This is a genomic window from Olsenella sp. KH3B4 (assembly GCA_900111695.1).
Classification (GTDB): domain Bacteria; phylum Actinomycetota; class Coriobacteriia; order Coriobacteriales; family Atopobiaceae; genus Tractidigestivibacter.
Genome location: FOHD01000004.1, coordinates 173015 through 230685, shown reverse-complemented (window position 1 = coordinate 230685; position 57671 = coordinate 173015). Strand labels below are relative to the sequence as shown.

Sequence of the window (57671 nt, the reverse complement as noted above, 5' to 3'; positions counted from 1 at the left end):
GTGCAGCACCACGCCCTCCTCGGCAGCCTCCTCGCGCTCCTCGGGGGTGGAGGTCATGACGGCCTCGGCCTCGAGGCAGGCAACGTCGACGCTCGTGGCACCAAGGCGCACGGCGGTGCGGGCGCAGTCGCAGGCAACGTTTCCGCCGCCGAGAACCACCACACGCCCCTTGACCTCGATGGGATTGCCCTTGCGGGCGGCCTTGAGGAAGTCGGTGTTGCGGATGACGCCGGAGAGATCGTGCCCCTTCATGGGGAGCACGGTCCCGTCGAAGGTGCCAACCGTCACAAGCACCGCGTCATAGCTGCCGAGAAGCGACTTCACGTCGTGCAGGCGCTCGCCGCAGCGGAGCTCGATGCGGGGCTTCTCGTCTGTGCCCTGCGTCACCTCGAGGATGGTCGAGACCTCGTGGTCAAGAACCTCGTCAGGCAGGCGGTAGGCGGGAATGCCGTAGCGCAGCTGGCCGCCGGGGCGCTCCTCGGCCTCGAAGACGGTGACCGCGTGGCCCTTCTCGGCCAGGTAGTACGCCGCGGTGAGGCCGGCGGGGCCGGCGCCCACGATGGCCACGTGCTTGCCCGAAAGTGGCTCGTGGCGCACGCGGGACTTCCACTCGCCCGTGTCGCGCACGGCGGCGGCGCGCTTGAGCCTGCAGATGGAAAGCGGCCCCTCCAGGTGGTTGCGCTTGCACTCGCCCTGGCAGTTGTGCGTGCAGATGGAGCCCAGGGTCTCGGGGAACGGGACCTTCTCGCGCACGACGGCTGTGGCCTTCTCCCACTCCCCCGCCTTCACGTGGCGCAGGTAGCGCGGGATGTCGATGCGCGCGGGGCAGCCGGAGCGGCAGGGCACCACGTTGTCCTCGCGGCTGCGCTCGGGCTTGTTAAGGCCGAGAACGTCCACGATCGAACCAGTGGGGCACACCTCGACGCAGGCGCCACAGAAGCGGCAGCCCGCCTCCTCGAGCGAGACGCCCCCGTCGATGCCAATGCGCACGCCGTCCTCGGTGCGCTGGTAGTCGAGAACCCCAACGCCACGCAGCTCGCGGCAGGCACGCACGCAGCGGCCGCAGCGCACGCAGCGCGTGAACATGTGGGTGATGAGCGGGTTGGAATCGTCCGTGGGGACGGTGCGGGCGCGGCAGCGCCAGCGCGACGGCGAGACCCCCAGATACTGGTACATGGACTGCAGCTCGCAGACGCCGTACTTGGGGCAGCCCGTGCAGTCCGAGGGGTGGGTGGCGAGAATGAGCTCCATCGCCATCCTGCGCACGTGGTCGGCACAGGCGGCGTGGGAGTCGACGACCATCCCTTCCTCAACTGTGGTCTTGCATGCGGGAACGGCATGCCCCGACCCGTTCACCTCGACCGCGCACAGCCTGCAGCCGCCAACGGCCTCGAGGTCCGGGTGCTTGCAGAGGTGCGGGATAAAGATTCCCGCATCGAGCGCGGCGTCGAGCACGGAGGTGCCCTCGGCGGCCTCGACCTCACTCCCGTCTATGGTCAGCTTCATCATGTCCCTCTCCAATGACAATGATGGTTTCGCAAGATGGCGCGCCCCGCCGCATGCGCAGCGGGGCGCGACCCATCACGCGCTCTTAGGTACTAGTCCCACTCGTCGTCCGACGCGGACTCCATCGAGAGGGCAGCCGCGTTCTCGCCGGCGATGCGGCCGGAGTTGAGGCAGAAGCCCATGGTGTTGCCCGGGATGGAGTAGTTGTAGGAGTCGCCGTAGATGGTGCACGCGTCCGTGCCCACGCAGTAGAGGCCAGGGATGGTCTTGTACTCGTCGGTCATGACCTCCATGCGCTGGTTGATGAGAACGCCGCCAAGCGTGCCGTAGGCGCCAACGTACTGGCGGCAGGCGTAGAAGGGGCCGTTCTCGAGCGGCATCATGAACTCGCGCTCCTTCTCGAAGAGCGAATCCCAGCCCTCGGCGCACATGGCGTTGTACTCCTCGACGTTCTTGACGAGGCCCTCGGGGTCGATGCCGATCTTCTCGGCAAGCTCCTCGAGCGTATCGGCCTTGGCGATCACGTGGTTGCCGTTACCGTCGAGGTAGGTGTCCTCATCGCGGGCAAACTGCTCGTCGAAGCCCTGGTAGAGGTCCTTGGGGTGGACGTGGCTCACGATGTCCGGGCCATCCTTCTTCCAGTGCTTGAGCATCTTGGAGTCGAAGATCGAGAAGGCGACCTTGCCGGGCAGGTGGTTGATCGCGTTGCCCACGAAGGTGGTGTTGAAGATGTCGTCCTCGGGCATGAAGCGCTCGCCGTTGCGGTCGCACCAGTAGCAGGGCTGGCGGAAGCCGCCCTCGACGTAGAAGTGGTTCATGTTGTCGGGGAGCTGGTACATCATCTCCATGGTCACGGGCGTGTGACCGGCGCCGACCTTGTGGCACATGTTGAAGCCGTCGCCATCCATGCCGGGCACGGCAAAGGAGTAGAGGTTCTTGCCCCAGTCAAAGCCGATGAGGTCCTTGATCATCTTGGAGTTGGCACCAAAGCCGCCGGTGGCGACGATGACCGCCTTGGAGGTGACGTCAACCTCCTCGCCGTTCTTGTCGACGGCCTTCACGCCCACGACGGCACCCTCGTCGTTGGTGATGAGCTCCTTGCCGGGGGTCTCGAACATGAACTCGACGCCCAGTGCCTGGGCACGCTCGGTCATGCGCTTGGTCATCGTGGTCGCGGCGCGCGGGCCGGGCTCGGAGCCGTCCTCGGGCTGGACGACGTGCCAGGTGTACTCGCCGTCGGCGTAGGCGCGGGTGCGCTCGCGGGCGCGGAACGCGGGGCGCACGGAGTTGAACTTGACGCCCATGTCCATGAGCCACTGGATGGTGTCGCCGCTCTTGAAGTAGTACGCGCGCACAAGGCGGGGGTCAACCTGGTAGTGGGTATAGAACATGTGGCGACGGAACAGCTCGCCAGGGGTGACCTCGATCATCGAGGCCTTCTGCACCGGAGAGCCGGCCGCGCAGGGGCCCATGCCCATGTTGGCGGCGCCGCCGGTGTTGGACGCCTTTTCCAGAGCGATGACGCTTGCGCCGTTCTCCGCGGCAGAGATCGCCGCAGCGAGTCCGGAGAGACCCGCCGCAACGACGACAACGTCGGTTTCCAGCTGCTTGGCCATGTCATACCTCCATGTTTGGGACAACAAGACGCTTTGTGTAACGTAGACACTTAGTAATGTCGCAGCACCGGGCCGTACGGGCTATGTGCGGCCGTACAAAAGAACGGCATCGCGCCCGGCACAAAACTGTGCGCGGCGCGCGATGCCGTGGGAGAGTCGCCGTGTGCGGGCCCGCTAGTCCCTCGGGGGCATCGTTGGCTGGATGAAGGCCTTGTACTTAGCGACGCGCTGCTTGTACTCGTCACCTTTCTGAAGCTGCGCGAGCTCGCCCTCCATGCGGCCAATGTCCTCGCCGTGAATCTGCTTGCCCTCGGCGGTGTCGTGCGCACGGAAGAGGCCGCGCTCGTCGTAGCACTCGTCGTGGCGGTACTCCACCTGGATCTTGCCATCAACAACGCTCACGTGGCCCTCAAGGCCGCAGACGGAGCAGATAGCCTTATCGGTGCCGGGGACCAGGTAGAAGTCGTTGGCGTGGCAATGCGGGCAGACGCCTTCGGCGCCCTGGTAGGAGGCGTGCTCGGGATCCTTGGCGGCGCGGGCGAGGTTCACGCCGATCTGGTGCGCGCGGGCAACGACCTTGTCGTCGAGAAGGGCGCGCTTGGACCAGGGCACCCACTCGTTGTCAATGACCTTCCAGGTGGGGGTCATCGACTGGATCGCGTGGTCGGACTGGACGTGCGTGCCCCAGTCGGAGCCGCCGATGCCAATGTAGGAGACGGGCTTGCCCGGGCAGATGATGCGCGGGTCCGGCGCCTTGGACTTGCCGCCCTCGGCGGCGATCTTCTCGGCAATGTGGGTGGCAATCACGTTGTTGCCGGTATCCATGCGAGGCCCAAAGCGGTCCATGATGGTGTGGAAGAGGCCCGACGCGCCCGTCTCGAAGATGGGGTCGCACATGATGATGCCGTCTGCCTCGGCCATCTTGAAGAACAGCCAGTCGAAGTCGTCCTTGTGGATGCACATGTTGCCCTGGCCGCTCATGAGCATCTTCACGCAGGTGATGCAGCCGGTGCAGTGCTTGATGTTGAGGTCCATCGCACGGATGAACTCGACCTCGCAGCCCTCCTCGACGGCCCCCATCAGCGCTTCCTTGCAGATGCTGTCGTTGTTGCCGTTCTTGGTTCCAAACGAGACGCCCAAAACCTTTGCCATGGGACACCAACCTTCCCTCTCGCAGCGTTTCCGCCACGCCCCCGCGCGGCGGCCTTTCCTGATGGCAGAAGCCTATCGCCGGGAATGCTGTGCAATTGCATAGAAGATTGGCCGAGAAAGTCCCCTCAGACCGTCTCGAGGAGGTCTCCGCTGGCCGCCGCATCGTCTCCCAGCGCCTCGAGAACCCGCGCCGTGAAGGATACCGCCAGGCGGTCGTCACCGTCCTTGAGGTCGAGCTTGAAAAGCTCGCTGATCTTGTTCACGCGGTAGAAGTAGGTGTTCCTGTGCACGTTGAGAGCCTCTGCTGCCTCGGCGGGGCTTCCCGGGAAGCGCACCGACATCACCGCCGTCTCGAGGTAGGCGCTCCCGTGCGCTCGGTCGTAGCGCGCCATCGCCACCACGCGCTTGTCGAGGAGCATGTCGGAGTAGCCAAGGCCCTTGAAGACGGATGCCACCATCTGGAAGCGCCTCTCCCAGAAGAAGACCACGCGCTGGCGCTCCCCCCTCTCGAGGGCGTCCGCCTCGTCGAGAAGGATGCACTGCTTGAGGCGGGGACGTACCAGCATGACGTCGGAGAAGGGCTCGCTCACAAAGGCGCGCATGTCGTTGTGTTCGAGCGCGGCCATGAAGCTCCTGTCCCTCAAGATCCTGCGCTCGCACGTCTCGTAGTCCCCAAAGCCCTGGCCGGCGGCCTCCCCAAGCGAGACGAGCACGACAACCGCAGAACCAAAGATGGTCCAGACGCTGCCGGAGAGCGCGTCTCCCACAAGCTGGCCAACACGCGCGTAGTAGTCGTGGCCGGCACCGGGCTGCCCCACCACGCGCAGCAGCACGTAGTTGCAGTCGAGCGGGACATCGGCGATTCGCAGGTGCTCTCGAACGGCGCCCCTGTCCTCAAACTTGCCAGAGAGAACGTCCGCAAGAACGGACGAACCCATGTCCACGCGCTTTCCGGCGACGCCAAGCCTATCGATCATGAGGCCGGCGAGCGAGGTGGCGAAATCGATGAGCTCCAGGTCGACGCCCGTGACCTCGTGGGTCACCTCAAACGCGTCGAAGCGTCCCATCTCGAGGCGGTGGTGGTAGATGATCGAGGTCACGCACCGCAGGTTGTCGGCCACGTTGGTGGTGATGATCGAGTGGCGCGAGCTCCTCACGGAGCTGAGAATCCCCGACTCGGCGAGATGGTCCTCCACCGACTGCGAGACGTAGCCGTTCTCGACCGTAGCGGCGATATCGGGGCGATCGCTGGGGATTTCGCCGGCCGTTGCCAGCACCTTGTGGTCGGTGTTGCTTATCACCACCGGGTTGCCAATCACCTCGGAGGCGCGACGGGCGAACTGCCTGAGGTCGTAGGAGTCCAGATAGCAGCGGAAAAGCGCCTCCCTCCTCACGGCAAGCTCGCCGCTCTTGAGCACCAGACGCATGAAGGCCTCCTGGAAATCGCTCGGAGAGGCCTCGCCAGTGACAAACACCACGTTGCGCGGGGGCTTGTGGTACTGCTCGTCCAGCTCACCCTGAACGTAGACGAGCATGATCCCGTCGCCCGTCTGGGGGACGTCATTGCTCTGGAAGTCTGCCATGGAGCCCAGGCACACGACACCCTTTGACCCCACGTTCCACTCGGGAGAGACGATGAGGTCCCACTCGAGCAGCTCGTCATCGTGGATGTAGGAGCTCGTAATGGGCAGCTCGTTCAGGATGGTCCGAAGCCTCATCTCTCCTCCTCAGCCGTGCTGTGCTCGTGCACAAACATAGTAACTTCTCCGCGCAAGTAATTTGGTGTGCGTTCCATGGGAGCCAGTTTTGGTGCGCCGTACTCTAGCTTGTGGACTATCGCGGAGAGACACGAGGGGCATGCCATGTGCGAATGGAACATCAGAACGCTCGTCAACGACATCGTCCTTGCGCTCGTCATCAACACGAGCGCAACGCTGCTTGCAGGCGCGCCGCTGGCGTGGGCGACCTGGTATCCCTACACCTGCGTGGCGTTCACGACCAACGTCGTGGCACAGCTTCTCGTCCCCACGGTGAGCATCTCGCAGTCGCTCACAAGGGGTCTTGACGGGAAGGGCGCGCGACCGTACGTCGCGATCTTCGTTGAGAACCTGATCTTCGTCACGATCATCTCCCTCACCGAGGCGGTGACGCAGGTGGGCCCGGCCCAGATGCTTGCCACGTGGAGCCAGACGTACCTGCAGCTCGTTCTTATCGGCTATGTGACGTCGGTCATCCTCTTCAAGATTCCCTCCAGGCGATAGTGGCCAGCAGCATACAAGGCCAAGGAAAGGTAGAAGGAACATGGCACTTATTGACGAGCTCATTGAGAAGGCACGTAAGACGCCCAAGGTTGTGGCGCTTCCCGAGTGCGAGAACGAGGACACCCTGCTTGCGGCAAGGCGCGTCGCGGACGATGGCATTGGGACCCCGGTCCTCGTGAGCCCTGCTGACGTCATCGCGCAGACGGCAGAGCGCGCGGGTGTCTCGACTGAGGGTATGCGCATCGTGGACACCGCAGACGCGGAGGCGGCAGACGCCCTCGCCGAGCGCTACATGAGCGCCGGCCGCGAGAGGCTCTTCTCGGCAAAGGCCGCCCGTCGCAAGCTCAAGAACCCGCTCAACTACGCAATGATGCTCGAGGACCTTGGCGACGTGGACTGCACGTTCTGCGGCCACACCAACACGACTGGCGACGTCCTCATGGCAGCTCAGATGATCATTGGCCTGGCCGATGGCATGGACGTGCCCTCCATCCTGGCGCTCGTGCAGACTCCGGGCTTCTCCGGACCCGAGGGCGACGTCATCGCGCTCGCCGACTGCGGCCTCAACCCCGAGCCCACAGCAGAGGAGCTTGCCTCCATCGCGATTGCCGCCTGCGACAACGTAGCCTCCCTCATGGACTGGGAGCCCCGCTGCGCCTTTATCAGCTACTCCACGGACGGCTCCGGCGAGAGCCCCAGCGTCGAGCGCATCCGCGAGGCCCTCTCGATTGCCCGCGACCGCAGGCCCGACCTTGCCCTCGATGGCGAGTTCCAGCTCGATGCGGCCATCGTTCCGGCGGTTGCCGCAAAGAAGGTTAAGCGCGAGAGCGCCGTGGCCGGCCGCGCGAACGTGCTCGTGTTCCCCGACCTCAACTGCGCGAACACCGCCGTCAAGCTCGTTCAGCTCTTCGCGCACGGCAAGGGCTACGGCCACAACCTCTCGGGCTTCAAGCGCCCGGTGGCGGACAGCTCGCGCGGCTCCTCCGTCGAGGAGATGGTGGGCGACATCGCCATGCTCGTCCTCTCCGCCCGCTAACAGCGCGGACGCCGCCAGAAGCCAGAAGCAACCTAAGGAGCACCACATGACCTATCGCATACTCACGCTCTCCCCCGGCTCGACCTCCACCAAGGTCGCCGTCTTCGAGGGCGAGAAGGCCCTCATGAGGGAAAACGTCCGCCACGACCCTGCTGTGCTGGCTGGATTCGACAAGGCGGCGGACCAGCTGGGATTCCGCACAAAGACCGTGCTCGACGCGCTTGAGGCAGCGGGGATCGCGCTCGAGAGCATCGACGCATTCTCGGGCTACTGCGGCGGCATGGGCCCCACGGTCGGTGGCATCTTCCGTATCGACAAGACCGTCTGCGACCACGTGCTCAACTGCGGGATGAACCACCCCGCTATCCTGGGCGCGCCCATCCTCTTCGACCTTGCCGGCCGCTGCGGCAAGCCCGCCTTTGCCGTGAACCAGCCCGACACCGACGAGCTCGAGGACGTTGCCCGCATCACCGGCTACCCCGGCATCTACCGCAAGAGCCACGTGCACTGCCTCAACCAGAAGGAGTGCGCCATCCGCTGCGCGGCGTCTCTCGGCAAGGCCTATGACGAGGTCAACGTTATCGTGGCGCACGTCGGCGGCGGCCTTTCGGTTGCAGCGCACAGGCGCGGGCGCATGGTCGACACGAATGACGTGCTGGAGGGCTCGGGCCCCTTTGCCCCCAACCGCTCCGGCGACGTGCCGGTAAAGCCCGTCGCCGCTCTCGCCTTCTCCGGCAAGCACGACAAGAAGGAGGTCATGGGGGTCATTGGCAAGACCGGCGGCCTCAAGGGCCTGCTCGGCACCGACGACGCGATGGAGATTGACGCGCGAATCGACGCGGGCGACGAGTGGGCAAAGCTCGTCTTCGAGGCCATGGCATACCAGACCGCAAAGCAGATCGGCGCCTTCGCGGCCGTGCTCGAGGGCAAGGTCGACGGCATTGTTCTCACGGGCGGCGTCTCGCATGACCAGCGCTTTGTTGACTACGTCACAGAGCGCGTGAGCTGGATCGCCCCGGTGAGCGTCTTTGCGGGCGACTTCGAGATGGAGGGCGCGGCAGCCGGTGCGGTGCGCGCGCTCGACGGCACGGAGGACGTCATGACCTACACGGGCGAGCCCTCCTGGGACGGCTTCGAGCTGGACGGCGCTCCCGCCGACGTGGAGGCCTAGGGCATGGCGAGAAACAACGCGACCACGCGCAGCGGCTTTCACTACGCCTACCTCATCGTCCTCTCGTGCATCGTGATGACATGCCTTCCCTGCGCGCTGGTTCTCTCGTGCGCGGGCATCTTCTTCACGCCGGTCTCCGAGTTCTTCGGCGTGCCCAAGGCCTCCTTCACGCTGTACTTCTCAGTGCTCAACCTCGCCATGATGGCCACGCTTCCCGTTGCCGGCAAGCTCCTGGCCGTGCGAGACTCGCGCGCAGTGCTCTCCGCTGCCACCGCGCTCTGCGGCCTGAGCATGTTTGGCATGGCGTCCTGCCAGCAGATCTGGCAGTTCTACCTCGTGGGCGCTGTGCTGGGTATAGGCGTGGCACCTCTCATCTACCTGGCCGTTCCCACGCTCATCAACGCCTGGTGCGTCAAGCGTGTGGGGTTCTTTGTTGGCCTGTGCATGGCCTTCACGGGCATTGGCGGCGTCATCTTCAACCCGCTGGGAACGTCGATCATCCAGTCGTCGCCAGAGGGTTGGCGCCAGGCGTATCTCGTCTTTGGCATCATCATCCTTGTGGGGACGCTGCCGTTCACGCTCTTCGTGGTGCGGGGCAAGCCGGCCGACAAGGGCCTTCTCCCCTATGGCGCAGACGAGGTTGAGACTGCCGACGGTACAGGTACCAGCGCTGGTGCTGACGCAACCGCGCCTGCGAAGGGCGTCTCGGCCGCCGATGCCATGCACACGCCCGCGTTCTGGGCAATCGTGGCCTTCTGCGGGCTGATAACGCTCAACCAGACCGTCTACCAGTTCCTCTCGAGCTACGCGCTGTCGTTTTCCGATTCGCTGCCGCAGATTGCTGCCGCGTCAGGTATCGTCGCGTCTGCCGCGATGGCCGGCCAGGCGATTGGCAAGGTGTTTCTCGGCTCCGTGAGCGACCGTTCCGTGCGCCTTGGTGCCGTATGCGGCATCGCCGTTGGCGCCGTGGGCGTCCTTCTCATGTGGGGCATGCCATCGGTGCTCGCGCTGCTGCTGGTGGGAGCCTTCTGCTTTGGCGTTGTCTACGCCATGACCACGGTCGAGACGCCGCTTCTGGTGCGGAGCGTCTTTGGCTCTGCGGACTACGCCAACATCTACTCGCGCGTCTCAATGGTTGGATCGCTGATGAGCGCCGTTGCAGCGGTGTTCTGGAGCCTGGTGATTGATTCGGCCGGCGGGTACGGCCTGATGTTTGCCCTGTCGCTGGTGTGCATGGCTGCGTGCCTGGCACTGGCAATCTATGCGCTTGCGCACGCGCCCAAGGAATCCGCGGGTTCCGAGCGGTAGACGGCGCACGCACGACGGTTTTGCACAAGAAGAGCCTCCGGCGCCCAGGTGGCGCCGGAGGCTCTTCTTGTGCGTGATAGCCGCGAGAATGCGCCCTGTGGCGCGCTACCGCTCCTCGCCGGATGCCTCGCCGGGCGTCCCCTCGGCCGCCGCGCCCTGCGTCCCGCGTCGTCTGCGGCGCTTGTGCTCCCTGGGCACGTAGGGCCCAATCACCGCGCGAAAGTCCGGCGAGTCCGCATCGTCCGTCGGCGTTTCCGGCGAGATGTAGAGCGACCCTTTGAGCCCCTCGATGTAGGTGTACATCCACGAGAGACCGCGCGCGCCACTCAGCGCATAGTCGGCTGCGACGATGAATCCCCGCAGGTCATCCTTGGTGAACTCGTGGGAGTAGTGGCCGATCCGGAACGTGTCGAAGGGCATCTCGCCCATCTTGTCAAGCGTTTGGCGCCAATCGGCAATGGGCAGGCTCTCGGGGAAGAAGAGGCACATGCAGGGCGTGACCGCATCGCCAGCCAGCAGGAGTCTCCGTTCGCGCAGCAGATAGCCCATGGAGTGGTCGGTGTGTCCGGGCAGGAAGTACCCCTCGATGGTGACTCCGCCCAGGTCGAGAACGTCTCCCTCCTCAAAGTGCGAGAAGTTCGGCCTCCGGCCCTCGCTCATGGCCCAGAACGCCCCCTCGGGAGCACGCCCCTGCTCCACGTAGAAGCTCCGGGCATGCAGGTTCTGCTCCTCCTCAACGCCGAGGTCGACCTCCTCCTGGGGAATGCGCACGTCGTCGAAGAGGTAGGATCCCGCAATGTGGTCGTGGTGACGGTGCGTGAGAAGCACGGTCACGGGAAGGCCGCCCGCAAGCCCCTCCACCACGGGACGCAGGTCGCCCACGCCCACACAGGAGTCCACGAGCGCCACGCGATCGCGCCCCCTCACGAGGTAGCAGCGGCAGCCAACGCTGTCCGCAATCTCCCACAGGCCGTCGCCGAGGTCCGTAACCGTAAAGATCTTGTCCATGCGAGAAGTGCCTCCCTTAAGTCCAAAGTGGCGCCCGAGCCACATGGCCCGGGCGCCGGAACGCCATTTGCTATGCATACCCTCCGCGCGACTGTACTAGTGCATCTGCGGCGCAGGGTCGTTGCAGACCTTGCGTGCGAAGTTCTCGATGGGACCCTGCAGGAAGAACGTAACGATGTAGCAGGCAATCCACACCGGAATGATGTTCTGCAGGAAGCCGAAGACCGACGCGATGATTGGCGCACCGCCCAGGATGCAGGCGTCGAGCGTCCCCACCAAGTAGCAGAGGATAAGTGCGTAGACCGTGTTGATGGGCACGTTCACAAGCGCCCCAAACTTGGCACCCTCGGAGGGGTTGGAGCGCTTCATTGCCCAGCGGACGCTCGCCTCGGGAAGCGAGGGAACCATGCCGATGATGGTTGCCACGCACCAGGCAAACACGTAGTTGATCCAGAACATGGGCCAGATCCACCCCTCGCCCGGAGTCGGCGTCGCGGTGTGGAAGACGTAGATTGCAAGCCACTCGCAGAGCACGCACAGCACCAAGGCTGTGCAGAGGTTCAGAATTGCTGCCTTCACGAACCGCGTTGAAGTCTTCATCGGCATGAGTGATTCCTTCCCTAGACGCTGGGCATATGCCCAAAGGTACAAAATGCGGCGCACGAGGCATTCCCGCGCGCCGCCCGATGCCCTTTATGCTATTAGGAGGACCCCCAGCGTCCTATGGCTCTTAGCACAAGCTTTCGTCGATATGTGACGACTTTATGTGCTATCGCACGAAGCGAGAAGACCCCCGTCAAGACAGACTCGCATCCCTACTCGAAGCACGCAAAGCCCGAGAAGACCGGGCGTCCGGTATAGTGCCTTACCTCTTCCTTGCCGGAGAGGGCGCGGACAGCGCCCGCCGCCATGGCCTCCAGCTCGAACTCGCCCGGGTATGCCGTAACGGGGGCAATCCAGCCGCAACCCTCCCGGATGTAGTCAACGAGCCCCTGGTTGTGCACCATGCCGCCGCCAAGAAGGATGCCGTCCACATGACCGTGGAGCACGCCTGCCATCGAGGCGATGTACTTCACGATCTGGTACTCCATGGCACTCCAGGCACGTGACGCTGCCTCGTCGCCGGCCTCCGCGCGACGGCACACCTCAAGGGCGTCGGAGGTGCCCAGGAGGTCGGCAAAGCCGCCGCTGCGCTGGCACAGTCTCCTCGTGGTGTTGATCCCGTGCTCCTCGAGGTAGGCAAACGCTTCGATCACCGGAACCGCGCCGCAGCGCGTGGGGGTCATGGGACCCTCACCGCCCACGATGTCGTAGCCGTCAATCATGCGCCCGTGCTTGTGCGCGGAGATGGAGATTCCTCCCCCAATGTGGCACACGATGAAGTCGCAGTCCTCGTAGCGCTTTCCAAGCGTTGCGGCATGCCGGATGGCCGTCTCCTTGAGGTTGAGCGCGTGAAGGTGGACGTTGCGGTAGACGCCCCTGATGCCCGTCATGCGCGCATCGTCGCAGAGCTCGTCGGTGTCGGGCGGGTTCACCACAAAGGCAGGCTTGTTGCCCGAGAAGCGCGCGAACTCGTGGGCGAGCTGGCTTCCCAGCTGGGCGGGGTGCTGCACCCCGTTGGCTCCGATCCGCGCGTCGTGGAGGAGCTTCTCCTCAATCTGATAGACGCCGCCCTCGCAGGGCATGAGCCCTCCGCCGCGGCCGACGAACGCGTCCATCCCCGCAAGGTCGACCTTGTTCTGGTCGAGAATGTCGAGGATCATGTCGCGTCGGTACGGCAGCTGGGCCGAGACGTCACCGATCTCCTTGAGCTTCTGCGCGTCGTGGGCGACGTTTGCCGAGAAGACACAGGCATCGCCCTCGAAGAGACCCACCTTGGTCGAGGTGGACCCGGGATTGATGACCAAGATACGGTAGTTCTTCTCAGCCATGGCTACTCCCCCTCCAGGCACTGCGAGCGAACGCAGGACATCACGACGTTGCCCACGATCTCGGACACGGGGGCACTCCTCGAGCAGTCGCAGACGATCTTCTTGAAGCCCTGGAGCATGGGACCATACGCGTCTGCGTGGCCGAACATCTGCACGAGCTTCACGCCCACGTTGCCCACGTTGAGGTCTGGCCAGATGATGACGTTCGCCCTGCCGGCAACGTCGCTCTCGCGATGGACCTTGTGGGCGGCGACCTCCGGGCGCAGGGCGGCGTCGAGCTGGAACTCGCCGTCGATCTTGAGGTCAGGGCGGCGCTCGCGGGCGATGTCGCGGGCGTCGCGCACCTTCTGGACCATCTCGCCCGCTCCGGAGCCGTCGGTCGAGAAGGAGAGCAGCGCGCAGCGCGCCTCTCGGCCGGTGAGGGCGCTCCAGGTGTCACAGGCGGAGATGGCGATGGACGCCTCCTGCTCGGGCGTGGGGTTCTGGCACACCGCAGAGTCGCCAAAACCCAGAAGCTGGCCATCCGAGCCCTGGTATCCGGGGATGTCGAAGATGCCCATGGACGAGACGGTGTCGATGCCGTCCGCGAGGCCGATGATCTCCTGGCCTCCCAGGATGACGTCGCCGGTGGGGCAGTCGATGCCGCCAAAGGTGATGTCCACGTCGCCGAGCGCCTGCATCATGAGGGCGCGCTCCATGGGACGCGTCACGCGGCGACGCACGCCCTTTGCCCTCCAGCGGCAGCTGGGAAGCACCTCGAAGCGCTGGGCTATGGCCTCGTTGGCCTCCTCGTCGGCAAGGTCGACAAGCTCCACGCCCGCAAGGCTCACGCCCTGCTCGTCAGCGTTTTTCCTGATCGCCTCGGCATCGCCAACCACGGTGCACGTGGCAAGGCCCTCTGCGGTGAGCTCCGCCACCGCCTTGATCATGGTGGGGTTCTCGCCCTCGAAGAAGGCAACGCGCTGGACGTCTGCCTTGGCGCGTTCGCGCATGGCATCCATGAGGTTCATGTGTCTCTCCCGTAAGTAGAGAGGGGCGGCCCCAGAAGGAGCCGCCCCGGGGTTTCCTGGCAGTGCTGCGTGCGAGAAGCGCTGGGTGCTACTCCTCGACCTCCTCGGCAACACGGTCGACGAGCTCGCCGAAGGTCTTCATGTTCATGATCTCGGAGACGGTGACCTCGGCGTCGAGCTCGTTCTCGATCATCGAGGTGAGGGCGATCATCTTCATGGAACCCTTGCCCAGCTCGTCGAAGGTGGTGTCGGGCGTGATGTCGACGTCGGTCTTGTAGGCCTCCTTGGCGAGGCCAGCGAGAGTTGCGAGAAGTTCGTTCCTGTCCATGGTTGTTTCCTTTCGATTTGTTGTGTGTTTGATGCGCGGTACTGCCCTGGGGGCCTTACTGCGCAACCTCGTCCAGCTCGAAGCAGGGCTCCCACCACTCGACCATCACGTCCGAGCCCTCCTTCTCGGGCACGAGGCGCTTGATGGGCTTGAAGTGGACCCCTATGGTCTCGTGGTTCTTGTAGAGACGCTCCTGCAGGCCCTTGACGACCTTCTTCTTGCCGCAGAAGACCACGAACGAGTACTCCACGCCCTCGTCGAGCTTCACCTTGCCGTAGCCGTAGGGCTCAATCTCCTTGAGGTAGGGCTTGTCGTTCTGGATGCCGGGCACCACGAAGGACTCGAGGGTGCCGTGGCCGGAGAGCTCGACCCACTCGGTCTTGTGGTAGCCACAGGCGTTGCAGCCCAGGTGCGGCGGGAACTCGATGGCACCGCACTCGGCGCACTTGCGGCCAAGGAGCTTCCCCTCGGCAACGCCGTCGTAGAACCTCTTGACGATTGGCTCCATGTCTTCAAGAAGCATCGTGTACCTCCTCTTGGTTGCTTGGCGTGCGCCGAGCGCTAGTCGTGGGTGCGAAGGATCTGGCAGCGGATGTTCTGGCCACCGCCAAAGCCGCGCAGGAACGTGGTCTGGGGGACCTTGGGCATCTGCGTGGCGCCGGCCTCCCCGCGCATCTGCTTGACGGCCTCGACGACGTCCGCAACGCCGGAGGCGCCATGTGCGTGACCAAAGTTGCAGCGGCCACCATGCGTGTTGATGGGCTTGTCGCCATCGAAGCCCATGCGGCCGTCGATGGCGTACTGCCACGCCTCGCCGCGCGGGATGTAGCCAACCTCCTCGGCCGCCACGATGTCGCCTGCCAGGAAGAAGTCGTTCACAAAGAGAAGGTCGAGTTCGTCGGGGCTCACGCCCGTGAGCTCGTAGACCTGCTCGGCACCAGCCTTCGTGCCGTTGTACTCGTTGTCCGGCGTGGCTCCCTCGAAGGCGGCGGCACCGGTACCCAGGACGTCAATCACCTTGTGGTCGAGTCCGCGCGCGACAGCCATGTCAGTGGGCATGACCACCAGGGCGGCGGCGCCGTCGCACTTGATCTCGAAGCCGGTCACGCGCAGGTACTGCGTGACCTTGGGGTTGCCAAAGCTCTTGAGGTAGGCGTCGGCGTCAGGAAGGTCGTTCTCCTTGGCCAGTTCGTCGAAGGTCTTTGTCGAGAAGGCCAGGGGGTTGAGCACGGCATCGCGCCTCAGGGACTTGGACACGCCGTTGAGGGCGTCGTCGATCTGCTCCGCCGAGAGGTCGTACTCCCAGCGGTACTTGTTGATCCAGTTGTCGAACGAGATGCCAAACGCGGAGTCAAACGGGCGGCCGTAGGCGCGGTCGTAGACCTTGGGGATCGAGGGCAGCATCTCGGAGAGCGGGAAGTCGCGGCGGAAGCAGCCTGGCGCGTCGACCACCGGAAGGGACGCCGCAAGGTCGACGGCACCCGAGAGCACCACGTCGTAGGTGCCCGAGGCAACCGCCTGCACGGCCTCCTGCAGGGCGACGTAGCCCGTGCAGCACGCCTCAGAGTGGTGAACCGAGCCAATGCCGCGGACGCCAAACCAATCAGCGACCTGCATGTTGGGCGTGAGCGAGTCGCCAATCATGAAGGGGTTGGCGGCGCCGTGGTAGAAGTACTGGATGTCGCGCGGCTCGAGACCCGCGTCCTGGATGGCCTCCAGCGCGGCATAGCCAAAGGCATCGCCCTCGCTCATGCCCTTCGTCTGGGGATGGTCCTCGAAGTTCTTGAAGGGAGTGCAGCCCACGCCCACGATGGACACGCTGCGCGCCTGCTTGCCAAGCTTGACCAAGACGATCACTCCTTTGCTCGTGTGTGCAGAGCTCTCACTGCGTACGAGCACAGGATATGGGGCACGCAGCCTGCTAGACGGGACATAACCACACACCATGTCCCGCAATGTGGGACACAGACGAGGTATATGTTTCTTTTCGCAGGAAAAGGCCAGTTGTTTGCGATGTCCAAAGAACGGAATGCCATAGGTGCGCACTTTTGGGCGTGCGCATAAACGCGCTGGTAGATGGGTTGTTCGAGCTACGCTATCTCCCGGGGACCAAGAGCGCGCCAGACCCCCGGCAAGCGGCCCCTACAAGCGGGCGAACGGGTCTTCGGGAAGCTCGAGCGCGGTCTTCTCGTCGATAAAGAGCGGCGAGTAGTACATGCGGTTGAGCATGGCGGCGACCTCGGTGGGCGGGATCTCCGGACGCTTCTCGAGCCAGTACTGGATGAGGTTGTTGTGGCCAGCTATCACAAACGAGAGGTACAGGTCGCGATGGAGCTCGGAGCCGCCAACCCCCTGCAGGCGAATGCGAAAGTACTCGTGCATGAGCATGGTCGCCCTATGCTGAAAGACGGGATCGCCGTGGTCGCTGTTGAGCGCCACGATCTTGTCGCGGTTCTTGCGAAGCACCTCCATACGGGCAACCATCGAATGCGTGGGCTTAAGCTCGGCCTTGTCGAACTGCACCCCCAGCGCCGTGTTGTTGATCGTCCGCATGGTGTCGAGAAGACCTGCCTCGAACTGCTTCACCACGTCCTCGACGCCATCGAAGTGCCGGTAGAAGGTCGAGCGCGAGACACCAGCCAGACGCACCACGTCAGCCACCTTGATGTCGGGGATGTCGGTTGACTCCATGAGGCAGAAGACTGCCTCCTCGATTCTCTCCTCGACGCTTTTCCTGGCTTTCCTCTCAGTGCCCCGCTTCACCCGCGCACCTCCCGAATGCTACCGCTTCCTGCGCATATGCTGAACTATAAACGATGGTGGCCCTGCCGCCCGCCCGCGCGAGACCAACGTGCGAGACGACATTCCCCTATTATTTTGTGTACTTGCACATACGACAAGAAGGACCTAGCCGTGGAACTCAAAGAGCTGCTCAAGCGCCTGCCCGAGGGATCCGTTGCCCTGAGGAAGCTCCGTGACCCAGAGGTCAACATCGACAACATCTGCTTCCTCACCCCCTCAACGAGGCGCACCCACCCCAATGTCCTGTATTTCTCGGACGACGTGCACCTGCCCGAGACGCCTCCCGCAGACATCCTCAACGTCGTCCTCTTTGGGTGTCAGGAGGTACCTGCGACGTATCTCGAGAGCCCCTCCTCCAACGTGGTGTTGCTCCACCTGGAGTTCAACCCCTTCTCCTGCTACAACGACGTCCAGGGATTCTTCCTCGAGGACATCCAGGTGACGGACATCGTTCGTCGCATGCTCACCGCCCACTTCACAAACAACGGCCTCCAGTACCTCATCGAGGAGGCGTCGCGCGCCCTGGGCAACCCCATTGTCGTTGTGGACAGCGCCTACCACTACGTGGCACGCCACGTGGAAGGCAGACTCGACCCAACCAACCGCATCAACAAAGTGCTTGAGCAGGAGTTTCACTACGAGTCTATCCTCGAGGACGGCGTTGCCTTCATCGAGCACGAACGGATCACCGAGCGCTGTGCGCAGTCTGCCCGGCCCATCGTGGTGTACAACGAGGTCCTTGGGGCAAACACCATGGTCACGCCCTCGGTGGTGCACGGGGTGACCATCGCCCACACCATGATGATCGAGCGCGACCATCCCTTCGGCGAGGTGGACGTGGAGTGCATGGCCCGTCTGGGGCGCTTCGTCGCCCAGGAGATGCAAAAGACCAACCTCTATGTTGCGAGCCGCGGGCAGATGGACTCCTACTTCCTGGTAAGCCTCCTCAACGACGAGCAGCCCAGCCATGCCGTAACCGCGCGGCGCCTGAGCGTGCTGGACTTTCGTCCCCTCCCCGCGCTCTACGTGGCAGTCTTCGACCCCAACCACGCAGACGTCGCCCCGCATGACCTCGAGTCCATTGCCATGCAGCTCACCGGCTGCCTCCAGAACAGCATCTACGCCACGTATGAGAAGGCGCTCGTGGTGCTCTTCTCTCGCGAGAAGGACGCCGGCCTAGGGACCTACACCGAGGAGCTTCTCCACAAGGTCGCCGACGTGAACGACCTCTCGGTGGGCGTGAGCAACGCCTTCGAGGACCTCACGCACATCCAGAGCCACTACGAGCAGGCACGCGCCGCCATCAGGGCGGGTCGCATGGTCTCGGTCTTTCTCGAGGACGGCCAGGTCTACCACTACTGCGACTATGCCTACGTGCAGATGCTCGACCTCACCAACGCGCAGTACAACCTGCTCAACTTTGTGCACCCCTCGCTCATGCGACTGGCACGCTACGACCGCGAGCACGGAACCGAGCTCATGGACACGCTCTTCATCTACCTGCAGAACGCCTGCAACACCCAGCGCTCGGCGAAGATGCTCAACCTCCACAAGAACACGCTGCTCTACCGCATGGGCCGCATCCGCGAGATTCTTGGGTGCAACCTCTCCTCGGGCGAGGACCAGTTCATGATCCAGCTGTCCTACCGCATCCTCTTCTTCCTCGACCTCTTCACGTCGCGCATCAGCACCACACGCGCGGATTTTAGGACCGAAGGGGACTAAAGAACAGCGCCGGACGCAGCACCTGCGCCCGGCGCGGACTCTCGTGCGAAAGAGGCCTGCTACACGGTGGGGAAGCTCAGCTTGCGGAAGTGCTCGGCCTGGTCGACCACGGATTCTTTCTTCTGCATGAACTCGATGCGGGTCTTGATGATCTCGTTCAGGTGCTCGGCGCGGGCCTTGTCGTCGTTGCGGTCGCGCATCAGGCCGTTCTCGGCAATCTTGAGCTTGGGCTTGCCGGTCTTCTCGTCCACCACGAGGTCGCCGCCGGCACCGCACACGGCGCACTCCCACGGGAACTCGACGCCGTCCCAGTGCTTGTCACCGGGGTAGACCAGGCTCGAGTGGCAGTTGGGGCACACGCCGTCATCCGGGTCGCCCAGCCAGGTGCGCTGGTCAAACGGGGTCTCCATGGCCTCCCAGATGTGCTCGCCCATCTCGCGGCAGCGCTCGACCTGCTCGGGGAAGATGAGCATCGAGCCGGGACGCGCGGAGCGCTGGATCATGTAGCGGTCGACGACCTGCAGCGACATGGTGAACATGGTGGCCTGCAGGCTCTCGAGCGCGAGCGGCTGCCAGTCGTGCATGGAGCCGCCAACGGCAATGAGGCCGGCGACGGTGTGCGGGTTCTCCTTCACGACGCCGATCTGCAGCAGGAACGAGAGCTCGTAGGCAAGGAAGCGCTGGGCAAAGCGGGTGTAGAGCGAGCTGGGCATGAGGTCGTAGGTGGGGACGGCGATAAGGACGCCGTTGCAGGTGTGCATCTCGGCAATCAGGCGGTCGACGTCGTCCTTGTCCTTGAGGACGCAGCCCTTGTACTCCTTGGTGGGGTCCTGCGCGATGGCACCCATTTGCATGGTGCAGCCCTCGCAGCCGGTGCAGGGCAGAATGTCGTAGTCGAACAGATTGATGAGCTCGCAGTCCGCGCCCTTGTCGCGCAGGACCTCGAGCGCCGCCTTGAGCGCGATCTCGCTGTTGCCGCCATGCATACCGGCGCAGATGCCCATTACCTTGTGCTGTGCCATGAAAGACCCCTCTCCTGGGATGTGGGATGCTTGGTGCGCAGCGCCGGCCCCTGCCGGTCCGCGCATGCCTCCCTGATGGTAGGCGGCGGGGTTCTCGCGGTATTCGTCTGACGAGACGAAACTGCGTCCGGGGTTGGGAGATGGGTTGTGCGAACGCACGGTGTCGGGTTGGAGCCCCACGGAAAGGGGCTCCCCGGCAACATGCCGGAGAGCCCCCGAGCCAGAGCTTGGCCTATATCGCCTAGCGATGGATGTACTCCCCCGCCTGGTACCTCGGCGGCACCACGGGCACCTCGATCCAGGACTCCCACTCGCCACCGGTATGGATGTTGTGGGTGCCGTGGTTCTCGGTATCCCAGGAGAGCGGCTCGAACCAGCCGTCGCGGATGTAGCGGCCAGAAATCTGCACGCGGAAGCGCTCGCCCTTGTGGTACACGCGGGCCGTAGGAACGATCGCGATGTCCACGGCACGGACCTCGCCCTCGGCCAGCTTGTTGGTGTCGGTCATCGTGTAGACCGGGGTGTGGGCCTTGGTGAGGCCGGTGTCCACGGTTGCACGAGAGACGCGGCACTTGCCCCACGCGCCGGGGTGCGGCTCGTCGAGCGTGAGCCAGGGCACCCAGTTGCCCTCGGCGTCGGCCTTCTGGACGTTCACGAAGAGGTCCATGTCGTCGAAGCCGTCGCACGAGACAAAGAGGTGCAGGTTCATGTAGCCCGTGATCTCGACGTCCTCCGGGAGCGTGAGGTCAAAGTCGAGCTCCTCGTCCTCCGGGTTGTAGCTGGCCTTGGCCTGCGTGGCCACCGGCTCGGTCGAGAGCGAGAAGCAGGAGCTCTTGTGGTCGAGCTCGGCGCACTCCTTGGGCGCGGACGCGTCGAGGTAGAGCTTCTTGTACTGCGTGCGCTTGATGGGCCACGCCTTCTCGGGACGCTGCTCCTGATAGTCGACGTCGTAGCCGTCCATGATGTCAAGACGGACGCGCGGCGTCATCTCCCAGCCGTTGTGGATCTCCTTGAGGTAGCGGTCGTAGTAGCGCAGCAGGTCCTCGAGGTTCTCGGGGTTGTAGGTGTCGGGCCACTCAAAGTCCCTGTGGGCACGCATCCACTTGAGGTGGCTGCGGCAGCGCCTCCAGGCGTTGAACGAGCCCGGCAGGTGGAAGTGCGACCAGCCGGCGGTCTGGTAGACGGGGATCTTGACCTTGCGCACGTCGGCACGCTTGTCGTTCCAGTAGGCGTTCATGTCGGGGTACATCTTGGCCATGGCGACCTGGTCGTCCACACCGTTGGGGCCCGTCACCTGCGCTGCGATGAACTTGTTGAACGAGAGGGCCGGGACGCCGCCCTCGAAGAAGCTCTCGCGGTAGAGGTCGGTCGTGCACTCCCACGGGGCAATGCAGACCAGGTGCGGAGGGCAGGTGGCCGCAATGCCCCACTGGTGCATGGCGACGCCGGAGTTGCCCGACATGCCGACCTTGCCGTTGGACCAGGGCTGGGCCGCGACCCACTCGACGAAGTCGTAGCCGTCCTCGCGGTCCTGGTGCGTGAACATGTGGACGGAGCCCTCGGAGTGGCCGGCACCGCGCACGTCCACGTTGGCCACGGCGTAGCCCTTGTAGCACCAGTAGAGCGGGTCGGGGGACTCGAACTTGGCGCACTTCGAGACCGTCGCGGGGGGCACGCCCATGATCTGCCACTCGCTCATGCCGTCGCCCGGGCGCTTGCCAAACCAGGACCAGGAGACGATCGTGGGATAGCGGCCGTCGCCCTCAGGCCTGTAGATGTCGCAGTAGATCTTGGTGCCGTCGCGCATGACCACTTCCTGGTCCTGCATGCACACGACGCCGTCCGCGGCCTGGTAGGTGTGGGGGTTGAAGGGCGGGCAGAAGCCCTGGCCCATGCGGGCCATGGGGTCGTCGCTCGCGGAGAGGTCGACCTCGGCCTGGTTGTCGTTGGGCTGGCGCGCAACGCGGTAGGCCGCCATGACCTCGTCCTCGCCAAAGGCCTCGCGGTGGAGGAAGATGTAGCCCTCAGTGTCGGGGTCCCAGTAGATGGGGCACTCGTCCTCGTCGAAGCTCGCGCACTCGCCCGTCATCTGGATGAGGTCGTGGAGCTTCTTGTCAGTGACAGGAACCCAGTCCTCGGGAATCCTAGGCTCAAGAAACATCTGCCGCCCCCTACTGGTCCAGGAGGTCGCAGACAAAGTCCGTGGCCTCGCCAAACGTTGCGCAGCGACGGAACTTCATGTACGGAACCTCAATGTCCAGCTCGTCCTCGAGGTAGGTCGTGATCTGCGAGACCTGCACCGACTTGATGCCGAGGTCTGCGAACTTGGTGTCCTCCGTGAACTCGGAGGGGTCCTTACCAAAGAGCTGGCTGGCTCGAGTGGTGAGCGCGTCCCAAACTTCCTGACGATCCTGGTCCATGTCTGCCCCTTTCGCGGCGTCAATAAAGCTTCTGACGCATATGAGTTTGGGGCCAGACGGCTGGCCGGACAATGTAAGTGGATTCAAATTGGGGCTGCCGGGCTAAGGGCGCATTGTGCAGCAGTGCAAAGGAACGCTGAGAGGTGCTGGGCTGCCTTTTACTATCGCCCGGTTTTCTCGCCGCCGAGAAGGGCCATGGCATCGCGCATGCAAACCCGATGGACGCAAATCGCCGGCTCCTCTCGCATGGCACAGGTCACCGCATGACCATCGACCAGCACATACGCGGTCTTCCAGCCGGCAGGCAGATGCCCGCCGCGCACGTCGAAGGCAAAGCCGCGGCCATCGGCCTTGAGCACGGCCTCCACGTGCGTCCACGCGAGCGCGAACGACAGCGCCGGGTCTGGCGCACTCTCAACCCGCTCGATGTGCTCGGCAGAGAGCACACCACGCAGGGCGTCCCGCTGGAGGCTGCCGTACTGGGCGGGCACCTCCTCAACGTCCACGCCAACCACGCCGTCAGCCACCGCAAGGATGGTCATAGCGTCGTCGTGCGAAAGCCCAATGTGTGGGGAGCCCGCAGCCAGTTCCGGCTTGCCCTCGGGCCCCAAGGAAAGCTGCTCGTCTGTGCGCACGTCGAGGACGCTCGCCAGGAGGAGTCCCGCGGCGAACTCGCCCAACCGCGTGGGCTCGGGTGCCTTCGTCGCAGCCTTCTCACGATAGCGCGGACAAACGAGCCCCAGGTGAGAGGCCCAGTCTACGGGGGCGGCCTCGAGCGTCATGATGTGTAGGTCAACGTGCATGCGCATACTCCGCGTGAGGCATCGAACAAGAAGGCGGGCCCAGCGCCTGGCGCCGGACCCGCCGTGACACCTGCCAGCCAGTGCCGACAGGGCACCGCACGGCGCTTCTCGCCTAGATGGCGACGATGTTCACCAGGCGCCCGGGCACCACGACAACCTTCTTCACCGTCTTGCCGGCGATCTGCTCGGCCACCGCCTCGCGGGCCGCTGCCTCGAGCTCCTCCTTGGAGGCGTCCGCGGCCACCTTGATGCGGGCACGAACCTTGCCCTTGACCTGCACCGCGATCTCGACCATGTCGCTCTTGGCCTGCTCGGCGTCAAACTCGGGCCAGGGCTCGTTGTAGACGGAGCCGGAAAGCCCCAGCGCCTCGTGGAAGAGCTCCTCGGACCAGTGCGGGCAGATGGGGGCGAGCATGGTCACGATGTCGTGGGCCACGCGCCACGCGAGGGCGGCGTCACGCTTGTCCTCGGGAACGTCGTTCACGTACTTGGAGGCGGCGTTCACGAGCTCCATCGAGGCGGAGATGGCCGTGTTGAACTGGCCGCGGTCGAAGTCGTTCGTGCACTTGATGCCCAGCTCGTGGAGGGCGCGGTTGAGCTCCGCGCTGGCACCGGAGAGCTTTGCGGCATCGACCTCCCCCCTCTTGGCACCGTGCGAGAGCAGCCACACCACGCGCCAGGCGCGCTTGATGAAGCGGTTGGCGCCCGCGACAGCCTCGGGGTCCCAGTCGAAGTCCTTCTCGGGCGGAGCCACGAAGAGGATGGCCAGGCGCATGGTGTCCGCGCCGTAGGGATCAATCACGCTGGAGGGCGGGACCACGTTGCCCTTGGACTTGGACATGGTGTCGCCGTTCTCGTCCTTGACCATGCCCTGGCAGAGCAGGTTGGTGAAGGGCTCGTCCTCGTCGACCATGCCCATGTCGCGCAGGACCTTGGTCCAGAAGCGCGAGTAGAGCAGGTGGAGAATTGCGTGCTCGATGCCGCCGATGTAGTTGTCGACGGGCATCCAGCGGTCCACCGCCTCCTTGGAGAAGGGGGACTTGTCGTTGTGGGGGTCGGTGTAGCGCAGGTAGTACCAGCTGGAGCACGTGAAGGTGTCCATGGTGTCGGTGATGCGCTTGGCCGGCTTGCCGCACTTGGGGCAGGTGGTCTCGTAGAACTCGGGGCACTCGGCGAGCGTCTCGCCGGCGCCGAGGTCGAGGTTGTCAGGCAGGCGCACCGGGAGCTGATCCTCGGGCACGGGCACGTCGCCGCAGCAGTCGCAGTGGACCATGGGGATGGGGTTGCCCCAGTAGCGCTGGCGGCTGATGAGCCAGTCGCGCAGGCGGAACTGCACCTTGGTACGACCGCAGCCGTGCTCTTCGAGCCAGGCGACGATGGCGTCCACCGCCTCGGAGTGCTTGCCGCCCTTCATGCCCGTGAACTGACCGGACTGGACGAGGTAGCCCTCGGCCGCCATGGCCTGGTCCCAGTCGACGTTGGTCACGCGCAGCTCGCGCTCGTCCTTGAGCTCGTCGTAGAGGGGGTCCTCCTTCTGACAGATGATGGGCGGGATGGGCAGACCGTACTTGCGGGCGAAGTCAAAGTCGCGCTGGTCGCCGCAGGGGACGCCCATGACGGCACCGGTGCCGTAGTCGAGAAGGACGTAGTCGGCAACCCACAGCGGGGCGGGCTTGCCGGTCACGGGGTTGATCACGTAGCGGCCGGTGAAGACGCCGTGCTTCTCGCGCGCGGAGCCCTGGCGGTCGACCGAGGAGACCTTCTCGGTGGCCTCCTTGAGACGCAGGTAGTCGGCCTCGTACTGGGTGCCCTTGACGAGCTCGGCGGCAAGGTCGCTCTCGGGCGGGAGCACCATGAACGAGACGCCGAAGATGGTGTCGGCGCGCGTGGTGAAGACGGAAATGGTGCGGTCGGTGGGCGTCACCCCGTCCTCGGCGGCCAGCTTGAAGTCAATTTCGGCGCCCTCGGAGCGGCCGATCCAGTTGCGCTGCTGGGCCTTTACGTTCTCGGGCCAGCCGGTGAGCTTATCGAGGTCGTCAAGGAGCTCCTGAGCATAGTCGGTAATCTTGAGGTACCACTGGGAGAGCTCGCGCTTCTCGGGGATGGAGCCGCAGCGCCAGCAGCGACCCTCCACGACCTGCTCGTTGGCGAGGACGGTCTTGCAGGTGGGGCACCAGTTGACGGGGCTGGTGGCGCGATACGCCAGGCCGCGCTTCCACATCTCGATGAACATCCACTGGCCCCACTTGTAGTACTCGGGGTCGCAGGTGTTGAACATGCGGTCGTAGTCGTACGAGAAGCCCATGCGCTTCATGGTCTTGACAGCCTGCGCGATGTTCTGGTACGTCCACTTGGCCGCCTGGGTGTGGTGCTTGATGGCGGCGTTCTCGGCGGGGAGGCCAAAGGCGTCGAAGCCCATGGGGTGCAGCACGTCGTAGCCGCGCATGCGGGCCTGGCGCGCCATGGCGTCTCCGATGGTGTAGTTGCGCGCGTGGCCCATGTGAAGGTCGCCCGAAGGGTACGGGAACATCTCAAGGACGTACTTCTTGGGCTTGGAGGGGTCCTCGTCGGTCTTGTAGAGCTCCTCGTCCTCCCAGGTCTTCTGCCACTTGGTTTCTATGGCCTGCGCGTCGTAGGCAGGCACCTCGAAGTCATTCTGTTGAGTGCTGTCGCACATGTGAAGCCCCTTCTCGCTCCTTTGCATAGCCTGTCGATTCTAGCAGGTATCCCCCAACGTGGCAGGGATGTGGAACCTGCTTGACACACTGGGCAGGGGGCGGTCCCGTGGCGGTAGCGGTCCCGTGGCGGCGGTCCCGTGGCGGCACCGAACCCGCAGCCCGTGCCCTTCTCGGCGGCGGCCCTATGCCCTCGGTGCCTCTCTCCGCGGAAAATAGCTCATTTAATATCTGCGCCGCGTTTCCGCAGGTAATCTATACCAGTTTAAAGAGAATGAGCCAAACTCCGCGACCGGTCACTGTGTCGGGCGTCATTCCAGGCGTTGGTCTTCTCTCGCACTTGTTATTGCACGTTATTTCTCGCAAGAAGTACATTTTCCCTGTTGACGTATTTTTTCTCAGGAATATCGCGCAATAAATCGAGCGAAGAAACCCTCGCGCCCCAAGAGGAGGCCCCAGGAGAGCCGAGATGCACGCCGCCCGCCCTGCTCGGGACGGGCACCGCACCTGTTCGCAAGGCAATCACTTCCCCTTTTGAGGACGCCGCAATGACCAATGGCCGCATCAAGACAGGTCTCGGTTGCTGTTCAACCGTTGAACAGGTTTGGTTAATCAGGAGGAGGTGAGCGCATGGGGACCGCCGAACATCATGACTGGAGAATCGCCGAGGTAGAGCGCCGGGTAAGCCTTTCTCGCCGCGACATCCTGCACGCCTGTTACCAGGGCCGCGCGTCGAGTGACCTAGAATGCCCATCTCCGCCGACAGACAACCAAGGAGGTACGGATGGAGAAGCCGGAAAAGAACGCATCAAGGCAATCCCGCAGAGTGGAAGGTTTGGCTTGCATTTCTCGTTGTGGGGGCGGCACTGGGGGCATTCCTCTACACACGCGTCCGCGAGGAGGGCGAGCTGGTGAGCACCTCATCTCGAACACCCCAGACATGGACAAGAGCGGCGGCCTTCTCGACGAGGCAAGGACGAACGCCGAGGGCCAGCTAACCCAGATCTTCAACGCGGCCTTCGAGAAGGACACCTACACGCTGGACTTCACGTATCGAGACGCGGGGGACGAGTAGCGCGAGCAGACTCTGCTCCCCCGAGGCGTCAGGAGTGCACATGGGCCGTGCAGTTCGCGCTTCTCGGTCGAGGGATTATCGAATCTCCCGCACATGCCGCACACGGGACCGCTCCGCCCCGCTCGTCCGACACGGCATCCCACGGGGTAGAATTGCCGCAATGCATCGCACAAGCTCCGCTCCGTGACACTGGAGGAATCATGGCTGACAGCACGCAGGACTTCAATATGGACATCCCCGAGCCGGAGCTGGAGTTTGGCGACCCCGCACCGGCCGCGCCAGACCCCGCTCCCGTCACACCGCCGGCGCCCGCTCCCGCAAACGACCCCGCCCAGTCCCTCTCGCCCGCCGAGCAAGAGAAGGTCGATGCCTTTGTCGAGAAAATCGACATCACGGACACCGCAGGCGTCCTCTCCTACGGCGTTGGCTCCCAGCGCAAGGTCTCCGAGTTCTCCGAGCGCGCCCTCGCCGGTGTGCGCAACAACGACCTCGGCGAGATCGGCAACGACATCAGCTCCCTCATCGTGACGCTCAAGGACTTTGACCCCGAGAAGCAGGAGAAGTCCGGTCCTCTCGCCATCTTCCGCAAGGCGAAGAACAACCTCGAGGCGCTGCGCACGCGCTATACCGCGGTCGAGAAGAACGTCCGCGAGATCTCCGACACCCTCGAGGGGCACCAGCGAACGCTCCTCAAGGACATCGCGACGCTCGACCAGCTCTACGCGCTCAACGAGGCGTACTTCAAGGAGCTCACGATGTACGTGGTGGCGGGCAAGGAGAAGCTCGAGCAGGTGCGTACGGGCGAGCTTGCCCAGCTCCAGGCAAAGGCCGCCGAGACCGGCCTTGCCGAGGACGCCCAGGCCGCGCGCGACCTGTCGCAGAAGTGCGATCGCTTCGAGAAGCGCATCTACGACCTTGAGCTCACGCGCCAGGTGGCCCTCCAGACGGCGCCGCAGATTCGCATGGTCCAGGCCTCGGACGCTGTGATGGCTGAGAAGATCCAATCGACGGTGGTCAACACCATCCCGCTCTGGAAGAACCAGATGGTCATCGCGTTGGGCATCGAGCACGCCACGCAGGCCGCACGTGCCCAGCGCGAGGTCGCGGACATGACGAACGAGCTCCTCAAGAAGAACGCCGACAAGCTCAAGGTGGCAACGGTCGACGCCGCCCGCGAGGCAGAGCGAGGCGTGGTGGACATCGAGACCTTGAAGCACACCAACGAGCAGCTCATCTCGACGCTCGACGAGGTCAAGCGCGTGCAGGCGGAGGGGCGCGAGAAGCGCCGCCAGGCCGAGGGCGAGCTCGCGCAGATCGAGGACGAGCTCAAGGCCAAACTCCTCGACGCCTCGCGGGATTAAACTCCCCGGCAATGGGATTCCATTGCCGGGGAACTCAATCCCGCCGCAGGATGCGCGAGACCGTTGAGGTGCCGAGACCCCAGATCCTCGCAATCGTCTTACCACTCAGCCCGTGATTGCTCATAAGACGGATAATTTCATCTCGCTTGGGACGGTTAATCCCCCGAAGCTCGCTGGAGGTTTTCACGCCAGCTAGGCTAATCGCCAGAGCAAGCGCATCCTCGTCTTGAAGCCGGTCATCGTTGTTCAGCCGTGTCGCATCCCAGACAACGTCCCGCGGCGAGCCCTTATACGCATCGAATGCCTCAAAGCTTCCGAAGTAACCAAGGAGCACGCTCGTGTCCACCACCCAATGGGTACCCGCGTACTCCTGGTAGCTACTCCAGTGATACTCGCGCATGGACGCTATCCCAGCGGCTTCGGGATTCATGTGCACATAGTAAACTGTGGCAACTAGCTGCGCGTCATTGCTAATGGGCTTGCTCCAGAAGCCTCCCTGGAAGAGGGTGCCCTCGCGACCAGTTCGAGTATTGAAGTATTTGCTGTAGGCCCAATCAACCTTGGACATGAAGGTGCTTACGGCAGACGGGGACTCGCCGAAGTCAACAACAAGGTGCACGTGGTTGGTCATGAGAACCCAAGCGATAATACGCGCGCCGGTCTTCTCGCGCGCCTCTTTGAGCAGCCTGAGGTAACACCGACGGTCAGCATCGTCCTCAAAGAGCGCCACCTTTCCTGCGCTCCGCACGACAACGTGATAGTAACCAGACTCGCTCAAACTGCGCCTGGGCATGCAGACCCCCTCCCGTCGAGTGGTGGTTATCTGTACCCCAGAACTTGCAGTGGGATTCAACTCCCCGGCAACGGGATTCCATTGCCGGGGAACGGGATTCCATTGCCGGGGAGTTTAATCCCGCGAGAGGCCGTCCTGTTTGAGCATCGTGCGCAAAACCTCGATATCGCTGTGGACGTCGATGGACTGGTCAAGCACCAGCTCGTCCGAAAGCTTCGAAAGGGCCTCGTCCATCTGCACAAACGACCCGCGCAGCTCCGAGAGCGTCCTCACCGCCTCAGGTCCGCCCGCGTGGCCCTCCAGCTCCGCATAAGACGCCGCGAGCTTGGCCGTGGTGGGAAGGTAGTACGTCGCCGCCCGACGCAGCTGCGACGCAACCTCGGGATGGTGCATGACATACGCACAGATGTCCTCGGTCTTCGAGGCAACGCGCTCAAGCGTCGTGCGAATCTCTGCCCCACGAATCTTCGAGGCGCTGTCACGAATCTGCTCTACGCTTTGCGTGGCGGCGGCCAGCACTTCTCGCGCCTCTTCCGGCAAGCCGGCAGAGTCCGAACCCTCGCCGGTCGAGCTGGATACCTGCGCAGGGCGCCTTCTCCCCTGCGCGTCGCCCCAAGCCCCGTCGGTAAGGTAGAGCATCTTCCTGCCATCTGCGACATCCAAATGCCCCTCGGGAATAAGGCCCCTGGTAATGGCCTCGTCGAGCACCGACACCAGCTCGGGCACGGCAACGCCCGCCTCGCCGGCAAGCTCGGGCACGGCAACGCTCTGGCGCTCCCCCACGGCCTTGTCAACGCGCCGCAGTACTTGCGCGAAGTTCTTCTCGTGCCTACCCCTGCCGACAAGACGCGCACCCACTGCCGCGGCCACGGCGCCCAGCGCCATGGTCACGATGCCAGAGACCGGACCCAAGACGAGAAGGCCCAGCCCCACGACCACCAAGGGAAGCGCCAGAAAGACGAGGAGAGCAAACCCCACCCACATGCACCAGCGAGCCCGGCTCACATCCTGCGGATCGCTGATAACGTAAGGCGATTGAACGTCTCGGCCAAAGGTGCTCAGCTGCTGTCCAACGTCACGGACGGCTTTCGCAAGCGACTTCGAGACCCCAGAGAAGTCAATCTGCGAGAAGGCCTCGCCCACCTGTCGCGCAGCATCGGTACCAGCGCGGCGTATGTTGTCGAAGTCCTTCTCGTCCACCCCTGACCTCCCATTGTCAGGCAAGACAAGGCAGGAGCAGCCCCTCGCCGATGAGACAAAGGGACTGTCCCTTTGTCTCACGACCGGAAGTTCACCTGCTGGCTGGAGTCCTTGAGGAGCACGTCGTGCGCGCCGCCCTCAACGAGCGAGGTGGCCGAGACGAGCGTGAGCTTGGCCTTGTCGCGGAACTCCGCCAGATCGAGAGCACCGCAGTTGCACATCGTGGAGCGGACCTTGAGCAGAGAGTTGTCGACGTTCTCCTTGAGCGGGCCGGCATAGGGCACGTAGGAGTCGACGCCCTCGACAAACGAGAGGCCCTTCTTGTTGCCACCCAGGTCGTAGCGCTGCCAGTTGCGGGCACGCGCAGAGCCCTCGCCCCAGTACTCCTTCATGTAGGAGCCGTTCACGTTGACGCGGCGCGTGGGGCTCTCGTCGAAGCGGGCGAAGTAGCGCCCGAGCATGAGGAAGTCGGCGCCCATGGCCAGTGCGAGCGTCATGTGGTAGTCGTAGACGATGCCGCCGTCGGAGCACACGGGCACGTAGACGCCGGTCTCCTCGAAGTACTCGTCACGCGCGCGACACACGTCGATAAGCGCGGAGGCCTGGCCGCGGCCGATGCCCTTCTGCTCGCGCGTGATGCAGATGGAGCCACCGCCGATGCCAACCTTCACGAAGTCCGCGCCGCAGTCGGCAAGAAAGCGGAAGCCCTCGGCGTCGACCACGTTGCCGGCACCCACGCGCACGGAGTCGCCGTAGTTCTCGCGAATCCAGGCGAGCGTGCGCTTCTGCCACTCCGAGAAGCCCTCGGAGGAGTCGATGCAGAGAACGTCGGCACCGGCCTCAACCAGCTTGGGGACACGCTCGGCATAGTCGCGCGTGTTGATGCCGGCACCCACGAGGTAGCGCTTGTGCTGGTCGAGAAGCTCATCCGGGCGGGACTTGTGGGAGTCGTAGTCCTTGCGGAAGACCAGCGCAACCAGGCGGTTGTCAGCATCGACGATGGGCAGCTGGTTGAGCTTGTTGTCCCAGATGATGTCATTTGCGGTCTTGAGCGAGGTCCCATCCTCGGCGACGATCATCTTCTCGCGCGGCGTCATGAACTCGGAGACGAGCTTGGCGCGGTCGTCACGAGAGGGGCGATAGTCGCGCGAGGTCACAATGCCCACAAGGTGGCCATGGGAGGTGCCGTCGTCGGTGACGGGCATGGTGGAGTGGCCGGTGCGCTCCTTCATCTCCATGACCTGGCCAAGCGTCATGTCGGGTGTTAGCGTGGAGTCGGAGACCACGAAGCCGGCCTTGTAGGACTTCACCTCTCGCACCATGGCAGCCTCGTCGTCGGCGCTCTGGGAGCCGTAGATGAAGGAGAGGCCGCCCTCCTGGGCGAGAGCAACGGCCAGCTTGGGACCGGAGACTGCCTGCATGATTGCGGAAACCATGGGGATGTTGAGGCTCAGGGCCGGCTCCTCGCCGCGCTTGTAGCGCACGAGGGGCGTGCGGAGCGAGACATTCGCGGGGATGTTCTCCGCCGAGGAATAACCAGGTACGAGAAGGTACTCAGAGAAGGTATGGGATTCCCCTTCGAAGAACGTTGCCATGCGCGTGCGCTCCTACTCTCCGCCAATGCGGTGCCGGTGGACACTTTTCGGGCCATTGTAGCATCAGGCAGGCCACGGATAGGCACCGTCGGCCGAGCTGCGAGAACGCACCATAGGGGATGCCGCAAATATCGGACGGTTAGGATTTTTCCGAACGGTTAGAGGGGCCCAACCGTTCGAAATCTGCGGCACCTCGACAATGCCGCGGGCTCTCGCCGTTTAGGGGCGGCTAACCGTTCGAAATCCGCGGCCAGACGCGGCCCACCCCGGCGCAACGCCCCCGCGCCTAGCTGGCCGCATCCTCGCCCAGCACATCCTCAACGTTCACGGCAATGTCGTGCTTGGTGGGAATCCACTCGACCTTCTTGAAGAGCGCCACCACGGCCATGGGTATGTAGGTCATCATGAAGAGCGGGAAAGTGAACAGGTTGGCGAAGATGATCCAACGCCTGCTCTTGTGGCAGTGGATGTGCTTGCGCTCGGCGATGGTCGTAATGACGGCGAGAAGGAAAAACACGACGTACATCGACGCAAACGTCATGATCAGCGACCCCACGCACATGGAGAGCTCGGCCTCCGTCGCAATGAAGCCGTGGCTCAGGCCACCCACAATAAGGTAGGTCGCGTTCACAAAGGCCGAGAGAAGCGTGAGGATCATGCCCGGGGCTATGGTCATGAGCATGTCGTACGACGCAAAGCGTCCATGGCGAATCCCGTGGAAAAGGTCTCTGCAATACGAGAAGAATACCTGGTAGAACCCCTTGGTCCACCGCAGGCGCTGAACCCAGCTGGCCTTGAAGGTGACGGGTTGCTCGTCAAAAAACTCTGCCGGGGCATAGCCAATCTGGATGTTGTTCGCACAGCAAAACGTTGAGAACTGGATGTCCTCCGTCAGGGTGTGGAAGTCCCACCCGTGCATGCCCTTGATGATCTTGCCCGAGACGAGCCAGCCGGACCCAGAGATGGCGCAGCTCGTGCCCACCATCATGCGGGCGTTGTTCAGGAACTTGGCCTCGCGCATGAACCACAGGGCGTTGGCCGCCGAGATCCAGCTGGAGTCGAAGTTCTTCGAGTTGCGATAGCTCGTGCACACCAGGTAGCCGGCGTCGAAGGCGTCGTTCATGATGCGGACGTAGTTGGGCGAGACGAGATTGTCTGCGTCGAACACAAAGAAGCCCTCGTACTTGTCGCCATACTCGTTGAGGATGCGGTCAAAGCCGTAGTCCATAGCCCAGCTCTTGCCACGACGCGCGAGGTCGTTCCTGTCCCAGACAATGGCCCCGGCGCGCTCCGCCTCCTCGTGGGTGTTGTCGGTGCAGGCGTCGCACACCACAAAGACATCCATGAGCTCGCGCGGGTAGTCCTGGGCGAGAATCGAGCGCACGAGGTTGCCAATGACCGGCTCCTCGTTGTGCGCCGAGATGAAGAAGGCATACCGGTGCAGCTTCTTTGCCGCAGGCAGCTTGACCGTGCCGCGCGCCGCCACGCGGATGAGATAGACAAACTGGTAGAAGTACGCCAGCGTGAAGAAGAGCCACACAACCATGTTGAAGATCACGATGGGCGTGAGTCCGATCCTGTTGAACTCCATAGCAAGCTCTCTCTCACGAGGCCGCGCACACCATACAACGCACGCGAGGCGACTGCGTTACACCCCAAGCTGCGGACAGATGCGCTCCCCTGCCTCGGTTCGTCCCATTGAGGTATCCTTCAGCGATTCTAGTACAGAGCGCAGGTCCTCCGGCAGCTCATCGGCAAGCTCGATGGTCTCTCCGGTCACGGGGTGGTCAAAGCGGATGTGCCACGAGTGAAGAAACTGCCTGGTAAGTCCCAGGTTCTGGCGAAGGTCGCCACGTCCGTAGAGCGGGTCTCCCACCACGCAGTGGCCAATGTGGCGCATGTGGACGCGAATCTGATGCGTGCGGCCGGTATAGAGGTGGCATTCGAGAAGCGTGTAGCCATCGTCGCGGCGGCCTGCCTCAAAGCGCTCGAGCGTGGTGAACGTGGTGATTGCCTCGCGGGCACCCGGGTCGTCGGTCACCATCATGCGCAGGCGGTCCCTCGTCGAGCGCGCGATGCCACTCTCTATGGTGCCCTTGTCGGGCGCCACATAGCCCTGCACAAGCGTAACGTAGCGACGGTCGAGCACGCGCAGGCGGATAAGGTCCTGCAGGGCCTTCTGGGTCTCGTCGTCCTTGGCGGCAACCATGAGGCCAGAGGTGTCCATGTCAAGGCGGTGCACAATGCCCGGCCGGTCATCGCCCTGGAGGCGTCCCAGGTGAGCGGCGCCGCAATGTGCGACAAGGGCGTTAGCCAACGTGTCGTCGACGTGGCCGGGACTGGGGTGGCACACCAGACCGGACTGCTTCGAGAGGACCATGAGGTACTGGTCCTCAAAGCGTATGTCCAACGGAATGTAGGGGTTAGGTGCCAGGGTGCCCGTGGCGGGCTCCTCCTCGGGAAGCGTCACCTGGAGGCGGTCGCCCAGGCAGAGCCGCTCACTTTTGGACGAGACGGGCGTGGCGTTGAGCGTCACGCGCCCCTCTTCGACGAGACGTGCGCAGGCGCTTCTCGACGGCATGCCGTCCTGCGCCGAGAGAAACGCGTCGATGCGGGTACCATCGCCCTCGGGTCCCACGAGCAGGCCAACGAGACGATCAGGCATCCTGGCTGTCTCCGACGCTTGATGACGAGACGGAAGTCCGGGGATGCTCGCCGGCCTCGGCGGAGACCGTGGGCTCATCGACCATCACCAGGTAGAGGATGACCGAGACGACAATGCCCACTGTGACAAAGATGTCTGCCACGTTGAACACGGGAAAGTCCATGAACGTGGTGGCAAAGAAATCCGTGACATAGCCAAACATCATGCGGTCGATCATGTTGCCCACGCCACCGCCGCAGACGCAGGCGACAGATACCACCAGGGGCATGGGCAGGCCATCGTGCGACCACACAAGCCAGATGCCAAAGGCCAGCACGACGGCAGCGAAGACGATGAACACGGGGCCGGCGCCCTCCCCAAGGGAGAACGCCGCACCCGTGTTCTTCACGAATGAAAGGTCCAGGACCCCCGGAATGAACTCCTGGGGTTGCCCAGAGACAAGAGACGCACGCGCGGCGGCCTTGGTGACCTGGTCGACGAGAACGGCAAGCACGCAGACGACCCAGAACACAACGAGCCGAGCGCCTCGCCATGACCGTGCCCTATGCATTGCGTCAACTGTCACAAAAGCCCCCTACGTACGTTTCCCAACAACTTCCCTAAGTGCGCTACCCCTGCTGAGACGCGCCCTCAACCGCGTCGTGGCAACGCTCGCACAGGCCGTCCTCGCCAAGCTCGCGCCAGTTCCAGCACCTGGGGCAACGCTCGCCCTCGGCATGGCTAACGGTGGCAGAGAACTCCTCGCCAGCAGAGGTCGAGACCGCAGAGCACACAAGCGGCTCGGCGAGGTCGATGCCCGTCGCGGCAAGCTCGTCCAGAGCCTCTGCCGGCATGGTGAGCGAAGCGCGAGCGGCCTGTGAGGTCTTCTCGGGAATGACGCCCTCCGAGGTGGCCTCCTCATACGCCTTGGTGAAGGCGCTCCTCGCCTCGACGAGAGCCTTGTGCGCCTTGAGGAGCGGCTCGTACTCGGCCTCCGTCATGGGCGCCTGGTACCAGTCGAGCAGCGCCGCGTGCTCCTGGTTGTCCCGCATGGAGGCGGGCAGGTGCGGCATGACCTCGTCGGTGGTGTAGACCAGGATGGGCTGGAAGTCGTGGATGAGCATCGACAGGATGTAGGCCCAGGTGGTCTGCGCGGAGCGACGCTCGGGCGAGTTGGAGGCACCGCAGTAGACGCGGTCCTTCGTCGCGTTGAGGTAGCCGTTGGAGAGCTCGGTCACATAGTCGTAGAGCGTGCGGAAGACCACGTTGAAGCGATAGCCCTCGTAGGCGCGGGCCACGGTGTCGTGGACCTCGCACATGTGCGCAAGCGTGATGCGGTCGTACGGCGTGAGCTCTGCCACGGGAACGCCCTGCGTGGCAGGGTCGAACTGGTCCTCGATCTCGCCGAGAAGGAACCTGAAGGTGTTGCGAATCTTGCGGTAGGCGTCACCAACGTGGCCGAGGATCGTGTCGTCGCAGGGAACGTCGGTCGAGGTGTCGACCGAGGCGACCCACAGACGAAGCACGTCGGCACCACGGGTGTCGCACTCCTTGTTGGGGTCAATCACGTTGCCGAGCGACTTGGACATCTTGCGGCCCTGGCCGTCCAGCGTGAAGCCCTGGGAGACGATCGACTTGTACGGCGCCACGTCGTACGCGCCCACCGAGGTCATGAGCGAGCTCATGAACCAGCCGCGGTGCTGGTCGGAGCCCTCGAGGTACATGTCGGCCGGGAACTTGAGGTAGCCGCGGTGCTTGCACACGGCGGTGTGGCTCACGCCCGAGTCCCACCACACATCGAGGATGTCGGAGTTGGCCTTGAGGTTGTGGCCGCCGCACTTGGGGCAGACGCAGGCATCGCCCAGGTAGCTCGCGGGGTCCTCGGTGAACCAGGCGTCGGAGCCCTTCTCGCGGAAGAGTTCAATGACCTTGTCGAGCGTGGCGTCGTTCATGACCGTCTCGCCGCAGTCCTGGCAGGTGTAGGCCGGAATGGGCACGCCCCAGTTGCGCTGGCGGGAGATGCACCAGTCGGGACGGCCCTCGACCATCGAGGTGATGCGGTTGCGCGAATGGGCAGGATAGAACTTGACCTTCTCGAGCTCGCGCAGGGCATCCTTGCGCAGGCCGGTCTTGTCCATCGAGACAAACCACTGGCTCGTGGCACGGAAGATGACAGGCTCCTTGCAGCGCCAGCAGTGCGGGTAGCTGTGCGTGATGTCCTCGTGCAGGATCAGCGTGCCGCGCTCCTGGAGCCACTCGATGATCTTGGGGTTGGCGTCGTTCACGTTCATGCCGGACCATGGGCCGCCGGTCCCCATGCCGTCGCCCTTGTAGAAGTTGCCGTCGTCGTCGACGGGCATCACGACGGGAATGCCAAAGCGCATGCCCGCGTTGTAGTCGTCGACGCCGTGGCCGGGCGCGGTGTGGACAACGCCAGTGCCGTCGTCGAGCGTGACGTAGTCAGCGTAGATGAACTCGCCTTCGACACCCTGGTCGCCAAAGATTGGCTGCTTGTACTTGTTGTGACAGAGCTCGGTGCCGGTCATGCGCCAGACCTCGCCATCGGCGCGGCGCGCGAGCTCGTAGGACTCGTAGCCAAACTTGGCACAGTCCTTCTCGACAAGCGCCTCGGCCATTATCTCGGCGCGTCCGTCGACCAGCACGGCGACGTAGTCCGCCTCCGGGTGCAGGATGACCGCGTCGTCTGCAGGGAGGGTCCACGGGGTCGTGGTCCAGATGTCCACCCAGAGGTTGCCCTTGTAGGCCTCGAGGCCCTCGGGGACCGTAGTCATCTCGAAGCGGACGAAGATGGCAGGCGAGACCTCGTCGCCGTACTCGATCTCGGCCTCGGCGAGCGCCGTGTGGCAGTGGGTGCACCAGTGCACGGGCTTGCGTCCGCGGTAGATGGCGCCCTTGTCGAAGATGGCCTTGAAGATCTCGACGTCAGTGGCGTCGTAGTCATGGGTGTAGGTGAGGTAGGGGTTGTCCCACTCCGCGAGCACGCCCAGGCGCTTGAAGCCCTGGCGCTGGGTGTCGACCTGCTCAACGGCCATCTTACGGCAGAGCTCGCGAATCTTGACCGTGGGAAGCTGGTTGAACTTCTCGGTGCCCAGCATCTCCTCGACCTTGTGCTCGATGGGCTGGCCGTGGCAGTCCCAGCCGGGGATGTACGGCGTCTGGTAGCCGCGCATGGCCCAGTAGCGGTTGATGATGTCCTTGCTGATCTTGTTCTGGGCGTGACCAAGGTGGATGGGGCCGTTGGCGTACGGAGGGCCATCGTGCAGGACGAACTTATCGTGCCCCTCGTTCTTCTTGAGGAGCTGTTCGTAGAGCTTGTCCTCCTCCCACTGGGCGAGGCGCTTGGGCTCGTTCTGCGCGAGCGACGCCCTCATGGGGAACCCCGTCTTGGGGAGGTTCATCGTCTTCTTGTACTCGTTTGCCACCTGGACACCCTCCATCTCGCGGGCACAAAAGAGCGCCCGTCCCTCGTGCTGGGACGAAGCGCTCGTTTCACACTTCGCTTGTGACCACCCAGCGAGCGGATCTTCCGCCAAACTCGGCTGGCCTGTATCGGCGGCCACTCCGTCGGCGCCTACTTGCGGGCGAGAAGCACTCCCGCTTTGGGACCGCAGCTCCGGGGTGATCTTGCGACGGACGCCAAGGCGGGCTCCCACCATCCCCGCTCGCTTCCCTTGACGCTGTCCGAGGCTACCTGTCCCCTTCACAGCCTTCAGGCCTGCATGATAGCACGTTCGCGGCGCGTATTCGAGCGCCTGCCGATTTAGCCCGAGAAGAGCATGACGCCGCACGGAAAAGGGTTCCGTGCGGCGTCGCTATGTAAGACGAACGGGCAATTGGCTGATCGGGCATTCCTACTGTGCGTTCTGCGCAGAGAACTGCGGGGCAAAGCCGTCGTCGCGCTTGAGCATCTTCATGAACTCCTCGCCCGTGATGGTCTCCTTCTTCTGGAGATAGTGGGCGATCTCGTGAAGCTTGAAGCGATTGGCCTTGAGGGTCTCCATGGCCTGCGAGTGACCCTCCTCGACGAGCGCCTGAACCTCATTGTCGATCTCCTGTGCAGTGCCCTCGGAGCACGTGAGCTCGGCGCCGCCGCCAAGGTAGCGGCTGCGCTGCTGGCCCAGGGCCACCATGCCGAACTTGTCGGACATGCCGTACTGGGTGACCATGGCGCGTGCTATCTGGGTGGCCTTCTCGATATCATTCGAGGCGCCGGTGGTCATCTCGCCAAAGATGAGCTCCTCTGCCGCACGGCCGCCGCACAGGACTGCGATCTTGTCCTTTGCCTCCTTGCGCGTGGTGAGGAAGTGCTGGTCCTCCTCCACCTGCATGGTGAAGCCCAGGGCACCCGAGGTGCGCGGCACGATCGTGATCTTCTGGACGGGGGCGGAGCCGCTCTGCATGGCGGCGACGATGGCGTGGCCGGTCTCGTGGTAGGCCACGACCTCCTTCTCGTGCTCGGAGAGGACCGTCGACTTCTTCTTCTCGCCGGCGATGACCACATCGACCGACTCCTCCAGGTCCTCCTGGGAGACGCGGCTGCGACCGTAGCGCACGGCGCGCAGTGCTGCCTCGTTGATGATGTTGGCGAGGTCGGCGCCAGAGGCACCGGGCGTGGAGCGGGCAATCACGCTGAGGTCGATGTCGCGCTCCATCTTGACGTCGTTAGCGTGGATCTTGAGGATGGCCTCACGACCGGCGAGGTCGGGCAGCTCGACAGGAATGCGGCGGTCGAAGCGGCCGGGACGCAGCAGTGCCGGGTCGAGGGTCTCGGGACGGTTAGTCGCGGCGAGCACCACGATGCCCTTGTGGTTATCGAAGCCGTCCATCTCGGAGAGCAACTGGTTCAAGGTCTGCTCGCGCTCGTCGTTGGAGTTGATGGACATGTCGCGCTTCTTGCCCACGGCATCGATCTCGTCGATAAAGACGATGCAGGGGGCCTTCTCCTTGGCCTGCTTGAAGAGGTCGCGCACCTTGGCTGCGCCGCGACCCACGAACATCTCGACGAACTCGGAGCCAGAGATCTGGAAGAAGGGAACGCCCGCCTCGCCAGCCACGGCCTTGGCGAGCAGCGTCTTGCCCGTACCCGGAGGGCCCACAAGCAGCGCGCCGCGGGGGCACTTGGCACCGATCTCGTTGTACTTGCCGGGGTTCTTGAGGAAGTGAACAATCTCCTGGAGCGACTCCTTGGCCTCGTCCTGGCCGGCGACGTCCTTGAAGGTGACGCCGGTGTCCTCACCCTTGACCTCCTTGGCGTTTGAGCGGCCAAGACCGCCACCCATGCCAAAGCCTCCGCCAAAGTTCATCGACGGACCGTCGTCGCCCATCTGCTTCTTCATCTGGCGGTTTGCCCACCAGCCGAGCAGGAACAGGCCAACGAGCGGCAGGCCGTAGGCGATGAGCATGTAGAGCCACAGATCGCCCGAGGTGTCGGGAATCGACGCCGTCATGTCAACGCCGTGGTCCTTGAGCGTGGTCGCGAGGGTGTCATCGTTGGGCCAGGCGGTTGTCTTGTAGATCTTCTGGGAGTCGCCCGTGCCTTCGGTGTACTTGATCTCGTTGTTGCTGGTGTCAATCTCGGCCGAAACAACCTTGTTGCTGTCGACGTCGTCGAGGAACTGAGAGTAGCTGGTCTCGGTCACCTGCGAGCTCACCAAGTTGGGGTAGAGCGTCTGGCTCACCGCGAGGTACACCACAATCGCGATGAGCACGTAGATCAGCATTGACCTGCGTCTCTTGTTGTCATCCATGTCCATGTGTGGACCCTTTCGTCCGGTGCCGTGCATGTACCTGGCTCTAGCGTACCCATTTACCGGGCGTCCATTATTAAATCGCAGCAACGATTCATGCCCGTTGCACGCCGAGAGACCCGCATGGGGGCCGGCACCAGGCGCAAAGCCGGGCTATCCCCTCTCGGGAAGCATGCCGGTGCGGTATGCGTCGAGAAGCGCCCGCAGGTCTGCTACCTGTCCGCGAATCTGGACACCCGTGTCCGTGTCGCCAATGGTCTTTGGCCTGGGGTAGATCTCAAAGCGGTCGTCGTCGCTCATGATGTCGGCATTGAGATCGAGCACGTCGGCGATGGTGCCAAAGGGCCGGTGCGCCTTGATGCGCATGCCCCTGGGGTCCGAGATGAGGGTGTAGCCCGCGATGCCCGTGGTCTTGTGGTAGGCCTGACAGAAGCCACCGTCGATAACCACGAGAAGGCCACCCGCCTTGATGGGGCTCTCGCCATCCGCAGCGTGCACGGGGGTGTGGCCGTTGATGATGTGGCCGTGAACCGGATCAGCCCCAAACTCCGTAAGGATGCGCCGTGCCACCTCGGGCTTCTCGGTGAGCCTGAAGTATGGGTCACGCGGTTCCTCCCAGGTGGAGCGGTCGGTGAGGTAGGTGCGCTCGAAGGTCTTCACCACGCGTCCCGAGAGCGGCGAGTAGCGCCCGCACCAGAGGTACCACATCCAGTCGAGGGAAACCTGGTCGTGCTCGTGCCAGGCCTGGCGAGCAAGGCGATCGGCGTAGTCGTAGTACTCGCGTCCGGCGAGGAGGCGGTCCTGGTGGCGCACGGCGCAGAAGGTGCCGTCCTCGTTCATGGGGACGCAGGCATGGAAGATCGCGTTGCCGTTGCGCACCAGGTAGGCTGACCCGTGATCGTAGAGGAAGCCAATGTGGGCGCGCAGCTTGTCCGAGGAGCGCACGGCGTCCATGAGGCCGTCCATCACGCGCTTCTCGTCTGCCGAGAGCTCATAGGGGTGGGCCGGATCGAGCGTGGGGAAGTCTCGCGTGCGCATCTCGTACGTGGTGCCGTTGAGCTCGAGCACGCCCCGGGACGCGTCCACATGCCCCAGCAGCAGCCTGTCTTCCATGTGCCAGTTGGGGTGGCGCATGATGACCTGGCTCTCGAGCTTGAAGAGGATGACCGAGATGGCCTTCTCCATGGGCGTCATGCCATCGTCCTGCGTGTAGATAGCCTCCGAGAAGAGCGCCAGCTCACGCAGGCTCACGCCATAGGCGCTCTCGAGGATCGAAAGGCTCTCGTAGTGGATGTTGTTGCGAATCACGGCGGCCAAGCACGCCGCCGAGCCCGAGGCCGCGCCCATCCAGACGATGTCGTGGTTGCCCCACTCGACGTCGATGGAGTGGTAGCCCATCAGGCGGTCGCAGATCTTGTCAGCGTGAGACCCGCGGTCGAAGATGTCACCCACCAGATGCATGTGGTCCACAGCCAGGCGCTTGATGAGCGCCGCAAGCGAGCAGATGAAGTCGTCGGCCGACCCGGTATCGATGATCGTGTCGATGATGCGCTGGTGGTAGGCAAGGCGCGCCTCCCGCTCGTCAGGCGAGATGTGCAGGAGCTCGTCGATGATGTAGGCGTAGGCCACAGGCATGGCCTTGCGCACCTTGGAGCGGGTGTAGGAGCCGGAGAGGCGGCGGGCGAGACGCACGAGGCGCATGAGCGTGATGGCGTACCACTCGCCTGTTGCCGCGCCCTCCTCGCGCAGGCGGCGGAGCTTCTCGACCGGATAGTAGACGAGCGTGCAGAGGTCGGCCTGCTCGCCCGCCGTAAGCTCGAGGTTAAACACCTCCTCCACGCGCTCGCGGATGACGCCCGAGCAGTTGTTGAGGATGTGCTCGAAGGCCTCGTACTCGCCGTGGACGTCCGAGACGAAGTGCTCGGTGCCCTTTGGCAGGTTGAGAATTGCCTCGAGGTTGATGATCTCGGTGAATGCGGCCTGCGTGGTGGGGAACTTCTCCGAGAGAAGCTCGAGGTACTTAAGCTGGTCGGCGTTGGTGTCCTGCATGTGGCGGTCTCCCTCAGACGGTTGCATCGTTCCAGCATGCGCCGGCGCGTCAAAGTCGACGGCGTGATTTCGGCGAGACGCACGATGGCCGCGGTTGCGACGGCGACTGCGGGCGCGGCGGCCCAAATGCCTACCCAGTCCAAAGTCGCAGAGAATATCGCTATTTCTAAAACTTCGGAGACGTTTTCGCAGGTCGCGGGTATCTCTTTTAAGAAATGGCGATATTCTCCGCGGTACTCGCCCGCGCCGCTCGCGGGGCTCGCCCGCGCCGCTCGCGGGACTTGCCTGCAACCCCTACTAACGCCTGCGAGCAAAGAGCTCCCAGAACGCGACGGCAGAAGACGCGGCAACGTTCAGGGAGTCGACCCCGTTCGACATGGGGATGATCACGGAACGGCCCACGGCGTCAAGCGTCGCACGCGTAAGGCCGTAGCCCTCGCAGCCAAAGAAGAGCGCGATCTTCTCGGCAGAGCCAAGCGAGGGGTCATCTATGGGCACGGCGCCATCCTCAAGGGCCATGGAGAGACACGCGAAGCCCCGCTCGCGCAGGTCCGCCACGATTTCCGCCGGCCACGCCTTGGCATCGACGCGCGCCCAGGGCACCTGGAAGACCGTCCCCATAGAGACGCGCACGGCACGCCTGCCCAGCGGATCTGCACAGCGCGGCGAGAGAAGCACGGCATCCGCACCCAAGGCCGCCGCCGAGCGAAAGACCGCTCCCACGTTGGTCACGTCGACAAGGTCCTCCAGCACCGCCACGTGGCGAGCGCCGAGAAGCACCTGCCCAACCGATTGCGGACGCGGCCGGCGCATCGCGCAGAGCAGGCCCCTGTTCACGTTGAAGCCGGTGAGTCGCTCCATCTGGTCATGTGGCAGCACGTAGGCAACGCATCCGGCGCGCTCGATAAGGTCGGAGCAGGACTCCAGCCTGGCATCGTCGACCAGAAACGAGAGGGGCTCAAGCCCCGCGTCCAGGGCAACCTCCACAACCAGCCTCGACTCGGCGATAAGCACGCCCTTCTCGGGCTCAAGCTTGTTTCTCAGCTGGTGGTCGGTCAGCCGCACGTAGGTGTCGAGCCTCGGGTCATCCGCGCTCCCCATGCGTACCGTCTGCAAGCCCACTTGTTTCGCCTTCCTCTGTCGCCCCGCGCCACCTTCACGCAAGCTTGGCCTTTGGAGCTTTTCTCATGAGTCGGTCGGGGGACGGCTGTTGGTCGCCCTGGGTTACTATAGTCACACATGACAGCACTCTGGAACAAACACTCATCCCATCCCGAGGGAGACCAGCCATCACCATGAAACAGTCCTCACGAGGCGGGCACTTCGCCGGCTCGCACAAGAAAAAACACAACAGCCGCGGCCCCGTCATTGCGCTTCTCGTCTCGCTTGCCGTTGTCGTCGCCGTATACCTGGGGGGCGTGGCATACTTCAACTTCTTCTTCATGCCGTCTACCAGCGTAGATGGTCAGGACGTCTCGCTCATGAGCGTCGACGAGGTTGCAAGCTCGCTCTCCGCCACCAAGACGTCTGGCTGGAAGGCAAGCGTCTCGGGCGACGGCGTCTCGTTCGAGCTTGATGGGGCGGACGTCTCGCTGGCCTATGACGGCGAGAGCGCCGCGCGCGCCGCCATTGCCCAGCAGCACCCCTGGGCCTGGCCCGTTGAGCTCGCGCAGGGCACCACGCAGAGTCTCTCGACGGGTGACGTCTCCTCCTACGTCACGCTAAACTCGGATGCCATCGCGACCGCGCTGGCAAACGCCGTGAGCGCCGCATCCTCCGCAAACGGTGGATCAAGCACCTCCGACATCACCTATGACTCAACGGAGAAGGTCTACACCGCATCTGACAGCGCGCAGGCGAGCCGCATCGATCAGGCTGCGGCCACCCAGGCAATCGCGGGGCAGGTCAAGTCCCTCGCGACCTCCATCGAGCTTGGCGACGAATCTCTCCAGGCCGGGGAGTCCGTGGACGATGCCATCAAGACGGCGAACGCTATGCTCGCCGCAACCGTCACGCTCACGCTTGGCGGCACCGAGGTCACGACCGTTGACGCCGACCTCATCTCTCAGTGGATCACCATTGGAGACGACCTCTCGGTGACCCTCAGCCAGGATGCCATCACCACCTGGGCAAAGGGTGACCTCTCCGCAAAGACAGACTCGGTGGGCACGGCACGCACCTACACGCGTCCCGACGGCGTCCAGGAGTCCGTGGTGGCCGGCGGCGTCTACGGCTGGTCGATCAACGGTGCCGAGGCTGCGCAGGACATCTACAACAACATCATGACGGGCTCCCCCACCACGCTTGAGCTGCCCTGCTACACGACGGCAGCCACATACAACCCCGAAGGCCAGGACTGGCCAACCCGCTACATCGACGTGGACATCTCCGACCAGCACGCCATCTTCTTCGACTCGGATGGCTCTGTCATCTGGCAGGCCGACGTTGTGACCGGTCAGCCCAACCTCAACCGCAGCACGACGCAGGGCACCTGGACCATAACGAACAAGCAGAGTCCCTCCACGCTCGTCGGTCCCAACGACGAGTCGGGCAACCCCCAGTGGGTGAGCCACGTGGACTTCTGGATGGGCGTCGTGGGCAACCTCATGGGCTTCCACAACGCGCCGTGGCGCTCGGCCTTTGGCGGCGACATCTACCTCACCAACGGCAGCCACGGCTGCATCAACCTCTCCTACGATGACGCAGACAAGCTCTACTCGCTGTGTAACGTGGGCGACGTGGTCATCATCCACGAGTAGCAGTTGCGGCCCCGATGAACTCGGGGCCGCAACTTTTTGGCGCGCACGCGTGTATTTCTGAGGGCGAGAAGAGCGCCGGCCTCCGAAGCAGCCGCGGCCGCCGCTACATGCCCCAGCCGCGGCCGCCGCCGGGCATGCCGCCGCCCATGCCCATGTTGCGCATCATCGACTGCATCTGGCGACGCTGCTTCTTGCTGCCGCCCTGGGTGGCCGCCCGCATTTTGCTCATCATCTTGTTCATCTCGCCCCACTGCTTGAGGAGCTGGTTGACCTCCTGGACGCTGCGCCCGGAGCCAGCCGCGATGCGCTTCCTGCGCTGGCCGTTGATGATCTTTGGCCGCGCGCGCTCCTCCTTGGTCATGGACCGAATCATGGCCTCGATGCGCCCGAGCGAGCTCTCGTCCACGCCGCCCTGCTGCGCCATCGCGCGCTCACCGCCGGGAAGTGCGGAGATGATCTTTGCCAGGCCGCCCATCTTCCTAATCTGCTGCATCTGGCCGAGAAGGTCATCCATCGTGAAGCCCTCGCGCAGCATGCGCTCGGCCGCGTCGATCTGCTCCTGGTCGGCAACCTTCTGGGCCTGCTCGATGATCCCGTAGACGTCGCCCATGCCCAGGATGCGCTTGGCCATGCGGTCGGGATGGAAGACCTCGAGGGAGTCGGGCTTCTCGCCCATCGAGACAAACTTGATGGGCTTGCCCGTCACCGCGCGAACGGAGAGGGCGCCACCGCCACGCGCGTCGCCGTCGAGCTTGGACATGATGACGCCGTCGAAGTCCACGCGCTCGGCGAAGGTCTGCACCACGTTCACGATGTCCTGGCCGGTCATGGCGTCAACCACCATGAGGATCTGGTCGGGCTTGACGGCCTGCTTGATGGCGACCGCCTCCTGCATCATCTCCTCGTCGATCTGCAGGCGGCCAGCCGTATCCACAATGACGATGTCATTCAGGTGGTCAACCGCCTCGCGGATGGACGCCGAGGCAACCTTGACCGCATCCTTGCCGTCACCGCGAAAGACCGGCACGCCAATCTCGCTGCCCAGCGTGGCAAGCTGGTCGGCAGCGGCGGGGCGGTGCGTGTCGCAGGCAGCCAGCAGCGGAGAATGGCCCTGGTCCTTCAGGAGATAGGCAAGTTTGGCCGCCGCCGTGGTCTTGCCGGAGCCCTGCAGGCCCACGAGCATAATCACGTTGGGCGTGCGGTTCTGCGCCAGCACAAGCTTGGACTCGGTTGTGCCGAGAAGCTCAGTGAGCTGGTCGAGCACGATGCGCACCACGTTCTGCGCCGGCGTGAGCGAGTCAAGGACCTCGGCCGTAAGGCACTTCTCCTTGCAGGAGGCGACAAAGTCCTTGACCACGCGGAAGTTGACGTCTGCCTCGAGCAGGGCCATGCGAATCTCGCGCATGGCAACGTTGATGTCCGCCTCGGTGAGCTTGCCCTTGCCGCGAAGCTTGTCAAAGGTGTCCTGGAGACGTTCGGAGAGGCTGTTGAACATGGCTACTTTCCTTCCCCAACGAGCGCGCGGCAGAAGTCGAGCGCGTCGAAGGTCTCGAGGTCGTCAATGGACTCCCCTACGCCAATGCGGTAGATGGGAAGTCCCAGCTGGTCGGAGATCGCGAGCGCAATGCCACCCTTCGCGGTCCCGTCGAGCTTGGTCACGATAAGCCCGTCGAGGTCAAGGGCGTCGTTGAACTCCTTGGCCTGCGCAAGGCCGTTCTGGCCGGTGGTGGCGTCAATGACGAGAACCACGGTGACCGGCATCGAGGTGCAACGCTTGCGCGTGACGTTGACCACCTTCGCAAGCTCGCGCATGAGGTCGGACGAGGTGTGCAGACGACCCGCGGTATCGATGAGCACCAGCTGAGAGCCGCGCTTCTCGGCCTCGTCTACCACGTCGTAGCAGACGCTCGCCGGGTCCGCGCCACGCTCGCGGGTGATAACCTCCACGCCCGCGCGCGTGCCCCACACCTCGAGCTGCTCGATGGCCGCCGCGCGGAAGGTGTCGGCGCCACCGATGAGGCAGCTCTTGCCCTCGGCGCGGGCGCGTCCGGCGAGCTTGCCCACCGTGGTGGTCTTGCCGGCGCCGTTGATGCCCACAAAGAGGACGCACGAGGGCACGTCCTCGAAGGGGTCGCGGTCGGCCGTGCGGAACTCCTGCGCCAGGCGGCGTGCCAGGGCGTCGCGGAGCTGGTCCGCACGCGTGAGGTTCTCGCGCGCCGCCTGCTCGCGCAGGTCATCGGTCACGCGCATGGCAAGCTCGCCGCCCATGTCGCCCATCACCAGCGTGTCCTCGAGGTCCTCCCAGAAGTCCTCGTCGACCTCGCCGCCCATGTAGAAGATTTCGTTGATGGCCTCGCGCGAGCGCGAGAGACCGCTCTTTAGCCTGTCAAAGAAGCCCATCAGGCATCGACCACCTTTCCAGTTGCCTTGTCGAGGCGCTGAGAGACGACGTGGCTCACGCCGTCGGCCTGCATGGAGACGCCGTAGAGGACGTCGGCCTGCTCCATCGTCCTTCGCTGGTGCGAGATGACGATGAGCTGCGTCGTGTCCTTGAGCTGCTCGATGGCGTCAAGGAGCTTAGAGAGGTTGGAGTCGTCGAGCGCGGCCTCCACCTCGTCGAACACGTAGAAGGGCACGGTGCGCGTCTTGTAGACCGCGAAGAGCAGCGCCAGCGCCGTGAGGGACTTCTCGCCGCCCGACATGAGCGACATCTTGGTGATGCGCTTGCCGCGCGGCTGCGCCACGATCTCGATGCCCGTCTCGGAGAGGTTGTCCGGATCCGTCATCTCTATGTGGGCATGGCCGCCCGGGAACAGCATCGAGAAAATCTCCGAGAAGTTCTCGTTCACCTTGTCGAAGACCACAAGGAACCTGTTGCGCATCTTGCGATCGATGGCGGCGTTGATCTTCTTCAGGGCAACGCGGGCGGCCTCGAGGTCTGCGACCTGCTCACCAATGTAGTCTGCGCGCTTCTTCAAGCGCATGTACTCGTCCATCGCGACCTCGTTCACGGGACCGATGGAGGCGAGCTGGGACTCGAGCTGGTCGGCCTCGCGCTCGGCAGCCTCGCGGTCCTCGGGCGCGGGAAGCGAGAGCGCCTCGTCGAGAACGGCCCCCGTTGCCTGGATGGCCTCGATGGCGTTTTGCACCTGTACCTCAAGGCGCCCGAGGTCGACCTTGACCGCAGAGGCGGCGTCGCGGGCGCGAGTGAGCTCGGCGGTGGCGTTGTTCACGGCAGACTTGGCATCACCGATGGTGCGCTTCAGGGAGTCGGAGTCTGCCTCGGCGAGCGAGGCGCGGTCCTTGAGGCGCGCCGCCCAGTCGAGGGCGCGGGCGCGAATGGCGTCGTAGCGGTCGTGGAGCGGGTCCACGCGCAGGCGCACGACCTCGAGGGCACGCGAGCCCTCCTCGGTAGCCACGATGCGCGCGTCAAGGTCGTGCTTGCGGTTGGCAAGCTCGCGCTCGCGAGACGCGAGGTTCTTGGCGCGCTCCTTGGCCATCGCAAGCTCCAGACGCGCGTCCGAGAGCTCGTGGGAGGCCTTGCCCTGCGCCCGCACGGCCTCGTCGTGCTGGGTGCGCAAATCGCCGAGACCAGCGCCCAGCTCCTCTGCCCTGGCGCGGGCAGCAGCAGCGGCGGTCTTGTGCTCCTCGATGTGGGTGCGGGCGTCGGCGGCGCGCGCGGAGGCGGACTCGCGCTGACGGGTCACCTGGCGCTGCTCGTCCACGGCGCGCTGACGCTGGGCGTCAAGGCGCCCCATCTCGGAGGTGACGGAGGACAGCTCGCCCGAGAGACGCGCCACGTCGCCCTTCGCGGCGGCCGCGCCGTCGCGCGAGGCGGCGAGCGCAGACTCGGCCGCGCTCACGGCCTTGGTCGCGGCATCGAGCGACGCGCGCAGCTCCCCCATGCCCTCCTCGAGGGCGCGGATGCGGCGCTTGCGCTCGAGGGCTCCCGCCTCGGTCGAGGGCGCGGTGCCAACCACGCAGCGCCCGTCAGGCGTCACGGTCACGCCGTCCTGCGTGACGTAGGTGAGTGCCGGTGCGCTCTGGTGGGCGCGAATGGCCTCGTCGGCACTGGCCACAAGCCTGATGTCGCCGAGAAGCGCCGTGAGGAGCGGATGCGCGGCGTCGGAGACGCGCAGGTGCGAGATGAGGGGCTCACCGGGCGCGTTGTCTGCCGCCACCGCAGCAGAGGCAGCCTCGCGAAAGACCACGGTCGCTCTGCCCTCGGCGCGACCCTGCGAGAGGGCGGAGGCCGCAAGCGCACCGGCGTCTGTCGCGCTCGCCACGACAAAGGCTGCAAGGTCGTCGCCGAGCAGGCGCTCTACCAGGGACTCCGTTGCCTCGTCGGCGTCGATGAGGTCCGCCAGACGGCACTCGACAAGATCGGCCGCCTTGCCCTTGGAGACGGCCTCCACGAGCGGGCTTGCCTTCTCCACGTTGGCGTCGACGGAGCGCAGCGCCGAGAGGGTGGCCTCCGAGGAAGAGAGCTTCGTGCGGGCAGAGCGCTCCTCGTCGCGGGCGTGCTTGAGCGTCGCCTGCGCCTCGGCGATGGTGCCGGCAAGCTCCTCCGCCTTGGTGCGGGCGTCCGCGAGCTGCGCCTCGAGGCGAGACTTGCGCTCTCCCCTCTCGGCAAGCGCCTCCTCGGTCGTGGCGAGGTTCTCGGCAACCTGCTCGAGGCGGCTCTTGTACATGCCGTCTTCTACCTCGGCATTCGAGATTTGGTCCTCGAGCTTGGCAAAGGCGAGCGTCTCCTTGTCCGCCTCGGCACGCGCTTGGCGCTCGTCCGCCTGGCGCTTGTTGAGGGCGTCCTCCAACTCGCGGCGATGCGCCACGGCATCGCGCGACGCCTTCGAGAGCGCGTCCATGCCCTCCTCGAGCTCGCGCTGGCGCACGCTGGCGTCCGAGAGGTCTCCGGCCACGCGTTCGTGCTCCTCGGTCACGTCAGCGCGTTGCTTGCGCATGGTCGAGAGCTGCATGCGCATCTCGGAGAGGCGCGAGACCATGTTCTTGCCCTTCTCCTCCAGAAGGCGCATGTCAGAGTCCATACGGCCAAGACTGTCCTGCATGCGGCGACGCTGCTCGCCAAGGTCGCCCACAAAGAGGCCCTTCTGCTCGAGAAGCGACTGGTACTTCTCGAGTTCGGCGGACTTCTCGTCCAGGCGATACTGGGCGAGCTCGACCGCGGCATCGGCCTCGCGGCCGCGCGCCGAGAGCGTGCCATAGGATGCCTGCAGGCGGCGCAGGTCGTCAACGGCGAGCTGCGTGCGCAGCGCGGTCAGGCGCTCGGTGATGTCATGGGCGCGCTTAGCCTTGTCAACCTGCCTCTCAAGAGGCTTGAGCTGGCGGTTAATCTCGCGCGACACAACCTTGGCGCGCGCCAGGTTGTCGTCCATCGAGGAGAGTTTGCGGAGGCTCCGCTCCTTGCGCCTGCGATGCTTGGAGATGTCGGCTGCTTCCTCGATGAGCTCGCGGCGCTCCTCGGGACGGCTCTGGAGGATGGAGTCGAGCTTGCCCTGGCTGATGATCGAGTGGGTGTCCTTGCCCAGGCCGGAGTCATGGAGGATGTCCTGCACATCCATGAGGCGCGCTGGTGCGCCGTTGATGAGGTACTCGGACTCACCCGAGCGATACATCCGGCGCGTGATGCCCACCTCGGCAAAGTCGATGGGCAGCGTGTGGTCGGAGTTGTCGAGCACCAGCGTGACCTCCGCCACGCCCACGGCGGGCCGAGCAGAGCTTCCCGAGAAGATCACGTCCTCCATGGCCTGGCCGCGCAGCATCTTGGCGCTCTGCTCGCCCAAGACCCAGAGGATTGCGTCCGAGACGTTCGACTTGCCCGAGCCGTTTGGGCCCACGACCACGTTGAGGCCGGAGTCAAATGACATGGAGGTCCTGTCGGCGAAGGACTTGAAGCCCTTGAGGGTGAGCGACTTCAGATACAAGGGTGGTCCTCTCGCTTCTCGGGCTAGTGCTCGTCGGCGTCGGCGGCGGCGCCTTGTCCCATGCGCTCGAGCGCGTCCGCGGCGGCAGCGTTCTCAGAGCTCTTCTTTGAGGGGCCGGAACCCCTGCCCACGCGCTTGCCGTCAACGAGCACGACCGAGGTGAAGGTTGGGTCGTGCGCGGGGCCCTCCTCGCCCACGAGCTTGTACTCGGGGGCAAGGCGCAGGTCGCGCTGGGTGATCTCCTGCAGGCGCGACTTGGGGTTTATCGGCCGCTCGGAGAGACGGTCGACAAGCTCAGGCGTGAAGTGCGAGGAGAGCGTGTCGAGCACAAACCTCCGGGTGTCCTCGTAGCCGGCGTCAAGGTAGAGGGCGCCCACGATGGACTCGTAGACGTTCTCGAGGGCAGAGTGCATGCCACGCGCGTGCGTGCCCTTCTCGGACTCGCCCACGATGATGAGCGGGGCAATGCCGAGGTCGCCAGACACCTCCGAGAGCGTCTCCCCCGAGACGAGCGATATCTTGAGCCTGGTAAGCGCACCCTCGTCGAGGCTGGGAAAGCGCTCGAAGAGCTCGGTTGCCACGATAGCGCCCAGGATGGAGTCGCCCAGGAACTCGAGCCTCTCGTAGGAGGCCGAGACGGGCTTGCCTTCCACCGCCGAGGGATGCGTGATGGCGGACGTTATGAGCCGTTTGTCGGTGAAGTGGTGAGCGCAGATGCGCTCCACCTCACTGACCCTTTCATGCGTGTTCAAAGTGAAAGAGCTCTCCTTACAAGCTTACTGAGCGGCCTCGATGGCGCTCACGGCGTCACCCACAGTGGCAATCTTCTCGAGGGCCTCGTCGTCAAAGGTGAGGTCGAACTCGTCCTCGAGGGCGGTGACCAGCTCGAGCAGGTCGAAGGAGTCTGCGCCGAGATCCTTGAAGGCGGTCTTCTCGGTGAGCTCCACGTCCGAGGGGACCTCGAGGGTTTCGTTCACAACCGAGATGACCTTCTCGAGAATGGCGTCATGGTCCATGGGTTCCTCCTTGCGGATTGACAATGCCGGCTCGCACGGGCGAAGGCCCGCGCACACGAGCTTATGGTACCCGTTACTCGGCCTTCTCGCAGGCCTTTGCAATACGTTCGCAGAGCTGTCCGCGGGCGGCGCGGGCGCAGGCCAGAGTTCCGCTGGCCACGGCCTCTGCGCTGGTGCTGCCATGCCCCTTGACCACGGGCGCGCGCAGGCCGAGAAGCACGGCGCCACCCATCTCGTCACCAGAGAGGTCACCCGCAACGGACTTGAGTGCGGGCTTGAGCATGAGGGCGCCCAGCCCCGCGCGCTTGGACTCCCCTGCCGCGGCCTTGACGCGAGCAACGATGAACTTTGCCGTGCCCTCGATGGTCTTCAGGGCAACGTTTCCCGTGAAGCCGTCTGTCACAATGACGTCATAGGTGCCGGCGAGAAGGTCCGTGCCCTCGGCGTTGCCCACAAAGCCGCAGTTGGCAGCCGCAAGCGCCTCGTGGTAGGACAGGGCAAGCTCGGAGCCCTTTGTGTCCTCTGAGCCATTGCAGAGAAGCGCCACCCTGGGCTCCTCGACGCCAAGGACTACCTGGGCGTACGCACGGCCCATGTGAGCAAACTGCACGATTGCCTCGGGGTGGACGTCGGCGTTGGCGCCACAGTCGAGAAGGACCGTCTTCTTGCCCGAGATGCCGGGAGCGGCAAGCGTGAGCGCCGGACGGCGGATGCCTTTGATACGCCCGATGCCAAACGTGGCGGCGGTAAGCACGGCGCCCGTAGAGCCAGCGGAGAAGAGGCCGTCTGCCTGGCCCGCACGTACGGCAGAGGCTGCTCGCACGATGCTTGCGTCCTTCTTCTTGCGCACGGCGGTGGCAGGGTGCTCGTCCATGGCAATGACCTCTGTGGTCACGAGAGCAGCCGCGCGGTCGTGGTCGCGGGCGAAGGGCTCGACCACCGAGGCGTCGCCGGCCACGAGAACCTTGAGCTCGGGGTCACGGTCAAGGGCCTTGGCAACACCTTCGAGCAGCACGGAAGGCTCGCGGTCGGAGCCCATGACATCGACGCAGATGGTGGTCATCTATCCTCCAAGATCGCTGGGGCGCTCGCGCGCAGGATTAAAAAAGGAGGCCGACCCCAGAAGGGACCGACCTCCCAGGCCATGTGGCTGGCATGGGGCTACTCGGTGACAACGACCTCGCGGTCCTTGTAGTAGCCGCAGTTGGGGCACACGTGGTGCGGGAGCTTGGGGGCTCCGCAACGCGGGCACACGGAACGGGCCGGAGTGGCGACCTTGCTGTTGGCCGAACGACGGGTGTGCGTGGCTCCACGGCCCTTTTTCTGCTTAGGAACTGCCATCTTGAACCTCTCTTGCTCTTACACCGCGCCCCTCGTGGTGACGCGGGGCAACTTGACCAAAAATCATGCGTATATGACTATACCACGCAATTGGGAAGATGCGCCAGTTACGGCAATATCTTCACTCTGCGTCCGGCTTTCCTTCTTGGGCTTCCCCTGCGGCGCCGGATACCTTGTCCTTCTCGCCCTCCTCGCCGTCAAGATCGAGCGAGGCGAGAACCGCGAAGGGGCTCGCCTTGAGGCGCTCCTCCTCGATCTGGGCGGCATGTCCGCAGTCCTCCTCGTTGAGGTTGGCGCCGCAGACCGGGCAGAGCCCCTTGCAATCCGGCTGGCAGAGCACCACGAAGGGCGTATCCATGACCAAAGACGACAGGAGCGCGCCGGAGAGGTCGATGGTGTTGTCGGCCGAGACGAGCGAGAAGTCTAGCTCGTCATCATCATCGTCACCCGTGTCCTCGGGCTCCTCGAAGAAGTAGTACTCGTCGACCTCGCCGCTCACGTCGAACTCCGCGGGGCTGAGGCAGCGGTCACAGGTCCCCACCACGTGCGTCGTGAGGATGCCCGTCACGAGGATACCCTCGCCGGCATTGGTGAGCATGAGGTCGTAGTCGATGCCAGAGGGCAGCGAGAACTCGCGCTCGCCAAGCGTATAGGAGGACTCGTCGAGGTGCCCCTTCAAAGGCAGGGTGTCGCCGGCCTCTCCAAGGCGTGCGTCAAGTGCAAAAATCACAGGCTGCATGGCGCTTACCAGGGAACGTTGTTCGACGTGTTGCGCGGGCCGGAGTTCTCGTCGAGCGTCTGACGGACGCGGGACACCGAGTTGGTGAGCGACTTGAGGTTCTCCTCGAGGTGCGCGAGGACGGTGTCCGCGTACTCCTCGGCGTTGTAGCGGGTATCGCGCTCGTACTGGGCGGCCTGGTCCTTGATGCTGTCGGCCTGCTGCTGGGCGAGACGCACGACCTCCTGGTCGCCGGCGAGGATCATAGCCTGCTGCTGGGCGTCGGCAATGATGCTGTCGGCCTGCTGCTGGGCGCGGTCGAGCGTCTCCTGCTCCTCCTTGAGGATGCGACGGGCATCCTGGAACTCCTGCGGGAAGACCCTGCGGATCTCGTCGAGAATCTCGTACACGTCCTGAGCGTCGACGATCTTCTTCTGGCCACCGCCGGTGAGCGGGGACTTCGCCTCGTTCACTAGCTGCTCGAGCTCGTCGACCAGGCTCTCTATTTCCTCACCCGGCTGCATCCAGGTCTCCTTTCGCAAATGGGCCACTGCTCGGGCGTTCCCGCGCGCTGCCCGAGGGGCATATCAATTTGATGGTAGCAGAAAAGCGACGCAAGACCCCAAGGGAGCCAAAGCTCACGCATAGTGCGCACGGAGCCGCTTGGCCACGTTTGGCGGCACGAGGAAGTCCACGTCTCCCCCCATCGCAGCAATCTCGCGCACGATGGAGGACGAGACATAGCCATACTTGGGGTTCGACATGACAAATATGGACTCCAGGTCTGGCGCCATATACGTGTTGAGGTCGGCCTGCTGCAGTTCATACTCAAAGTCGGTCGTGGCACGAAGGCCCTTCACCACGCCTCCCGCCCCGTGCTCCTTGCAGAACTCCACGAGCAGCCCGGAGAAGGGCACCACCTCGATGCCCTCGGTCAAGCCGTCGTCTTGCAGGGCGCCCCTCAGCATGTCGACGCGCTCCTCGAGCGTGAACTCGGTGCCCGTGCCATGCTTGCGGCGCGACTCCGCCACCGCAACCGTGACCTGCGGAAAAATCTTGCGGGCGCGGTGGATCACGTCCATGTGGCCCAAGGTCACCGGATCGAAGGTTCCAGGTACCACCACGTGAGTGCAGAGCTCGCTAGTCAACGTCCTGTCCTTTCTCGAGAAGATCCACGCAGGTGATGCCATAGCGCTTGGTGCGCAGGGGGTCAAGTCCCAGGACGCTGAGCCCCGGCGCCTCCGCAGCGCGCTCGTAGACCACGGTCGCCTCCGGGCGCAGCGCGCCATGCTCAATAAGGTGTTCGAGCATAGCACTCACGATGCTCGCCGAAAGGGCATAGGGCGGGTCGAGAAACACCACATCAAAAGGAGCCCCGGCAACGCGGCCCCTCTCGGCAAGCTGGCAGGCATCGCCGCGGAGCACGGCATACTCGTCGCGCTCGGCACCAACCCGGGCAAGGTTGCGGCGAACCCGCCCCACCGCGCGGGCGTCCTGGTCGATGAAGGTGCAGCGTGCGGCACCGCGCGAGAGGAGCTCTATCCCCATGGCGCCGGAACCCGCGAAGGCGTCAAGCACGGAGGCACCCTCAAGGTCGAGCCCGCGCGCCGAGAGGATCATGGACGCCATGGCCTCGCGATTGCGGTCCGTGGTGGGACGGGTGACGCCGCGTCCCTCGGGAGACTCAAGGGGCCTGCCACCCCATTTGCCGCCAACAACCCTCATGCCTTGTCCAACTCCTCGAAGTAGGCGCCAAAGCGGTCCCTGGCCTCCAGTGCCATGGGCCGGAAGGCCGGGCTGGAAAGTGAGGGATCCTGGGCGAAGATCTCCTGTGCATCTTCGTGCGCGGCCACCACAAGGTCCTCGTCGGCCGAGAGGTCACTCACCCGCAGCGTGATGCCCCCGTGCTGGCGATACCCCAGGACCTCGCCCTCGCGACGCAGCTTAAGGTCGAGCCGCGCCAGCTCAAAGCCATCGGTCGTATGCTCCAGGGCCGAGAGCCGCTTGCGAGCCGGCGTGCCCTGCTTTGCCGCGCACGAGAGCCACACCTCGCCCGGCCAGTCGCCGCGGCCCACGCGGCCGCGCAGCTGGTGCAAGGTCGCCAGGCCAAATCGGTCGGCGTCGTGCACGAGCATCACCGTGGCGTTTGGCACATCGACGCCCACCTCGACAACCGTGGTGGAGACCAGCACGTTCACCTTTCCGACACGGAAGTCCTCCATGACCGCGTCCTTCTCGGCAGCCGACATGCGACCGGTGAGAAGTGCGCAGGCATAGTCCGGAAAGACGCGCTCGGAGAGCTCCGTCAGCGTCGAGGTCGCCGAGCGCACGTGGGCGCTCCTGCTGCGCTGCGATTCGGGGACGTCATCGAGGTCGGTGCCAAGGCCGTCGCCGGTGTCGGCATCGTCTACCAGGGGGCAGATCACGTAGGCCTGGTGGCCAGCCGCAACGGCATTGCGAATGGATCCGTAGGCAAGGTCGAGGTTCTCCGGCGTGATGACGCGCGTGGAGACGCCGGCCGTGGCCCTAGGACGCTTACGGATGCACGAGAGTGACACGTCTCCGTAGATCGAGAGTGCCAGGGTGCGCGGGATGGGCGTCGCGGTCATGGTGAGAAGGTCCGCGCCTGCGCCCTTGCGTCGTAGCGACGCGCGCTGGTCCACGCCAAAGCGGTGCTGCTCATCGATGACCACAAAGGTGAGGTGCGAAAAGACGATATCGTCCGAGAGGAGCGCCGTGGTGCCAAAGGTCACGCAGAGCTCGCCTGCGGCCGTGCGCCTGGCGGTCTCTGCGCGCTCGGCAGCGGGCGTGGCGCCCGTGACGAGGGCCCAGGTTATGCCGGCCGCATCCAGGACGGGTCCGAGCTTCTCGGCATACTGGCGCGCAAGAACCGAGGTGGGGGCCATGACGGCGGCCTGGGTTCCCGTGTCTGCCACGGCGGCAAGAGCCACGGCGGCAACTGCCGTCTTGCCGGTGCCCACGTCGCCCAGGAGCAGACGGTTCATGACGCGGGGGGCCGCCATGTCGGCAAGGATCTGGTCGGCGGCGGTGCGCTGCTCGTCCGTGAGCGAGAAAGGCAGCGCTGCGAGCAGGGCATCCATGTGGGGCCCCAAGACCGTGTGCGCGGTGGCACGAATGGCGCCCAGCTCAATGGCCTGACGGCTGAGAAGGGCCACCTGAAGACAGAGGAGCTCGTCGTAGGCAAGGCGCCTTCTGCCCTGCTCGGCGGAGGCAAGGGTCTGGGGGAAGTGGACCTCGCGGATGGCACGCCCAAGCGTCATGAGCCCATGACGCGCCACGAGCGATGCGGGCAGCCAGTCCGCAACGTCGCCGACGTCGGCCAGGGCGCACGAGACGATACGTCGCATCCACGAGGTGGTGATGCCCTCCCCCACGGGATGCACGGGCAGCACGCGACGGTAGGCGGAGGCGCTGGCATTGGCGTCAAGCACCTCGTGAAAGGGCGCGCGCATCTGCTTGAAGCCGTAGGCGAACTCGACCTTCCCCGAAAGGGCCACCTTGTCGCCGCGTTTGACCTGCTCGGCGAGCCAGGGTTGGCCAAAGAAGCTCGCAGAGAGGACGCCCGTCGCGTCAACCACATAGAGCTCCACCACCGTGAGGCGCGGCCTTGGTCGC

Annotated in this window: 47 protein-coding genes (2 of these 47 running past the window's edge); 8 read left to right on the top strand and 39 right to left on the bottom strand. The window is 64.4% G+C overall.

The genetic code is table 11. The features are described from left to right. The 4 genes from BMX94_RS05580 to BMX94_RS05565 form a co-directional block, all read right to left on the bottom strand. Positions 1-1509, bottom strand: partial view of an FAD-dependent oxidoreductase gene (locus BMX94_RS05580; RefSeq protein WP_286160038.1) — the 5' portion only. 639 nt of this gene lie to the left of the window's left edge; the window shows 1509 of its 2148 coding nt (coding positions 1-1509); the start codon lies at positions 1507-1509; its stop codon lies beyond the left edge, outside the window. Positions 1510-1598: 89 nt separating this feature from the next. Further along, positions 1599-3122 (bottom strand): FAD-dependent oxidoreductase, encoded by a 1524-nt coding sequence (locus tag BMX94_RS05575; protein ID WP_091004604.1) that lies wholly within the window; start codon positions 3120-3122, stop codon positions 1599-1601. A 174-nt stretch (positions 3123-3296) separates the two neighbouring features. Beyond that, positions 3297-4274 (bottom strand): flavodoxin family protein, encoded by a 978-nt coding sequence (locus BMX94_RS05570; protein WP_091004602.1) that lies wholly within the window; start codon positions 4272-4274, stop codon positions 3297-3299. Positions 4275-4399: 125 nt separating this feature from the next. Then, the gene (locus BMX94_RS05565; protein ID WP_091004600.1) at positions 4400-5992 is read right to left on the bottom strand and encodes a PucR family transcriptional regulator; all 1593 of its coding nucleotides are present in this window, start codon (positions 5990-5992) and stop codon (positions 4400-4402) included. 144 nt (positions 5993-6136) lie between these two features. On the opposite strand from BMX94_RS05565, the gene BMX94_RS05560 reads away from it, so the two are divergent. The 4 genes from BMX94_RS05560 to BMX94_RS05545 are packed head-to-tail and all read left to right on the top strand — an operon-like array spanning position 6137 to position 10050. After that, positions 6137-6535, top strand: a complete 399-nt coding sequence (locus BMX94_RS05560) for a hypothetical protein (protein WP_091004598.1) — start codon at positions 6137-6139, stop codon at positions 6533-6535. A 40-nt stretch (positions 6536-6575) separates the two neighbouring features. After that, positions 6576-7571 (top strand): phosphate acyltransferase, encoded by a 996-nt coding sequence (locus tag BMX94_RS05555; RefSeq protein WP_091004597.1) that lies wholly within the window; start codon positions 6576-6578, stop codon positions 7569-7571. Between the two features lie 46 nt (positions 7572-7617). Next, the gene (buk, locus tag BMX94_RS05550) at positions 7618-8742 is read left to right on the top strand and encodes a butyrate kinase (protein WP_091004595.1); all 1125 of its coding nucleotides are present in this window, start codon (positions 7618-7620) and stop codon (positions 8740-8742) included. Positions 8743-8745: 3 nt separating this feature from the next. Beyond that, positions 8746-10050, top strand: coding sequence for an MFS transporter (locus tag BMX94_RS05545; RefSeq protein ID WP_091004593.1), 1305 nt, complete (start codon positions 8746-8748; stop codon positions 10048-10050). A gap of 105 nt (positions 10051-10155) precedes the next feature. Here BMX94_RS05545 and BMX94_RS05540 read toward each other — a convergent pair whose 3' ends face one another. The 8 genes from BMX94_RS05540 to BMX94_RS05505 all read right to left on the bottom strand — a co-directional run bounded on the left by BMX94_RS05540 (position 10156) and on the right by BMX94_RS05505 (position 17090). Next, positions 10156-11058, bottom strand: coding sequence for an MBL fold metallo-hydrolase (locus BMX94_RS05540; protein ID WP_177171343.1), 903 nt, complete (start codon positions 11056-11058; stop codon positions 10156-10158). A gap of 96 nt (positions 11059-11154) precedes the next feature. Further along, on the bottom strand, positions 11155-11664 hold the full coding sequence (locus BMX94_RS05535; RefSeq protein WP_091004590.1) for a hypothetical protein: 510 nt from the start codon (positions 11662-11664) through the stop codon (positions 11155-11157). A gap of 209 nt (positions 11665-11873) precedes the next feature. Further along, the gene (gene buk / locus BMX94_RS05530; protein WP_091004588.1) at positions 11874-12989 is read right to left on the bottom strand and encodes a butyrate kinase; all 1116 of its coding nucleotides are present in this window, start codon (positions 12987-12989) and stop codon (positions 11874-11876) included. Positions 12990-12991: 2 nt separating this feature from the next. Next, complete coding sequence (locus tag BMX94_RS05525; RefSeq protein WP_091004587.1) at positions 12992-13999, bottom strand: phosphate acyltransferase; 1008 nt, start codon at positions 13997-13999, stop codon at positions 12992-12994. A gap of 88 nt (positions 14000-14087) precedes the next feature. After that, complete coding sequence (locus BMX94_RS05520; RefSeq protein ID WP_091004585.1) at positions 14088-14327, bottom strand: acyl carrier protein; 240 nt, start codon at positions 14325-14327, stop codon at positions 14088-14090. Positions 14328-14382: 55 nt separating this feature from the next. Further along, positions 14383-14850 carry a Zn-ribbon domain-containing OB-fold protein gene (locus tag BMX94_RS05515; RefSeq protein ID WP_091004583.1) on the bottom strand — a complete coding sequence of 156 codons (468 nt, stop codon included), beginning with the start codon at positions 14848-14850 and terminating at the stop codon, positions 14383-14385. A 38-nt stretch (positions 14851-14888) separates the two neighbouring features. Continuing rightward, positions 14889-16184, bottom strand: a complete 1296-nt coding sequence (locus BMX94_RS05510; protein WP_286160037.1) for a thiolase family protein — start codon at positions 16182-16184, stop codon at positions 14889-14891. A 285-nt stretch (positions 16185-16469) separates the two neighbouring features. Next, positions 16470-17090 (bottom strand): TetR/AcrR family transcriptional regulator, encoded by a 621-nt coding sequence (locus tag BMX94_RS05505; protein WP_091004581.1) that lies wholly within the window; start codon positions 17088-17090, stop codon positions 16470-16472. A gap of 150 nt (positions 17091-17240) precedes the next feature. On the opposite strand from BMX94_RS05505, the gene BMX94_RS05500 reads away from it, so the two are divergent. Then, positions 17241-18854 carry a PucR family transcriptional regulator gene (locus BMX94_RS05500; RefSeq protein ID WP_177171341.1) on the top strand — a complete coding sequence of 538 codons (1614 nt, stop codon included), beginning with the start codon at positions 17241-17243 and terminating at the stop codon, positions 18852-18854. Between the two features lie 59 nt (positions 18855-18913). Here the strand turns inward: BMX94_RS05500 and BMX94_RS05495 are convergent, their stop codons facing one another. The 5 genes from BMX94_RS05495 to leuS all read right to left on the bottom strand — a co-directional run bounded on the left by BMX94_RS05495 (position 18914) and on the right by leuS (position 25776). Next, entirely contained in the window at positions 18914-19876 is a 963-nt protein-coding gene (locus BMX94_RS05495; RefSeq protein WP_091004577.1) for a flavodoxin family protein, read from the bottom strand. 241 nt (positions 19877-20117) lie between these two features. Continuing rightward, entirely contained in the window at positions 20118-22037 is a 1920-nt protein-coding gene (locus BMX94_RS05490; protein ID WP_091004575.1) for a CocE/NonD family hydrolase, read from the bottom strand. A gap of 10 nt (positions 22038-22047) precedes the next feature. After that, positions 22048-22296 carry an acyl carrier protein gene (locus tag BMX94_RS05485; RefSeq protein ID WP_059055526.1) on the bottom strand — a complete coding sequence of 83 codons (249 nt, stop codon included), beginning with the start codon at positions 22294-22296 and terminating at the stop codon, positions 22048-22050. Between the two features lie 161 nt (positions 22297-22457). Continuing rightward, on the bottom strand, positions 22458-23099 hold the full coding sequence (locus BMX94_RS05480; protein WP_177171340.1) for a 4'-phosphopantetheinyl transferase superfamily protein: 642 nt from the start codon (positions 23097-23099) through the stop codon (positions 22458-22460). 112 nt (positions 23100-23211) lie between these two features. Continuing rightward, entirely contained in the window at positions 23212-25776 is a 2565-nt protein-coding gene (leuS, locus tag BMX94_RS05475) for a leucine--tRNA ligase (protein WP_091004571.1), read from the bottom strand. 938 nt (positions 25777-26714) lie between these two features. On the opposite strand from leuS, the gene BMX94_RS10740 reads away from it, so the two are divergent. Together BMX94_RS10740 and BMX94_RS05470 are read left to right on the top strand one after the other, a co-directional pair. Continuing rightward, the gene (locus tag BMX94_RS10740; RefSeq protein ID WP_286160036.1) at positions 26715-26849 is read left to right on the top strand and encodes a hypothetical protein; all 135 of its coding nucleotides are present in this window, start codon (positions 26715-26717) and stop codon (positions 26847-26849) included. Positions 26850-27049: 200 nt separating this feature from the next. Further along, on the top strand, positions 27050-28210 hold the full coding sequence (locus BMX94_RS05470) for a toxic anion resistance protein (protein ID WP_091004569.1): 1161 nt from the start codon (positions 27050-27052) through the stop codon (positions 28208-28210). 34 nt (positions 28211-28244) lie between these two features. Here BMX94_RS05470 and BMX94_RS05465 read toward each other — a convergent pair whose 3' ends face one another. The 10 genes from BMX94_RS05465 to BMX94_RS05420 all read right to left on the bottom strand — a co-directional run bounded on the left by BMX94_RS05465 (position 28245) and on the right by BMX94_RS05420 (position 43381). Beyond that, complete coding sequence (locus tag BMX94_RS05465; protein WP_091004567.1) at positions 28245-29003, bottom strand: transposase; 759 nt, start codon at positions 29001-29003, stop codon at positions 28245-28247. Positions 29004-29117: 114 nt separating this feature from the next. After that, positions 29118-30203: a 5-bromo-4-chloroindolyl phosphate hydrolysis family protein gene (locus tag BMX94_RS05460; RefSeq protein WP_091004565.1), complete on the bottom strand. Its 1086-nt coding sequence runs from the start codon at positions 30201-30203 to the stop codon at positions 29118-29120. Positions 30204-30280: 77 nt separating this feature from the next. Continuing rightward, the gene (locus BMX94_RS05455; protein ID WP_091004563.1) at positions 30281-31798 is read right to left on the bottom strand and encodes an IMP dehydrogenase; all 1518 of its coding nucleotides are present in this window, start codon (positions 31796-31798) and stop codon (positions 30281-30283) included. A gap of 286 nt (positions 31799-32084) precedes the next feature. Continuing rightward, positions 32085-33389: a glycosyltransferase family 2 protein gene (locus BMX94_RS05450; RefSeq protein WP_091004561.1), complete on the bottom strand. Its 1305-nt coding sequence runs from the start codon at positions 33387-33389 to the stop codon at positions 32085-32087. A gap of 57 nt (positions 33390-33446) precedes the next feature. Further along, positions 33447-34463 (bottom strand): RluA family pseudouridine synthase, encoded by a 1017-nt coding sequence (locus BMX94_RS05445; RefSeq protein WP_091004560.1) that lies wholly within the window; start codon positions 34461-34463, stop codon positions 33447-33449. Next, positions 34456-35028, bottom strand: a complete 573-nt coding sequence (gene lspA / locus BMX94_RS05440; protein WP_143052273.1) for a signal peptidase II — start codon at positions 35026-35028, stop codon at positions 34456-34458. Before lspA ends, BMX94_RS05445 begins: the two co-directional genes overlap by 8 nt. A gap of 43 nt (positions 35029-35071) precedes the next feature. Then, positions 35072-37885: an isoleucine--tRNA ligase gene (gene ileS, locus BMX94_RS05435; RefSeq protein ID WP_091004658.1), complete on the bottom strand. Its 2814-nt coding sequence runs from the start codon at positions 37883-37885 to the stop codon at positions 35072-35074. A gap of 429 nt (positions 37886-38314) precedes the next feature. Continuing rightward, positions 38315-40216 carry an ATP-dependent zinc metalloprotease FtsH gene (ftsH, locus tag BMX94_RS05430; protein WP_091004556.1) on the bottom strand — a complete coding sequence of 634 codons (1902 nt, stop codon included), beginning with the start codon at positions 40214-40216 and terminating at the stop codon, positions 38315-38317. Positions 40217-40363: 147 nt separating this feature from the next. Continuing rightward, positions 40364-42259 carry a fructose-1,6-bisphosphatase gene (locus BMX94_RS05425; protein WP_091004555.1) on the bottom strand — a complete coding sequence of 632 codons (1896 nt, stop codon included), beginning with the start codon at positions 42257-42259 and terminating at the stop codon, positions 40364-40366. 297 nt (positions 42260-42556) lie between these two features. Further along, entirely contained in the window at positions 42557-43381 is an 825-nt protein-coding gene (locus BMX94_RS05420) for a TrmH family RNA methyltransferase (protein ID WP_286160035.1), read from the bottom strand. A gap of 173 nt (positions 43382-43554) precedes the next feature. On the opposite strand from BMX94_RS05420, the gene BMX94_RS05415 reads away from it, so the two are divergent. Further along, the gene (locus BMX94_RS05415) at positions 43555-45018 is read left to right on the top strand and encodes a L,D-transpeptidase family protein (protein WP_143052271.1); all 1464 of its coding nucleotides are present in this window, start codon (positions 43555-43557) and stop codon (positions 45016-45018) included. A gap of 103 nt (positions 45019-45121) precedes the next feature. On the opposite strand, the gene ffh is transcribed toward BMX94_RS05415, so the two are convergent. The 12 genes from ffh to BMX94_RS05355 all read right to left on the bottom strand — a co-directional run. Then, the gene (gene ffh / locus BMX94_RS05410) at positions 45122-46513 is read right to left on the bottom strand and encodes a signal recognition particle protein (protein ID WP_091004551.1); all 1392 of its coding nucleotides are present in this window, start codon (positions 46511-46513) and stop codon (positions 45122-45124) included. 2 nt (positions 46514-46515) lie between these two features. Next, positions 46516-47418 carry a signal recognition particle-docking protein FtsY gene (gene ftsY / locus BMX94_RS05405; protein WP_091004549.1) on the bottom strand — a complete coding sequence of 301 codons (903 nt, stop codon included), beginning with the start codon at positions 47416-47418 and terminating at the stop codon, positions 46516-46518. Continuing rightward, positions 47418-50960, bottom strand: a complete 3543-nt coding sequence (smc, locus tag BMX94_RS05400) for a chromosome segregation protein SMC (RefSeq protein ID WP_091004548.1) — start codon at positions 50958-50960, stop codon at positions 47418-47420. Before smc ends, ftsY begins: the two co-directional genes overlap by 1 nt. Positions 50961-50983: 23 nt before the next feature. Continuing rightward, positions 50984-51712, bottom strand: coding sequence for a ribonuclease III (gene rnc / locus BMX94_RS05395; protein ID WP_091004546.1), 729 nt, complete (start codon positions 51710-51712; stop codon positions 50984-50986). Between the two features lie 24 nt (positions 51713-51736). Then, entirely contained in the window at positions 51737-51976 is a 240-nt protein-coding gene (gene acpP / locus BMX94_RS05390; RefSeq protein ID WP_091004544.1) for an acyl carrier protein, read from the bottom strand. Between the two features lie 73 nt (positions 51977-52049). Further along, positions 52050-53039, bottom strand: a complete 990-nt coding sequence (gene plsX, locus BMX94_RS05385) for a phosphate acyltransferase PlsX (RefSeq protein ID WP_091004543.1) — start codon at positions 53037-53039, stop codon at positions 52050-52052. A gap of 98 nt (positions 53040-53137) precedes the next feature. Continuing rightward, a complete protein-coding gene (rpmF, locus tag BMX94_RS05380; protein ID WP_032111637.1) occupies positions 53138-53317 on the bottom strand; it encodes a 50S ribosomal protein L32 in 180 nt (59 codons plus the stop codon). A gap of 121 nt (positions 53318-53438) precedes the next feature. Next, positions 53439-54056, bottom strand: coding sequence for a YceD family protein (locus tag BMX94_RS05375; RefSeq protein ID WP_091004542.1), 618 nt, complete (start codon positions 54054-54056; stop codon positions 53439-53441). 5 nt (positions 54057-54061) lie between these two features. Continuing rightward, on the bottom strand, positions 54062-54559 hold the full coding sequence (locus tag BMX94_RS05370; RefSeq protein ID WP_032111636.1) for an ATP synthase subunit B family protein: 498 nt from the start codon (positions 54557-54559) through the stop codon (positions 54062-54064). A gap of 114 nt (positions 54560-54673) precedes the next feature. Continuing rightward, positions 54674-55183 (bottom strand): pantetheine-phosphate adenylyltransferase, encoded by a 510-nt coding sequence (gene coaD, locus BMX94_RS05365; protein ID WP_091004540.1) that lies wholly within the window; start codon positions 55181-55183, stop codon positions 54674-54676. Then, positions 55176-55760 carry a 16S rRNA (guanine(966)-N(2))-methyltransferase RsmD gene (gene rsmD / locus BMX94_RS05360; protein ID WP_091004538.1) on the bottom strand — a complete coding sequence of 195 codons (585 nt, stop codon included), beginning with the start codon at positions 55758-55760 and terminating at the stop codon, positions 55176-55178. Before rsmD ends, coaD begins: the two co-directional genes overlap by 8 nt. Further along, positions 55757-57671: the 3' portion of an ATP-dependent DNA helicase RecG gene (locus BMX94_RS05355; protein WP_091004536.1), read on the bottom strand. The gene runs 296 nt beyond the window's last position; 1915 of the gene's 2211 nt are visible here — the last part of the coding sequence; its start codon lies beyond the right edge, outside the window; the stop codon is at positions 55757-55759. Before BMX94_RS05355 ends, rsmD begins: the two co-directional genes overlap by 4 nt.

Excerpts from the sequence above, each read along its gene's own strand:
- BMX94_RS05575 (WP_091004604.1), bottom strand. The coding sequence starts at position 3,122 with ATGGCCAAGCAGCTGGAAACCGACGTTGTCGTCGTTGCGGCGGGTCTC.
- BMX94_RS05570 (WP_091004602.1), bottom strand. The coding sequence starts at position 4,274 with ATGGCAAAGGTTTTGGGCGTCTCGTTTGGAACCAAGAACGGCAACAAC.
- BMX94_RS05565 (WP_091004600.1), bottom strand. The coding sequence starts at position 5,992 with ATGAGGCTTCGGACCATCCTGAACGAGCTGCCCATTACGAGCTCCTAC.
- BMX94_RS05560 (WP_091004598.1), top strand. The coding sequence starts at position 6,137 with ATGTGCGAATGGAACATCAGAACGCTCGTCAACGACATCGTCCTTGCG.
- BMX94_RS05555 (WP_091004597.1), top strand. The coding sequence starts at position 6,576 with ATGGCACTTATTGACGAGCTCATTGAGAAGGCACGTAAGACGCCCAAG.
- buk (WP_091004595.1), top strand. The coding sequence starts at position 7,618 with ATGACCTATCGCATACTCACGCTCTCCCCCGGCTCGACCTCCACCAAG.
- BMX94_RS05545 (WP_091004593.1), top strand. The coding sequence starts at position 8,746 with ATGGCGAGAAACAACGCGACCACGCGCAGCGGCTTTCACTACGCCTAC.
- BMX94_RS05540 (WP_177171343.1), bottom strand. The coding sequence starts at position 11,058 with ATGGACAAGATCTTTACGGTTACGGACCTCGGCGACGGCCTGTGGGAG.
- BMX94_RS05535 (WP_091004590.1), bottom strand. The coding sequence starts at position 11,664 with ATGCCGATGAAGACTTCAACGCGGTTCGTGAAGGCAGCAATTCTGAAC.
- buk (WP_091004588.1), bottom strand. The coding sequence starts at position 12,989 with ATGGCTGAGAAGAACTACCGTATCTTGGTCATCAATCCCGGGTCCACC.
- BMX94_RS05525 (WP_091004587.1), bottom strand. The coding sequence starts at position 13,999 with ATGAACCTCATGGATGCCATGCGCGAACGCGCCAAGGCAGACGTCCAG.
- BMX94_RS05520 (WP_091004585.1), bottom strand. The coding sequence starts at position 14,327 with ATGGACAGGAACGAACTTCTCGCAACTCTCGCTGGCCTCGCCAAGGAG.
- BMX94_RS05515 (WP_091004583.1), bottom strand. The coding sequence starts at position 14,850 with ATGCTTCTTGAAGACATGGAGCCAATCGTCAAGAGGTTCTACGACGGC.
- BMX94_RS05495 (WP_091004577.1), bottom strand. The coding sequence starts at position 19,876 with ATGGCACAGCACAAGGTAATGGGCATCTGCGCCGGTATGCATGGCGGC.
- BMX94_RS05490 (WP_091004575.1), bottom strand. The coding sequence starts at position 22,037 with ATGTTTCTTGAGCCTAGGATTCCCGAGGACTGGGTTCCTGTCACTGAC.
- BMX94_RS05485 (WP_059055526.1), bottom strand. The coding sequence starts at position 22,296 with ATGGACCAGGATCGTCAGGAAGTTTGGGACGCGCTCACCACTCGAGCC.
- BMX94_RS05480 (WP_177171340.1), bottom strand. The coding sequence starts at position 23,099 with ATGCACGTTGACCTACACATCATGACGCTCGAGGCCGCCCCCGTAGAC.
- leuS (WP_091004571.1), bottom strand. The coding sequence starts at position 25,776 with ATGTGCGACAGCACTCAACAGAATGACTTCGAGGTGCCTGCCTACGAC.
- BMX94_RS10740 (WP_286160036.1), top strand. The coding sequence starts at position 26,715 with ATGGACAAGAGCGGCGGCCTTCTCGACGAGGCAAGGACGAACGCCGAG.
- BMX94_RS05470 (WP_091004569.1), top strand. The coding sequence starts at position 27,050 with ATGGCTGACAGCACGCAGGACTTCAATATGGACATCCCCGAGCCGGAG.
- BMX94_RS05465 (WP_091004567.1), bottom strand. The coding sequence starts at position 29,003 with ATGCCCAGGCGCAGTTTGAGCGAGTCTGGTTACTATCACGTTGTCGTG.
- BMX94_RS05455 (WP_091004563.1), bottom strand. The coding sequence starts at position 31,798 with ATGGCAACGTTCTTCGAAGGGGAATCCCATACCTTCTCTGAGTACCTT.
- BMX94_RS05450 (WP_091004561.1), bottom strand. The coding sequence starts at position 33,389 with ATGGAGTTCAACAGGATCGGACTCACGCCCATCGTGATCTTCAACATG.
- BMX94_RS05445 (WP_091004560.1), bottom strand. The coding sequence starts at position 34,463 with ATGCCTGATCGTCTCGTTGGCCTGCTCGTGGGACCCGAGGGCGATGGT.
- ftsH (WP_091004556.1), bottom strand. The coding sequence starts at position 40,216 with ATGGACATGGATGACAACAAGAGACGCAGGTCAATGCTGATCTACGTG.
- BMX94_RS05425 (WP_091004555.1), bottom strand. The coding sequence starts at position 42,259 with ATGCAGGACACCAACGCCGACCAGCTTAAGTACCTCGAGCTTCTCTCG.
- BMX94_RS05415 (WP_143052271.1), top strand. The coding sequence starts at position 43,555 with ATGAAACAGTCCTCACGAGGCGGGCACTTCGCCGGCTCGCACAAGAAA.
- ffh (WP_091004551.1), bottom strand. The coding sequence starts at position 46,513 with ATGTTCAACAGCCTCTCCGAACGTCTCCAGGACACCTTTGACAAGCTT.
- ftsY (WP_091004549.1), bottom strand. The coding sequence starts at position 47,418 with ATGGGCTTCTTTGACAGGCTAAAGAGCGGTCTCTCGCGCTCGCGCGAG.
- acpP (WP_091004544.1), bottom strand. The coding sequence starts at position 51,976 with ATGGACCATGACGCCATTCTCGAGAAGGTCATCTCGGTTGTGAACGAA.
- plsX (WP_091004543.1), bottom strand. The coding sequence starts at position 53,039 with ATGACCACCATCTGCGTCGATGTCATGGGCTCCGACCGCGAGCCTTCC.
- rpmF (WP_032111637.1), bottom strand. The coding sequence starts at position 53,317 with ATGGCAGTTCCTAAGCAGAAAAAGGGCCGTGGAGCCACGCACACCCGT.
- BMX94_RS05375 (WP_091004542.1), bottom strand. The coding sequence starts at position 54,056 with ATGCAGCCTGTGATTTTTGCACTTGACGCACGCCTTGGAGAGGCCGGC.
- BMX94_RS05370 (WP_032111636.1), bottom strand. The coding sequence starts at position 54,559 with ATGCAGCCGGGTGAGGAAATAGAGAGCCTGGTCGACGAGCTCGAGCAG.
- rsmD (WP_091004538.1), bottom strand. The coding sequence starts at position 55,760 with ATGAGGGTTGTTGGCGGCAAATGGGGTGGCAGGCCCCTTGAGTCTCCC.